The sequence below is a fragment of the Acidovorax sp. SUPP2825 genome (genome assembly GCF_030158995.1).
In the GTDB taxonomy this organism is placed as follows: Bacteria; Pseudomonadota; Gammaproteobacteria; order Burkholderiales; family Burkholderiaceae_C; genus Paracidovorax.
Window position 1 is genome coordinate 57672 of the sequence record NZ_BQXK01000005.1, and the last position, 57362, is coordinate 115033.

Annotated in this window: 52 protein-coding genes (2 of these 52 cut by a window edge); 32 read left to right on the plus strand and 20 right to left on the minus strand. The window is 63.2% G+C overall.

Going from position 1 to position 57362, the window contains the following annotated elements:
* From gspD to gspG, 9 genes are all read right to left on the minus strand, one after another.
* Positions 1–1744, minus strand: partial view of a type II secretion system secretin GspD gene (gspD, locus tag AVAK2825_RS08090; RefSeq protein ID WP_284396417.1) — the 5' portion only. It extends 650 nt beyond the left edge of the window; 1744 of the gene's 2394 nt are visible here — the first part of the coding sequence; its start codon is at positions 1742–1744; its stop codon lies beyond the left edge, outside the window.
* Between the two features lie 4 nt (positions 1745–1748).
* Positions 1749–2576: a type II secretion system protein N gene (gspN, locus tag AVAK2825_RS08095; RefSeq protein WP_284396420.1), complete on the minus strand. Its 828-nt coding sequence runs from the start codon at positions 2574–2576 to the stop codon at positions 1749–1751.
* Between the two features lie 54 nt (positions 2577–2630).
* Positions 2631–3221, minus strand: a complete 591-nt coding sequence (locus AVAK2825_RS08100; protein ID WP_284396422.1) for a type II secretion system protein M — start codon at positions 3219–3221, stop codon at positions 2631–2633.
* On the minus strand, positions 3218–4462 hold the full coding sequence (gene gspL, locus AVAK2825_RS08105; RefSeq protein WP_284396425.1) for a type II secretion system protein GspL: 1245 nt from the start codon (positions 4460–4462) through the stop codon (positions 3218–3220). Before gspL ends, AVAK2825_RS08100 begins: the two co-directional genes overlap by 4 nt.
* 56 nt (positions 4463–4518) lie before the next feature.
* A complete protein-coding gene (gene gspK / locus AVAK2825_RS08110) occupies positions 4519–5517 on the minus strand; it encodes a type II secretion system minor pseudopilin GspK (RefSeq protein ID WP_284396426.1) in 999 nt (332 codons plus the stop codon).
* Positions 5514–6200, minus strand: a complete 687-nt coding sequence (locus tag AVAK2825_RS08115; protein ID WP_284396429.1) for a PulJ/GspJ family protein — start codon at positions 6198–6200, stop codon at positions 5514–5516. Before AVAK2825_RS08115 ends, gspK begins: the two co-directional genes overlap by 4 nt.
* 1 nt (position 6201) lies before the next feature.
* The gene (gspI, locus tag AVAK2825_RS08120) at positions 6202–6585 is read right to left on the minus strand and encodes a type II secretion system minor pseudopilin GspI (protein WP_272567444.1); all 384 of its coding nucleotides are present in this window, start codon (positions 6583–6585) and stop codon (positions 6202–6204) included.
* Positions 6582–7019, minus strand: a complete 438-nt coding sequence (locus tag AVAK2825_RS08125; protein WP_284396432.1) for a prepilin-type N-terminal cleavage/methylation domain-containing protein — start codon at positions 7017–7019, stop codon at positions 6582–6584. The genes gspI and AVAK2825_RS08125 overlap by 4 nt, the downstream gene beginning before the upstream one ends.
* A gap of 81 nt (positions 7020–7100) precedes the next feature.
* The gene (gene gspG, locus AVAK2825_RS08130; RefSeq protein ID WP_284396434.1) at positions 7101–7553 is read right to left on the minus strand and encodes a type II secretion system major pseudopilin GspG; all 453 of its coding nucleotides are present in this window, start codon (positions 7551–7553) and stop codon (positions 7101–7103) included.
* Positions 7554–7600: 47 nt separating this feature from the next.
* Between gspG and AVAK2825_RS08135 the strand changes: the two genes are divergently transcribed.
* Positions 7601–8044, plus strand: coding sequence for a general secretion pathway protein C (locus AVAK2825_RS08135; protein WP_284396437.1), 444 nt, complete (start codon positions 7601–7603; stop codon positions 8042–8044).
* Between the two features lie 84 nt (positions 8045–8128).
* Here the strand turns inward: AVAK2825_RS08135 and AVAK2825_RS08140 are convergent, their stop codons facing one another.
* The 3 genes from AVAK2825_RS08140 to ilvA all read right to left on the minus strand — a co-directional run bounded on the left by AVAK2825_RS08140 (position 8129) and on the right by ilvA (position 11166).
* Positions 8129–8713 (minus strand): histidine phosphatase family protein, encoded by a 585-nt coding sequence (locus AVAK2825_RS08140; RefSeq protein ID WP_284396439.1) that lies wholly within the window; start codon positions 8711–8713, stop codon positions 8129–8131.
* Complete coding sequence (gene cobS, locus AVAK2825_RS08145) at positions 8710–9522, minus strand: adenosylcobinamide-GDP ribazoletransferase (RefSeq protein ID WP_284396441.1); 813 nt, start codon at positions 9520–9522, stop codon at positions 8710–8712. The genes AVAK2825_RS08140 and cobS overlap by 4 nt, the downstream gene beginning before the upstream one ends.
* 78 nt (positions 9523–9600) lie before the next feature.
* Entirely contained in the window at positions 9601–11166 is a 1566-nt protein-coding gene (ilvA, locus tag AVAK2825_RS08150) for a threonine ammonia-lyase, biosynthetic (RefSeq protein ID WP_284396443.1), read from the minus strand.
* 305 nt (positions 11167–11471) lie between these two features.
* Between ilvA and AVAK2825_RS08155 the strand changes: the two genes are divergently transcribed.
* A complete protein-coding gene (locus tag AVAK2825_RS08155) occupies positions 11472–11921 on the plus strand; it encodes an OsmC family protein (protein WP_284396445.1) in 450 nt (149 codons plus the stop codon).
* 48 nt (positions 11922–11969) lie between these two features.
* Here AVAK2825_RS08155 and coq7 read toward each other — a convergent pair whose 3' ends face one another.
* Positions 11970–12587 (minus strand): 2-polyprenyl-3-methyl-6-methoxy-1,4-benzoquinone monooxygenase, encoded by a 618-nt coding sequence (gene coq7, locus AVAK2825_RS08160; protein ID WP_284396447.1) that lies wholly within the window; start codon positions 12585–12587, stop codon positions 11970–11972.
* Between the two features lie 306 nt (positions 12588–12893).
* Between coq7 and AVAK2825_RS08165 the strand changes: the two genes are divergently transcribed.
* From AVAK2825_RS08165 to AVAK2825_RS08190, 6 genes are all read left to right on the plus strand, one after another.
* Positions 12894–13928: a porin gene (locus AVAK2825_RS08165; protein WP_284396449.1), complete on the plus strand. Its 1035-nt coding sequence runs from the start codon at positions 12894–12896 to the stop codon at positions 13926–13928.
* 208 nt (positions 13929–14136) lie between these two features.
* Positions 14137–15258: a porin gene (locus tag AVAK2825_RS08170; protein WP_284396452.1), complete on the plus strand. Its 1122-nt coding sequence runs from the start codon at positions 14137–14139 to the stop codon at positions 15256–15258.
* A gap of 262 nt (positions 15259–15520) precedes the next feature.
* Positions 15521–17101 carry an ABC transporter substrate-binding protein gene (locus tag AVAK2825_RS08175; protein WP_284396455.1) on the plus strand — a complete coding sequence of 527 codons (1581 nt, stop codon included), beginning with the start codon at positions 15521–15523 and terminating at the stop codon, positions 17099–17101.
* 121 nt (positions 17102–17222) lie between these two features.
* On the plus strand, positions 17223–18203 hold the full coding sequence (locus AVAK2825_RS08180) for an ABC transporter permease (protein ID WP_272567456.1): 981 nt from the start codon (positions 17223–17225) through the stop codon (positions 18201–18203).
* 3 nt (positions 18204–18206) lie between these two features.
* Positions 18207–19427: a M20 aminoacylase family protein gene (locus AVAK2825_RS08185; RefSeq protein WP_284396458.1), complete on the plus strand. Its 1221-nt coding sequence runs from the start codon at positions 18207–18209 to the stop codon at positions 19425–19427.
* Positions 19428–19480: 53 nt separating this feature from the next.
* Positions 19481–21052, plus strand: coding sequence for an ABC transporter substrate-binding protein (locus AVAK2825_RS08190; RefSeq protein WP_284396460.1), 1572 nt, complete (start codon positions 19481–19483; stop codon positions 21050–21052).
* 129 nt (positions 21053–21181) lie between these two features.
* Here the strand turns inward: AVAK2825_RS08190 and AVAK2825_RS08195 are convergent, their stop codons facing one another.
* Positions 21182–21499, minus strand: coding sequence for a hypothetical protein (locus AVAK2825_RS08195; RefSeq protein WP_284396463.1), 318 nt, complete (start codon positions 21497–21499; stop codon positions 21182–21184).
* A 79-nt stretch (positions 21500–21578) separates the two neighbouring features.
* On the opposite strand from AVAK2825_RS08195, the gene AVAK2825_RS08200 reads away from it, so the two are divergent.
* The 3 genes from AVAK2825_RS08200 to AVAK2825_RS08210 are packed head-to-tail and all read left to right on the plus strand — an operon-like array spanning position 21579 to position 24574.
* Positions 21579–22490 (plus strand): ABC transporter permease, encoded by a 912-nt coding sequence (locus AVAK2825_RS08200; RefSeq protein WP_272567462.1) that lies wholly within the window; start codon positions 21579–21581, stop codon positions 22488–22490.
* A 36-nt stretch (positions 22491–22526) separates the two neighbouring features.
* Positions 22527–23504, plus strand: coding sequence for an ABC transporter ATP-binding protein (locus AVAK2825_RS08205; protein WP_272567463.1), 978 nt, complete (start codon positions 22527–22529; stop codon positions 23502–23504).
* Positions 23501–24574 carry an ABC transporter ATP-binding protein gene (locus AVAK2825_RS08210; protein ID WP_284396476.1) on the plus strand — a complete coding sequence of 358 codons (1074 nt, stop codon included), beginning with the start codon at positions 23501–23503 and terminating at the stop codon, positions 24572–24574. The genes AVAK2825_RS08205 and AVAK2825_RS08210 overlap by 4 nt, the downstream gene beginning before the upstream one ends.
* A gap of 116 nt (positions 24575–24690) precedes the next feature.
* Here the strand turns inward: AVAK2825_RS08210 and AVAK2825_RS08215 are convergent, their stop codons facing one another.
* Positions 24691–25122: a DoxX family protein gene (locus tag AVAK2825_RS08215; RefSeq protein ID WP_284396478.1), complete on the minus strand. Its 432-nt coding sequence runs from the start codon at positions 25120–25122 to the stop codon at positions 24691–24693.
* 166 nt (positions 25123–25288) lie between these two features.
* The gene (locus AVAK2825_RS08220) at positions 25289–25888 is read right to left on the minus strand and encodes a TetR/AcrR family transcriptional regulator (RefSeq protein ID WP_284396480.1); all 600 of its coding nucleotides are present in this window, start codon (positions 25886–25888) and stop codon (positions 25289–25291) included.
* A gap of 165 nt (positions 25889–26053) precedes the next feature.
* On the opposite strand from AVAK2825_RS08220, the gene fabF reads away from it, so the two are divergent.
* Complete coding sequence (gene fabF / locus AVAK2825_RS08225) at positions 26054–27322, plus strand: beta-ketoacyl-ACP synthase II (RefSeq protein WP_284396483.1); 1269 nt, start codon at positions 26054–26056, stop codon at positions 27320–27322.
* A gap of 85 nt (positions 27323–27407) precedes the next feature.
* On the opposite strand, the gene AVAK2825_RS08230 is transcribed toward fabF, so the two are convergent.
* Positions 27408–28253: a MurR/RpiR family transcriptional regulator gene (locus AVAK2825_RS08230; protein WP_272551228.1), complete on the minus strand. Its 846-nt coding sequence runs from the start codon at positions 28251–28253 to the stop codon at positions 27408–27410.
* Positions 28254–28427: 174 nt separating this feature from the next.
* Positions 28428–29894 carry a glucose-6-phosphate dehydrogenase gene (zwf, locus tag AVAK2825_RS08235; protein ID WP_272567467.1) on the minus strand — a complete coding sequence of 489 codons (1467 nt, stop codon included), beginning with the start codon at positions 29892–29894 and terminating at the stop codon, positions 28428–28430.
* A gap of 170 nt (positions 29895–30064) precedes the next feature.
* Here zwf and tal point away from each other — a divergent pair, with 170 nt between their 5' ends.
* From tal to AVAK2825_RS08255, 4 genes are all read left to right on the plus strand, one after another.
* Positions 30065–31012, plus strand: a complete 948-nt coding sequence (tal, locus tag AVAK2825_RS08240) for a transaldolase (RefSeq protein ID WP_284396487.1) — start codon at positions 30065–30067, stop codon at positions 31010–31012.
* Positions 31013–31015: 3 nt separating this feature from the next.
* The gene (pgi, locus tag AVAK2825_RS08245; RefSeq protein WP_284396489.1) at positions 31016–32611 is read left to right on the plus strand and encodes a glucose-6-phosphate isomerase; all 1596 of its coding nucleotides are present in this window, start codon (positions 31016–31018) and stop codon (positions 32609–32611) included.
* A 153-nt stretch (positions 32612–32764) separates the two neighbouring features.
* Positions 32765–34675 carry a methyl-accepting chemotaxis protein gene (locus AVAK2825_RS08250; RefSeq protein ID WP_284396494.1) on the plus strand — a complete coding sequence of 637 codons (1911 nt, stop codon included), beginning with the start codon at positions 32765–32767 and terminating at the stop codon, positions 34673–34675.
* Between the two features lie 234 nt (positions 34676–34909).
* The gene (locus tag AVAK2825_RS08255) at positions 34910–37000 is read left to right on the plus strand and encodes a TonB-dependent siderophore receptor (protein WP_284396497.1); all 2091 of its coding nucleotides are present in this window, start codon (positions 34910–34912) and stop codon (positions 36998–37000) included.
* Between the two features lie 128 nt (positions 37001–37128).
* Here the strand turns inward: AVAK2825_RS08255 and groL are convergent, their stop codons facing one another.
* Positions 37129–38781, minus strand: coding sequence for a chaperonin GroEL (groL, locus tag AVAK2825_RS08260; RefSeq protein ID WP_272567476.1), 1653 nt, complete (start codon positions 38779–38781; stop codon positions 37129–37131).
* Positions 38782–38833: 52 nt separating this feature from the next.
* Complete coding sequence (locus tag AVAK2825_RS08265; RefSeq protein ID WP_005799501.1) at positions 38834–39124, minus strand: co-chaperone GroES; 291 nt, start codon at positions 39122–39124, stop codon at positions 38834–38836.
* Between the two features lie 335 nt (positions 39125–39459).
* Between AVAK2825_RS08265 and AVAK2825_RS08270 the strand changes: the two genes are divergently transcribed.
* The 16 genes from AVAK2825_RS08270 to AVAK2825_RS08345 all read left to right on the plus strand — a co-directional run.
* A complete protein-coding gene (locus AVAK2825_RS08270; protein WP_272567478.1) occupies positions 39460–39831 on the plus strand; it encodes a DUF2304 domain-containing protein in 372 nt (123 codons plus the stop codon).
* A gap of 2 nt (positions 39832–39833) precedes the next feature.
* Complete coding sequence (locus AVAK2825_RS08275; protein ID WP_502870510.1) at positions 39834–41312, plus strand: mannose-1-phosphate guanylyltransferase/mannose-6-phosphate isomerase; 1479 nt, start codon at positions 39834–39836, stop codon at positions 41310–41312.
* 117 nt (positions 41313–41429) lie between these two features.
* Complete coding sequence (locus tag AVAK2825_RS08280; protein ID WP_284396525.1) at positions 41430–42725, plus strand: nucleotide sugar dehydrogenase; 1296 nt, start codon at positions 41430–41432, stop codon at positions 42723–42725.
* A gap of 20 nt (positions 42726–42745) precedes the next feature.
* Positions 42746–43696: a Gfo/Idh/MocA family oxidoreductase gene (locus AVAK2825_RS08285; RefSeq protein WP_284396528.1), complete on the plus strand. Its 951-nt coding sequence runs from the start codon at positions 42746–42748 to the stop codon at positions 43694–43696.
* A 4-nt stretch (positions 43697–43700) separates the two neighbouring features.
* A complete protein-coding gene (locus tag AVAK2825_RS08290) occupies positions 43701–44516 on the plus strand; it encodes an ABC transporter permease (protein WP_284396534.1) in 816 nt (271 codons plus the stop codon).
* A 2-nt stretch (positions 44517–44518) separates the two neighbouring features.
* Positions 44519–45268, plus strand: coding sequence for an ABC transporter ATP-binding protein (locus AVAK2825_RS08295; protein WP_092743589.1), 750 nt, complete (start codon positions 44519–44521; stop codon positions 45266–45268).
* A 21-nt stretch (positions 45269–45289) separates the two neighbouring features.
* Positions 45290–45874 carry an acyltransferase gene (locus AVAK2825_RS08300; protein WP_092743376.1) on the plus strand — a complete coding sequence of 195 codons (585 nt, stop codon included), beginning with the start codon at positions 45290–45292 and terminating at the stop codon, positions 45872–45874.
* A 25-nt stretch (positions 45875–45899) separates the two neighbouring features.
* Positions 45900–46988 carry a DegT/DnrJ/EryC1/StrS family aminotransferase gene (locus AVAK2825_RS08305; protein ID WP_284396547.1) on the plus strand — a complete coding sequence of 363 codons (1089 nt, stop codon included), beginning with the start codon at positions 45900–45902 and terminating at the stop codon, positions 46986–46988.
* Positions 46985–48079: a non-hydrolyzing UDP-N-acetylglucosamine 2-epimerase gene (gene wecB, locus AVAK2825_RS08310; protein WP_284396550.1), complete on the plus strand. Its 1095-nt coding sequence runs from the start codon at positions 46985–46987 to the stop codon at positions 48077–48079. Before AVAK2825_RS08305 ends, wecB begins: the two co-directional genes overlap by 4 nt.
* Positions 48080–48097: 18 nt before the next feature.
* Positions 48098–49036, plus strand: coding sequence for an NAD-dependent epimerase/dehydratase family protein (locus AVAK2825_RS08315; protein WP_284396553.1), 939 nt, complete (start codon positions 48098–48100; stop codon positions 49034–49036).
* 11 nt (positions 49037–49047) lie between these two features.
* Positions 49048–49980 carry an NAD-dependent epimerase/dehydratase family protein gene (locus tag AVAK2825_RS08320; RefSeq protein WP_284396556.1) on the plus strand — a complete coding sequence of 311 codons (933 nt, stop codon included), beginning with the start codon at positions 49048–49050 and terminating at the stop codon, positions 49978–49980.
* 3 nt (positions 49981–49983) lie between these two features.
* Positions 49984–51042 carry an NAD-dependent epimerase/dehydratase family protein gene (locus AVAK2825_RS08325; RefSeq protein WP_284396559.1) on the plus strand — a complete coding sequence of 353 codons (1059 nt, stop codon included), beginning with the start codon at positions 49984–49986 and terminating at the stop codon, positions 51040–51042.
* Position 51043: 1 nt separating this feature from the next.
* Positions 51044–52006 carry an NAD-dependent epimerase/dehydratase family protein gene (locus AVAK2825_RS08330; protein WP_284396561.1) on the plus strand — a complete coding sequence of 321 codons (963 nt, stop codon included), beginning with the start codon at positions 51044–51046 and terminating at the stop codon, positions 52004–52006.
* Between the two features lie 39 nt (positions 52007–52045).
* On the plus strand, positions 52046–54760 hold the full coding sequence (locus AVAK2825_RS08335) for a glycosyltransferase (RefSeq protein WP_284396564.1): 2715 nt from the start codon (positions 52046–52048) through the stop codon (positions 54758–54760).
* A gap of 2 nt (positions 54761–54762) precedes the next feature.
* A complete protein-coding gene (gene asnB / locus AVAK2825_RS08340; protein WP_284396567.1) occupies positions 54763–56655 on the plus strand; it encodes an asparagine synthase (glutamine-hydrolyzing) in 1893 nt (630 codons plus the stop codon).
* On the plus strand, positions 56652–57362 hold the 5' portion of the coding sequence (locus AVAK2825_RS08345; protein ID WP_284396571.1) for a hypothetical protein. Its footprint extends 546 nt past the window's final position; 711 of the gene's 1257 nt are visible here — the first part of the coding sequence; it begins with the start codon at positions 56652–56654; the stop codon falls past the right edge of the window. The genes asnB and AVAK2825_RS08345 overlap by 4 nt, the downstream gene beginning before the upstream one ends.

Below are 57362 nucleotides of genomic sequence, written 5' to 3' on the forward strand. Positions count from 1 at the left end.
TGCTGCTGCCGGTGCTGTTGGCGTAGGAGCCGGTCACGAACGGCACGTTGTTGCCGATGATGATCTGGGCCTCTTCGTTGTCCAGCGTCATCAGGTTCGGGGTGGAGAGCACGTTGGCATCGCCCGTGTTCTCCAGGAAGTTGGCCAGCGCGCCCAGGTAGTAGTTGCCGTTGATGCGCGGGGCAATGGCAACGTTGAGACCTTTGCCGAGTCCTGCCGCGCTGCTGGCAAGGGTCGTGGTGTTGCCGGACGCAGCGGCCAATGCGAGATTGAGAATGTTAGCGGTACCGCTCGAGGTGGATGCCGATGAGTTGGTGCCGATCACGCCCACCGTGCCGCTGCCCGTGTTGCCCACCAAGCCTTGCCACTGGATGCCGAACTCGGCCACCTTGTTGGCGGCGACTTCGACGATCAGGCTTTCCACCAGCACCTGGGCACGCCGGCCGTCGAGCTGGTCGATCACCGCGCGCAGTTGCCGGTACTGCGGCTCGGGCGCCGAGATGATGAGCGAGTTGGTCGTCGGGTCGGCCTGGATCTGCCCGCCGGTGGAAGGCTGGTTGCTGTTGGACGAATTCCCCACGCTGCTGGCGTTGCTGCCCAGCCCGCCGCCGCTGCTGTTGCTCCCGCCGAACGTGGAGTTGTTGTTCATGGAGCTGCTGCCCCCGGTCTGCGACATGCCGCCCGTCAGCCCGGTCGAGCCCAGGCCCGAGCCGGTGGGCGCGCTGGAGGTGGTGCCCGAGCCCGAAGACCCGCTGCCCGTGGCCGCCGACAGCGCCGCGCGCAGCGTGGCCGCAAGCTTGGTGGCGTCGGCGTTCTTGAGGTACACCACATGGATGTTGCCGCCCGCGGCGCTGCTGCCGGGCGTGGCGGGCTGGTCGAGCTTTTGCACCAGCGACCGCACGAGCGCCAGGCGCGCCGGGTTGGCCGCGCGCAGGATGAGCGAGTTGCTGCGCGGCTCGGCCAGCAGCGTGGTGCGGAACGACGTGTCCGACTGCCCCTGGGCCACGGCCGGCACAGCCCCGGCGGCGGTGCCGCTGCCCTCCAGCAGGCGCGACACCAGCGGCGCCAGTTCGGTGGCCAGCGCGTTCTGCAGCGGGATCACCTCCACGTCGCTGGCGTTGGAGACATCCATGGCCGCCACGATGCGCGCCAGGCGCTGCAGGTTGTCGGCGTAGTCGGTGATCACCAGCGAGTTGTTGCCGGGGTTCACGTTGATCGTGTTGTTGGGGCTGATGAGCGGACGCAGCACCGGCACCAGATTGGCCGCGTTCTCGAAGTTGAGCTTGAAGATCTGCGTGACGATCTGCCCGCCGCCACGCGTGCCGCCGAGGCCGCTTTCCGACACGTTCACGCTGCCGGCCTGCAGCTTGGCATCCGCCTCGGGCACGACCTTGTACAGGCCCGCGGCCTCCACCACCGTGAAGCCCTGCAGCCGCAGCGCGGCCAGGAACTGCTGGAAGGCGGCCGCGGGCGTCACCGCGCGTTCGGTCACCAGGGTGAGCTGGCCCTTCACGCGCGGGTCCACCACCACGTTGCGGCCGGTGATGGTGGCCATGGTGCGTGCCACGGCCTCGATCTCGGCGTTGGCGAAGTTCAGCGTAACGGGTTCGCCGGCGCGCACGCTGCTGGTGCCGGTGCCCACGGCCGTCTGGGCCTGGAGCGTGCCGCCCGCGCAGGCCAGCAGGGCCCCTGCGGCCAAAGCGTGGAGTGCGAACCGCAGGCGTTGCGAAGTCAAGGAAGTCATAGGGTCAACCCACGGTGATGATGGAGCGCGCGCCGGTGCGCCGCCCGATGATATTGAGGAGATTGGCCAGCGCGCCCTCGCGCTCGGGCGCCGCGGTGGCCTCGCCGGTGAAGCGCAGGCGCTGGCCCACCCACTGGCCGCTGCCGGACAGGCGCAGCGCGCCGTCGAGCGTGGACAGCGCCAGGGTGGGCGCCTGCCCGCCCTGCAGCACCAGCCGGTAGCTGCCCATGGGGCGCAGCGTGGACAGGCGCGAGGACATGTCCAGCGCATCGACCTGTGCCTGCCCGTCCACCACGAGGCGGCCGGCGGACCAGTCGAACGAAAGGCTCTGCGTGCCCAGGGCCAGCTGGCCCTGCGGCTGCAGCGTGTTCCAGGGCGTGCCCAGGCCGGCCAGCACGGCGGCCGGCCACTGGCTGCGGCCGTCGGCCACGGTCACGCGGGCACCGCCCCAGTGCGGGCGCAGCCGCAGCTGCACCGGCTGGGGCGTGCAGCAATCGGCCCGCAGTTCGGCGCGGGCGCCGTCCCACGCCGGGCGCAGGCGCCACTGCAGGCGCCCGGGCAGGGCGGCCTGGTCCTGGCTGCCGCGGCCGCCGGTGAGCACCATCTGGGCCGAGCCGGTCCACACGGTGCCGCGCGCCTGCGCCAGCCGCACCTGCCCGCCGCTGGCCTGCTCCACGGCGCTGGCCAGCCACTGCGCGGGTGCGAAGACCAGCAGTGCCGGCAACGCGCCCAGCAGCACGCCGGCCAGCGCCCAGCCGCGCGGCGAGCGCGGCACGGCGGAGCCGGCGAACGGAGGGCGGGGGGCGGTGCTGCGGGACACGGTGGCGTTCAAGAAGGGGGCTCGGGGAAGGGGTGGGCGAGAGGAGGAATGGCAAGGACCAGCGGATCAGCCCGGCGGCAGCGCCAGCACCAGCGTGCCGTCCCAGCGCGGCATGTCGGGCGCCGCAGGCTGGTTGGACAGGGCCGCGGGCGGCTTGCCGGCCGGCGTGGGGCCGACCACGGCCGTGCTGCTGCGCGCCAGGCGCGCCTCGATGGGCACGGCGCGGGCATTGCTGCGCGCCTGCGAAAGCCACAGGGCCAGCGCATCGGCGGGCGCCCCTTTGAGGGTGACGGTGGCGCGGTCGCCCAGCACCGCCATCTGCGCGGTGGTGCCCAGGCGCTGCGTGAGCGAGCTGCGCAGCACCTGGGCGGTGTCGCCCAGCGGCGCACGCGGCGCGCTCTGCAGCTGCAGGGCCTCGGCCTGCAGCGACTGCATGTGCTGCAGCTGCGCATCCAGTTCGGCATGGCGGGCGGGCGCGCTGCGCAGGGTCTGCAGTGCGGGCGCGACCGCCACCCACCACAGCAGCGCGGCGGCGACCAGGCCGCCGGCGGCCAGCACCAGCGATTGCTCGCGCGGGGCCAGGGCCTTCCAGCGCGCCTTGAGGGGCGCGACGGCGCTGGAGGGCGAAGAAGGGGCGGCGGTTGCGGGGCGCTTCATGGCTGGCCTCCGGTGCGCAGCAGCCACTGGCCGTCCTGCATGCGGGAGGAATATCCAGCGGCGGACAGCCGCTGGTTGGCGCTGGCCAGTGCCTCGGCGGGCAGTTCGAGCCCGCGCAGGCGCAGGTCGCCCGCGCTGTAGTCGAGCGCGGTGGGCAACTGGCCCGGCGGCAGCGCGGCGCCCGCGGCGGCCAGCATGGGTTCGAGGTCGCGTGGCGAAACGCTGCCGGCGGCCTGGCGCAGCTGGGCGAGTTCGCGCTCCATCTGCACGGGCGCATCGACCACCACCTTCACCTGGGGAAAGGTCTGCGTGAGCGCGGCGCGCACGCCTGCCTGCTTGGCCTCCAGCGCCTGGCGTTCCTGCCAGGCCCAGGCATTGAGGCCCACGAGCTGCGTGGCCACCAGCAGCCCGAGGGCCCAGCGCGCGGCGCGCCATTGCGGCGCGCGCGCGAAGGTGCCGAGCGTGGTGCCGGCCTTGCGCAGCGCGCGGGTGCGGCCGCTGCTGGCCAGGTCGAACTGCGCCAGGTCCCAGTCGCCGCGGGCGGCGTCCAGAGCGCGCTGGCTGGCGGTGTAGAGCACGGCGGGGCGGCCCAGCATCTGCTCGGCGAGCGCGGCCACGGCGGGTTCGGCACGCACGGCGGGGGGCTGTCCCCCCGCATCCGCACCGGCCATCGCACCCGTGAGCTGCAGTGCCATGGGCGACAGCGGCAGCACCGCCACGGCCTGATCGGGGCCCTGCGCGGTGGCCACCAGATGGGCGTCTTCGGGCGTGCCCAGGGCGAAGTGGTCGGGCGCTCCGCTGGCGGTGGGGCCGGGCGCGAACTCGGGCACCACCCGCTGCACCGGGCGGCCGGCCGCCTCCAGGGCCTGCAGCGCGGCACGCAGCCAGGCCCGGTCGCACACCGCGACCCAGGCGGGCGCGCCGGGGCGGGCCCCGGGCTCCAGCGCGAAATGCAGCGCGGCGGGATCGTCCAGCAGGCGCTCTTCGAGCAGCCCTTCGAGCACGGCGCGCAGGCGCGGCGCCTGCGTGCCGGCACCGGGCGGCAGGGTGACGCGCTGCCACGACAGGGCGCGGGCCGGCACCACGGCCACCACCTCGCCGGCGCGGCCCGGGTCGGGCAGCAGCGCGGCGGGCGCGTTCGCGTGTCGTGTGGCGGTGTGGCCGTCGGTGGTCAGCGTGTAGCCGTACTCGGTGGCCGGCCCCGGGTGGCCCGGGGGCAAGGAAAGGATGAGGGTGCTCATGGATGGGTTTCGCGGGCCATTTTAGGGGCGTGGCATGACGGTGCGCGCGGCCGGGGTCAGCGGGTGGCCGTGGCGGCGTCGTTGCGCGCGAAGACCCCGCGTTCGCGCCACAGCGTGCGGGCTTCGCGGCCGGCCTTGTAGACCAGGGAGCGTTCCTGCACCACGGTGCTTCCCAGCCGCAGCCGGCCGAGCACTTCGTAGTACGACGAGGAGACGGTGTGCGTGGTGGTGTCCATCCGCGCCGAGCCGCTCAGCAGCTTGCGCGCGTCTTCCTCGTTGCGAAAGTGCCGGGCCTCGCGCGCCTGCACCAGCTGCTGCGCGCCGGCCATGTCCAGCCCCTCGATGCTGGCCTGCAGCACCTGGGCGCTGGCTGTGTTCAGGTTCACCCGCGTGCTGCGCGGCAGCACGGTGGCGTAGGGCTCCAACGCCGCGATGGTGGCGGCGTCCACGCCCAGCCAGGACAGCTGCGACAGGGTGCGCGGCATCAGGGGCGCGTTGCCCGCATCGCCGCCCGTGGCCTTGGCCTGGCGCAACCCGTCGGCCAGCAGGTTCAGCTGCTGGCGCGGCAGGCCGAGCTGCTCGAAAAGGCGGGTGAACTGGCGCAGGGGGATCTCCTGCACCGCATTGCCGTCCACCAGGTTGAAGAGGTTCAGGCGCGACTGCAGGTCGATGATCCGGCCGGACAGGAAGGCATCGGCCGTGTCGGTGCTCGCATCCTCGGGCTGGCTCACGTTGCGGTCCGCCGCGAGGAAGGTGGACAGGCGCGCTTCCTCCAGCGGCACGGCCCAGGGCTCGGCCAGGTGGTCGGTGCCGTCGCTGTCGCGCGCGGCGGCGTCCTCGCGCAGGATGAGCCGCGACCAGTCGAGCGCGCCGGCCAGGATCCACGCCGACTGCGCCCGCGCGCGCTCGGCGGTCTCCACCTCGACCGCGCGCCACTGCTGCCACATGGCCGCGGCCGCGAACGTGGCCACCAGCGTCACCGTGAGCATGGCGGCCAGCAGCGCCGCGCCGCGTGCGGCGGGGCGGCGGGCGGGCGGGCGGCGGGCGCGGGTCATGTCTTGCCTCCGCCGTTCACCGGGTTGACCCAGTCGCGGGTGAGCGTGCCCGCCAGCGCGCGGCCGGGTGGCAGCGTCAGCTGCAGGCGCACGCCTTCGGGGATGTTGGTGGCGGCCGTCGGGCCCTGCGATTGCGGCAGGTTGGCGGTCGTCTCGCTGCTGGACAGGGCGTTGTACCAGGCCCCGTCGCGGTAGTAGTAGATCTGCCAGTTCACCAGGGGCATGAGCACGGTCTCGGTGCGCCGCTCGGCCTCGCCCGGCGTGCGGGCCCATTGCGCCGCGCGCTGCCAGGCCTCGCGCCATTGCGCCCGCGTGCGCACCGGCGGCGACTGCCAGCGCAGCCACTGGTCGATGCCGTTCACGTTGCGCCGGGTCCAGGCCACGACCACCGGGCCTTCGTCGGGCTCGGCGCTGCTGCGGCGCGTCATGCGCAGCACCTGGCCGTCCCAGTCGAGCGGCTCGGTCTGGTCAATGGCCTGCAGCGCATCCAGGTCGGTGCCCCACTGGGCGAGCGCCGCCTGGATGACGAGCAGGCCGTCGGCCCGCTCCCGCGTCTGCTCCTGCGCGCGCACCATGCCGTCGAGCCCGCGCCAGCTCATGATCGCCAGGATCGCCATGATGGCGATGGCCACGAGCAGCTCGATCAGCGTGAATCCGCGCGAAAGCCGGGTCGGGCGGCGCATGTCAGTACCTCCCCACGATGGTGGACAGGCGCAGCACGGAGTTCTGCCCGTCGGACACCTGGGCATCGACCCGGCGGAACTGCGGGTTGGGCGTGGGCCGCACGACCAGCGTGACGTCGTAGCGGCGCCCGGCCTGCTCGCAGGCCAGCGTGCTGTCGCCGATGGCCGGCATCTGGCGTGACAGACGCACCTTCACGAGTTCGTTCTCGGCGCACAGGTGGGCGAGCAGCACGTCGGTCTGTCGCGCGGCATTGCGCGTGAGGGCTGACGTGGCCTGCAGCCCGGCCATGAGCGCGATCGCCACGATGGCCAGCGCCACCATCACCTCGACCAGCGTGAAGCCGCGCTCGCGCGGCCGGCGCGGCCCGCCGGGGCGGCCGGTCATGGCGCGGGCTCCACGGCGAAGGGCCGCAGCCCGTCGGTGACCACGCGCACCGCGCGCCCCGGGTGGCCCTGGTTGGCCAGCACGACCTGCTGCGGGCCGATGAGCGGCTCCGGCCCGAGCTGCAGCAGGCCCGGCCCCAGCACCTGCGTGCCGGGGTCCAGCCAGGCGCCGGCCGACGGATTGCCCGGCAGCCCTTCGAAGCGAAAGCCGCCCGCGAACGCGCGCCAGCGCACGGTGGCGCCGGACGCCCGCGATTGCGCGCGCGCCGCCTCCAGCAGCGCCGAGAGCCGCTCGCCCTCGCGGTCCAGCAGCGTCTGGCCGTTGTCGCGCAGCGCAAAGCCCACGCCGGCCGTGGCCAGCGCGATGATCGAAACCACCACCAGCAACTCGAACAGGGTGAAACCCCGGGCGCGGCGGAAAGGATTCGGGGTCACGGGATGTCGATCGCCACAGGGGCGGGGGCCGGCGCGTTCATGCGGGCGGCGGCCGCAAGCCGGAGCCCCGTGGCGCGGCCGTCACTGCCAGCTGCCGATGTCCGCATCCTTGCCCTCGCCGCCGGACTGGCCATCGGCCCCGAACGACATCACATCGACCTCGCCCTTGATGCCGGGGCTGAGGTACTGGTAGGGGCGGCCCCAGGGGTCGTTGGGCAGCTTTTCGAGGTAGGGGCGCCAGTTGCCTGGCGCGGGGCCCGAGGTGGGCTTGGCGATGAGCGCCTGCAGGCCCTGTTCGGCCGTGGGATAGCGCTGGTTGTCCAGCCGGTACAGCTTGAGGGCCTGCACGATGTTGGTGATGTCGGTGCGCGCCGCCGTGCTGCGGGCATCGTCGGCGCGGTCGAGCACGTTGGGCACGATCAGCGCGGCGAGCACGCCGATGATCACCAGCACCACCATCAGTTCGATCAGGGTGAAACCGGCCGCCAGGCGGCGGCGTGCGGTGCGGGCAAGGGAGAAAGCGTGTGAATTCACTGAGGGGCGACTCGGATAGGGCAGATGCGGTCAATCATAATCGTGCGATGGTGACAAACACATACGGCAGGTGGGGCGTGCGCCTGGGCACGATGGCCCTATGGGCATTGGCGGGCGCCAGCGTGGTCTATTGGGGCCTGCGCCTCTCGGCCCGGCCGGCCGGCCCGGGCGTGGCGGCGGCAGCGCCCGCGCCCCTGGCACCCGACGCCCAGGCCCTGGCGCGGCTGCTCGGGGCAGGGCCCGCCGCGCCGTCCGCGCCGGCGGTACGCGAGCCCAGCCGTTTCGCGCTGGTGGGCGTGCTGGCGGGCACGTCCAGCGGTGGCGGCGCGGCCTTGATCGCCGTGGACAACCAGCCGGCCAAGCCGTTTCGCGTCGGGGCCACGGTGGCCGAAGGGCTGGTGCTCCAGGCCCTGGGCCGCCGCCAGGCGCGGCTGGGGCCGTCGCACGATGGCGCGGCCACGGTCACGCTGGAAATTCCGGACAAGCGGTAGCGGTTCGGGGGGCGCACGCGGGGTGTGCGGCACAAAGAAAGACATCTGTTTCAGATGGGGCGAAAGCCGCTGGCTCCGAAGCGTTCAGTGCGTTGGCGCGTCCAGCGGCACCGTGGTCCATTCCCCATAGGCCGGTGCGGCCACCGGCCATTCGTCGGCCCGCGGCAGGCGCCCGGGCCGGGCCTGCAGCCACTGTACGCAGCGCGCTACTCCCGCATGGGTGATCCACAGCACATCGCCACCCCGGTCGTGGGACAACTGGCGTGCCTCGGACAGTGCCGCATCCACGCGCAGCAGCATTGCGGCCAGGCTGTCGCCGCCGCTGGCGCGGGGGGCGCCGAAATCCACCGTCCACGCATCGATGTCGGCCCGGGCAATGGCGTCCCAGGCGCGGCCTTCCCAGGTGCCGAAATCCATCTCGGCGAGGCGGGCGTCGGGCTCGCTGGCCGAATCGGCCTTCAGCACCATCAGGGCCTGCGCAAGCTGCTCACATCTTCGTAGCGGCGAGTGGCGCATGTCCGCGAGCGTGCCGGGCAGCGCGCGGGCCAGCCGGCGGGCGGCATCGGCCGTCGCGGCAGGGTCGGCGGGCACGTCGAGCGCGCCGTAGCACACGCCCGGCGCCACGAGCGGCAGCGCATGCCGCACCAGCCACAGGCGCCGCTGCGTCACCGCAGGCCAGGCCCCAGCGCGACGGCGGTGGCCAGGTAGATGGCGATTTCGCCGATCTGCTGCGTGGCCCCCAGGCAGTCGCCCGTGAAGCCGCCCAGCCGCCGCGTGAACCAGCGGCGCATGCACAGCGCGGCCAGGGCGCTGGCCGCGAGGGACACTATCAATACAGCAATGCCCAGCGCATAGCCCATCAGCGCCAGAGGCCCGATCGACCACAAAAGCGCGGTGGCCAGCGAGCGCCCGCTGATCTGGTCCGCCAGCGGCTTGCTCTTGGAGGTGGCCGTGTCGCCCACATGGGCCAGGGTGCGCACCAGCACCAGGGGCCAAAAGCGCGACAGCACATGGGCTGCGGCCAGCGCCGGCAGCACCACGCCCAGGCCACCGGCGCCCAAGAGCGCCAGCAAGGCCAGCTTGGCGGCCAGCGCCAGCACCAGCGCCATGGCCCCGAAGGCGCCGATGCGCGAGTCCTTCATGATCTCCAGCGCCCGCTCGCGCTGCAGGCTGCCGCCCAGGCCATCGGCCACGTCGGCCAGGCCGTCTTCGTGGAACCCCCCCGTGACCAGCACGGTGGCCACGGTGCTGAACACCGCGCACACCCAGGGCGCCGCGGGCTGGGGCCCCAGCGCCCACGCGAGCGCGGCGTGCACCGCCACCGCGACCGCCGCCACCAGCCAGCCCACGCCCGGCAGGTGTCCGGCGCTGGCGCGCAGCAGGGCAGGGCTGTAGCCCACCCAGGCCGCGGTCCGGCCGGTGACGGGAATCCGGGTGAAGAACTGCACGGCCAGCAGATAGTGGCGAAGCGCCTGCATGCTGTTTGCTATCAAATAAATAGCTATATGCCCTAGTACTAATTGTGCTGGAGGCCGTTTTGGCGCAAAGCCTTCGGGCTAGGCGCGCCCGGCCTGCAGGAACAGCTGGTAGGCCGGGTTCAGCGTTTCTTCCACATAGGGATAGCCCAGTGTGGCCAGGAAAGCGTCGAACGCGGCCGCATCGCCCGGCGGCACCTGCATGCCCACCAGAATGCGCCCGTAGTCGGCGCCCTGGTTGCGGTAGTGGAACAGGCTGATGTTCCAGCTCGGCTGCATCAGGCTCAGGAACTTGAACAGCGCCCCCGGCCGCTCGGGGAAGACGAAGCGCAGCAGCCGCTCCTCCTGCGCGAGCGCCGAGCGGCCGCCCACCAGGTGGCGCAGGTGCTCCTTGGCCAGTTCGTCGTGCGTGAGGTCGAGCGCCTCGAACCCGTGGCGCTGGAAGTTGCGGGCGATCTTCTCCGACTCGCCCTTGCCGTGCGTGGTCAGGCCCACGAACACGTGGGCGCGTGCGGCGTCGCTGATGCGGTAGTTGAACTCGGTCACGTTGCGCGGGCCGCCGGGCAGTTGCCCCACCACCTCACAGAACCGCTTGAAGCTGCCGCGCTCCTCGGGAATGGTGACCGCCAGCAGGGCCTCGCGTTCCTCGCCCACCTCGGCGCGCTCTGCCACGAAGCGCAGGCGGTCGAAATTCATGTTGGCGCCGCACAGGATGGCCGCGTAGGTCTCGCCCCGCGTCTTGTGTGTATCGACGTATTGCTTGATGGCGGCCACGGCCAGGGCGCCGGCCGGCTCCACGATGCTGCGCGTGTCTACGAAGATGTCTTTGATCGCGGCGCACACGGCGTCGGTGTCCACGGTCATGAACTCGTCCACCAGGCCCTGGGCCACGCGGAAGGTCTCCTCGCCCACCAGCTTGACGGCCGTGCCGTCGGAAAACAGGCCCACGTCGGCCAGCGTGACGCGGCTGCCCGACGCCACGGATTGCGCCATGGCGTCGGAATCGTTCATCTGCACGCCGATCACGCGGATCTCGGGGCGCACCGCCTTGATGTAGTTGGCCACGCCGCTTACCAGCCCGCCGCCGCCGATGGCGACGAACACCGCATCGAGCCGGTTGCTGCCCAGGCTCTGCAGCTGGCGGAGGATTTCCATGGCGATGGTGCCCTGGCCGGCGATCACGTCGGGGTCGTCGAAGGGGTGTACGAAGGTCAGGCCCTGGGCTGCCTGCAACTGGGTCGCGTGCTCGTAGGCGTCGGAATAGCTGTCGCCGTGCAGCACGACCTCGCCGCCCAGCGTCCGGACGGCATCCACCTTGAGCTGGGGCGTGGTCGTCGGCATGACGACGACGGCGCGGGTCCCCAGCTTGTGCGCGCTCATCGCCACGCCCTGCGCGTGGTTGCCAGCCGAGGCGCAGATCACGCCCTTTTGCAACTGCTCGGGCGACAGGTGCGCCATCTTGTTATAGGCGCCCCGCAGCTTGAAGCTGAACACCGGCTGCTGGTCCTCGCGCTTGAGCAGCACCTGGTTGTGGAGCCGGCGGCTCAGCGCCTTGGCGGGTTCCAGGGCCGATTCGACCGCCACGTCGTAGACGCGGGCCGTGAGGATCTTCTTCAGGTAGTCCAGGGGCGTGAGGTGCTGGGTCATGTCGTGCGGATCGTTGCCGCGCCGGTCGCGGGCAGGGCCGCCATCATAGGCGGTGGCCCGACGCTGCTGCCGTCGTGCGCTGGGCAAAAAAAACGGCCCCGGACTGTGAAGTCCGGGGCCGAATCCATCCTTTGAGGAGATGGAGGAGACAATGGGTGCGAACAAGCCGTTTGGGCTTGCTGTCCACCCTTTCGGGCAACGCATGGTGCGAAGTGTAGCCCAAACCATGCTGCGTTGCAGCAAAATTGACGGACCATCTGGGGATGGAAATGCCGTTTTCGCTTTTTTTGATGGAGAAAAACAACATGGAATGCACAGTCACCTGGACGGGCGCCACGGGCACCCGGTCCGGTATGGGATTCATCGCCGAAACCGGCAGCGGCCATGTCCTGGCCATGGACGGCGCGCCCGATGCCGCCAACCCCGCCAACGGGGGGCAGAACCTGGCGCCGCGCCCCATGGAGACAGTCCTGGCCGGCACGGGGGGGTGCACGGCCTACGACGTCGTGCTGATTCTCAAGCGCGGCCGGCACGACGTGCGCGGCTGCAGTGTCAAGCTCACCTCCGAACGCGCGCCGGTCGATCCCAAGGTGTTCACCCGCATCCACATGCAGTTCACCGTGACGGGCAAGGCGCTGCCTGCGGCGGCGGTCGAGCGTGCGATCGCCATGAGCCACGAAAAATACTGTTCCGCCAGCATCATGCTGGGCAAGATGGCAGAGATCACCACGGGCTTCGACATCGTCGAGGGGTGATCGGCCTGGCGGCGCGCTGACGGCGGCCACTGCACCGAGGGCATTCCTTCAGATGCGGTGCGCCACCGTGGTCATGCACTTGGCGGCGGCCTTCATCAGCATGCGCACCGGGGCCGGCAACTCCTGGCCGCCCGCGGCCAGGGCGCCGCTCGCGTGCCGCTCTTCGTCGCTCTTCATGCGTGCCACGACCGAGCGGGAAGCCAGGTCCTGCGCCGGCAAGCGTTCCAGATGGCTTTGCAGGTGCTGCGCCACCTGCCGCTCGGTTTCTACAACGAACCCCAGGCTCACCCGGTCGCTGACCTGGGCCGCGGTCCAGCCGATGGCGAACGCCCCGGCGAACCAGAGCGGATTGAGCAGGCTGGGCCGGTCGCCCAGGGCGTCGAGCCGTTCGCGGGTCCAGGCGAGGTGATCCGTTTCCTCTCGCGCCGCCTCCAGCAGGTGGGCGCGCAGGTTCGCATCGTGCGTCACGGCGGCCTGGCCGGTGTAGAGTGCTTGGGCGCAGACTTCGCCCACGTGGTTCACCCGCATGAGCGCGCCCGCCAGGCGTTTGTCCGCGGGCGAGAGATTGCCTTCAGAATGGGCGCGGGCCGGTGACGGCTCCCCGGCTCGGGGCTTGGCGAAGAGGGTGCGCAGTGCGGTATCGACCGCCGTCAGAAGTGGATCCATGGAAAAATCGGGTGGAGTTCGAAAGTGCTACAGAATTTTCGAATGGATACAAAAATGCGAGCATCCTTTGCCCGCTGGGCGCCGCGGATAAGTCAGTTCCGTGACGCCTCAAGGGTTGTTGCAACACAGCAACGATTTGGGCCTTTCGGTGCAATTGTGAGGGAATTCCTTTGCGAAACGGACGTGGCTCTGTTGCAATAAGGACAACTTCCCCACCAGGAGGTTGGCCCGGGGATCCGGCGGACTGCGCTTGTGCATCTCAGCCCCCCGAACCGGCGCCCTCGTTTAACCTTGGAGTAACTCGCAATGAAAAAATCCCTGATTGCCCTGGCTGTGCTGGCTGCTTCCGGCGCTGCAATGGCTCAATCTTCCGTCACGATGTTCGGTATCGTTGATGCAGGCGTTGGCCGCATCTCCGCCGACAATTCCGTGACCGGCGTGTACAACAGCGGCAATGCAACCAGCCGTCTGGGTTTCCGCGGCGTTGAAGACCTCGGTGGCGGTCTGAAGGCTGGTTTCTGGCTCGAAGGCGCTATCCAGAACGACACCGGCACCGGTGCTGGCGGCGGCGCTACGGGTCCTGGCTTCGAATTCAAGCGCCGTTCCACGGTGAGCCTGATGGGCAACTTCGGTGAAGTTCGTCTGGGTCGTGAACTGACGGCTGGCTACGACAAGCCCAGCTCGTACGATCCGTTCGGCCAAGTCGGCGTGGGTAACTTCCTGGGCTTCGGCATCGGCGGTCAACCTTTCCGTATCGGCAACGGCGTGAGCTACCGCACCCCTGGCAACCTGGGTGGCTTCTTCGGTACCGTGCACTACGCTTTCGGCGAAACGCCTTCCAACGCTGCCTACGACAAGGCTGGCAACTACCTCGGCCTGGCCGGCGGCTACGAAAACGGTCCTCTGAGCGTGACCCTGGCAGCTGACAAGCTGCGCGGCGCTACGGCTCCCCAAGACGTGACCACGTACTCCATCGCTGGTTCGTACGACCTGGGCGTCGTGAAGCCAATCTTCATCTGGCACCAAGAAAAGAACAACGCTGCTGTGCAAACGAAGTACAGCACGTACCTGATCGGCCTGACCGCTCCTGTCGGTCCTGGCACGGTGAAGGCTTCGTTCGCGAACCTGGACCTGAAGAACAGCAGCGCCGACTCCCGCGTGCTGGCTCTGGGCTACGTGTATGACCTGTCCAAGCGCACCGCTGTGTACGGCACGATCGCTCACATGCAAAACAAGGGCGGCGCAACGCGCGTTCTGGCCAGCAACGGCCTGACCGGCGCTACCGCTCTGCCTGGCGAGAACGTCAACGGCTACCAAGTTGGTATCCGTCACTCCTTCTAATAGGGCGCTGACGCAAGTCAGCAGTTCTTAGGAAGAAAAAAGCCGCCGACCTTCGGGTCGGCGGCTTTTTGCATTGGTGTCCCCTGTGTCGCGTATGTAACAAAAAACTAGGGAAAACGCCTGTGGGTATGCTGCCATACGGTCTGTTCTGCAAAAACCGGGATTTCTAAAATGAATTTCCCTTATTCCAAGCAGAAAGAGACAACACATGCGTACTTCGTTTGTGACAAAAACCATCGCTGCCGCGGCGCTGGGTGTGGCCTCGCCATTGCTTTTCGCTCAGGCCAATACCAGTAGCGTGCAGCTGTACGGTATTGTGGATATGGCATATCGCCACACGAACAACGAAGGCCCGGCCGGCAGTCCCGGGGGCTCGCTGAACCAGATGGTGGGCGGCGGCATGTCGCAAAGCCGTTGGGGCATCAATGTGACCGAGGACCTGGGCGGTGGACTAAAGGCTTTGGTCAATCTGGAAAACCGATTCGGGGCAGACACGGGAACCCCGGCGACGCCCTATTTCCAGCAGTCCTGGGTGGGCGTGCAGGGAGGCTTCGGACGGCTGACCATGGGCCGCCAGTACAACATCCTGTTCGATCTGGTCACGAGCACCTACGCCTCCTATCCCTACTCCCCCTACATGGACGTGTACAAGCCGGAAATCGGCTTCGCACTGGGCGCGCGGGCCGACAACATGCTCAAGTACATGGCCGAGGTCGGTCCATGGCGCGGTGCGCTGCAGTATTCGTTCGATGAGAAGAGCCCCACCGGCGGCAAGACGGCCGGGGGCTATCTGCGCTATGCATCGGGCGGCCTGGCCGCTGGCCTGGGTTACCAGAACTACGAGTTCGCCTCGGGCAAGAAGGTCGATGCCTGGACGGTCGGTGGTTCCTACCGCATGGGTGATTGGTACTTCAATGCGGGCTACGGCCAGAACAAGGTGGATGACGGTCTCACGGCGGTTGACCGGGCCGTGCTGGGCGCCATGTGGCAGGGCACGATCAACGGTGGCTTCGGCGGGCCGGCCTTCCTGGCTGCCAACAAGCGCACGATCTACAAAGTCGGTGCGGGTTATCAGATCACGCCCCAGTTGAACATCGGCGCGCACTACTTCCGTGCCGACCAGAAGGGCAACACGGCGGCCGCCAAGGGCAAGGCGGACTTCTTCACGATGGCCTTCGACTACGCGTTCTCCAAGCGCACCGACGCGTACCTCGAACTCGACCACACCAAGCTCAAGGGCGACCAGATCAGCCTGAGCAACGCGGCGGGCCAGGTCAATGGCGCCAAGAGCCGCACGGGCTACACGATCGGCCTGCGCCACCGCTTCTGACGGGCCCTGGCCGCGCCCCGAGGCGCGGCCGATCATCGATGCGAACGACCAGCCTCTTCGAAAGGGGCTGTCTGCACTGAGTGCACACGAAGGGCCGGGTGATCCGCCAGCGCCGATCCGCGCAGGGCGGGGACTGGCACCTTCCTTGCATGGGTTTCCCGCTCATGCCAGATCCTGGGCCGGCCAGACCCCGGCTTCCAGCGACCTTCCGCATACCTCACAAAGGAAGCGGCATGTTCCACGCTTTATCCAAGAGGGTTCCATGAAGCTCATCACTGCCATTGTTTCGGGCGCTGCCGCCTGTGCGATCCTCGCGTCGCCCCTGGCCCACTCCAAGACGTTCAAATGGGCCAGCCAAGGCGAAATCTCCACCTGGGACATCCACTCGCAGAACAATGCCCTACAGAACGGGCTGCACGCGAACGTGTACGAAACGCTGACGTACTACAACAGCCGCACCTTCGAGATCGAACCCGTGCTGGCGACTGCGTGGCGCGAGGTGAGCCCCACGCAGGTGCGCTTCACGCTGCGGCAGGGCGTCAAGTTCCATGACGGCTCGGCGTTCACGGCCGACGATGCGGTGTATTCGCTCTCCCGGGCCATGGCCAAGACCTCCAACTACACGCCGTTCGTGCAAGGTTTCGACCGGATCGTGAAGGTCGATGCCCAGACGTTCGACATCTTCCTCAAGTCGCCCAATCCCGTGCTGCTGCGCCAGTTGACCGAGCTGCGCATCATGAGCAAGGCCTGGGCCGAGAAGAACAAGTCCGTGGAGCCCAAGGACATCAAGGGCACCGACGAGAACTTCGCGCACCGCAATGCCATGGGCACCGGCCCCTACACCCTGGAGTCCTGGCAGCCGGACGTGCGCATGGTGTTCAAGCGCAACCCGAACTGGTGGGGCACGATGGAAGGCAACGTGACGGAGATCGTCTACACGCCCATCAAATCCGCGTCCACGCGCGTGGCGGCCCTGCTCTCCGGCGAGGTGGACATGGTGCTCGATCCCTCGCCGCAGGACCTGGCACGGCTGCGCTCCGGCGCCGACCTGAAGGTGGTCGATGGCGTGGAGAACCGCACCATCTTTCTGGGCATGGACCAGTTCCGCGATGAGTTGGTGGGCTCCAGCGTGAAGGGCAAGAACCCGTTCAAGGACGTGCGCGTGCGCCGTGCGCTCTACCAGGCCGTCGATGTGAACACGCTCACCCGCAGCATCATGCGCGGCCTGGGCAAGCCGACCGGCACGCTGGTGGCGCCCCAGGTCGCGGGATGGACCGAAGGGGTAGGCAAGCGCATGCCCTATGACGTCGAGGCCGCGAAGAAGCTCATGGCGGATGCCGGCTACGCCGATGGCTTCGAGGTGGACTTCGCCTGCCCCAACAACCGCTACATCAACGACGAGGCCATCTGCCAGGCCGTGACGGCCATGTGGGCGCGCATCGGGGTGAAAGCCAAGCTGCGCACGCTGCCGCAGGTGACGTACTTTCCGATGATCCAGCGCAGCGAAGCCAGCATCTACATGCTCGGCTGGGGCGTGCCGACGTTCGACGCGCTCTACAGCCTGCAGTCGCTGGTGCGCACCGTCGGCACGGGCGGCGACGGCAACTACAACGTGGGCCGCTACAGCAACGAGCGCATGGATTACCTCGTGGACCGCATCAAGGCGGAGACGGATGCGCCGGTGCGCTCGCGCATGCTGACCGAGGCGCTGCAGCTGTCCAACGACACGGTCTCGCACATTCCGCTGTACGACCAGGTCATTCCCTGGGCCATGAAAAAGACGGTGGACGTGGTCCACCGGGCCGACAACCGCGTGGACATGCGCACGGTCAAGATCAATTGATGCACGCGCTCCTGCCCAGGCTGCCGACCCGGCCTGGCGCTTGCCCAACTGCCGGACGGGGGGTATTCGTGGCGATGGCCCATCCCCCTGCTAGCATGCCCGATTCACTCACGGTTCACTGATGCTTGCCTTTATTCTGCGACGCCTGATTCAGGCCGTCATCGTGATGATCGCGGTGGCCTTCATCTCCTTCATGCTGTTCCAGTACGTCGGAGATCCCGTCACCTTCCTGCTCGGCCAGGATGCCACGCCCGAGCAGATCCGTGAGCTGCGCGCGGCGCTCGGCCTGGACAAGCCTTTCATCGTGCAGTTCTGGCACTTTCTGGTGAACGCCGCGCAGGGCGAGTTCGGCCTCAGCCTGCGCCAGGGCGCGAAGGTGTCGCGGCTGATCGCCGAGCGTTTTCCCGCCACGCTGGAGCTGGCCCTCGTGGCCGCCGTGCTCGCGCTGCTGATCGGCGTGCCGATGGGCGTGTACGCAGCGCTGCGGCGCGGTAGCTTCGCGAGCCAGCTGTTCATGACGCTGTCGCTGCTCGGCGTGTCGCTGCCCACCTTCCTGATCGGCATCCTGCTGATCCTCGTGTTCGCCGTGCACCTGGGCTGGTTCCCGAGCTTCGGGCGGGGCCCCGTCACGCAGCTGGGCTGGTGGAGCACGGGCCTGCTGACCCCCAAGGGCTGGCACCACATCACGCTGCCGGCGATCACGCTGGCGATCTTCCAGCTCACGCTGATCATGCGGCTCGTGCGCGCCGAGATGCTGGAGGTGCTGCGCACCGACTACATCAAGTTCGCCCGTGCGCGCGGCCTGTCCGACCGGGCGATCCACTTCGGCCATGCCCTCAAGAACACGCTGGTGCCGGTGATGACCATCACCGGCCTGCAGCTGGGCGGCCTCATCGCCTTCGCCATCATCACCGAGACGGTATTCCAGTGGCCGGGCATGGGCCTGCTGTTCATCCAGGCGGTCACTTTCGCGGACATTCCGGTGATGGCGGCCTACCTGTGCCTGATCGCGCTCATCTTCGTGGTGATCAACCTCGTGGTCGATCTGCTGTATTTCGCCGTCGATCCGCGCCTGCGCGTGGGCAAGGCCGGAGGGCACTGAGACATGGCGCAGGCGCTTCGCTTCAAGGCCGGGGGCCGGGCCTTCGCGCACATCGCGCAGTACCACCCCGAACTCACCGCGTTTCGGCGGGACCTGCATGCGCACCCCGAACTCGGCTTCGAGGAGGTGTACACCGGGGCCCGCGTGAAAGAGGCCCTCAAGGTCTGCGGCGTGGACGAGATCCATGACGGCATCGGGCGCACGGGCATCGTCGCCGTCATCCGGGGGCAGGGCCGCGGCAGCCGCAGCATGATCGGCCTGCGTGCCGACATGGACGCGCTGCCGATGACCGAGCAGAACGATTTCGCATGGAAGTCCTGCAAGTCCGGCCTCATGCACGGGTGCGGGCACGACGGGCACACCGCCATGCTGATCGGCGCGGCGCGCTACCTGGCCGCCACGCGCCAGTTCGACGGCACCGCCGTGCTGATCTTCCAGCCCGGCGAAGAAGGCTTTGCCGGCGCGCGGGTGATGGTGGAGGACGGCCTGTTCGAACGCTTTCCCGTGCAGTCGGTGTACGCCATGCACAACTGGCCCGCCATGAAGCCCGGCACCATCGGCCTGAACTCGGGCGCCATGATGGCCGCGGCCGACCGCGTGACGATCGAGATCACCGGCCGGGGCGGCCACGGCGCCCATGCCTACCAGACGGTGGACGTGGTGCTGGTGGCGGCGCACATCATCACTGCGGTGCAGGGCATCGTCTCGCGCAACGTGCGCCCCATCGACAGCGCCGTGATCAGCCTGTGCGCGATCCAGGCGGGCGACCTGGGCGCCTTCAGCGTGCTGCCCGGCACGGCCACGCTGGTGGGCACGGTGCGCAGTTTCGATCCGGTGGTGCAGGACATGGTGGAGCGGCGCATCCAGGAGCTGTGCAGCGCCATTGCGCTCGGCTTCGGCGCCACCGCCACGGTGCGCTACGAACGCATCTATCCGGCCACCATCAACACCGAAAGCCATGCGCAGTTCGCGGGCGACGTGGCCGAATCGCTGGTGGGCGGCGAGAACGTGGTGCGCGACATGGACCCCAGCATGGGCGCGGAAGACTTCTCCTTCATGCTGCAGAACAAGCCTGGCGCCTACCTGCGCATCGGCCAGGGCACGGGCCCGGGCAACAGCGCGCTGCACAACAACCGCTACGACTTCAACGACGACATCCTGCCGCTGGGCGCCGCGCTGCATGCCAGCCTGGTCGAGCAGGCCATGCCGCTGGCGAGCGCCTGACGCCCGCATCGGCCCGTGTGCGCACATCCCCCTTTTCTTCCTCAGGAGTCCCCATGAAATTCCAGACAAAAACGGCGTTGGCCCTGGCGATGGTCGCCATGGTGTCCGTCGCAGGGGCGCAGACCATCCGCGTGGCGAACCAGGGCGATGCCCTGTCGATGGACCCGCACTCACTCAACGAATCGCTGCAGCTGAGCGTGACCGGCAACGTCTACGAGCCGCTTGTGGGGCGCAACAAGGACCTGAGCCTGGCGCCCGCGCTGGCCACCAGCTGGAAGATGACCTCGCCCACGGTCTGGCGCTTCGAACTGCGGCGCGGCGTGCAGTTCCACGACGGCACACCCTTCACTGCGGACGACGTGCTGTTCTCGCTGGGCCGCACGCAGGTCGAGGGCTCGGACATGAAGAGCTACACGAACGACTTCAAGGAAGTGCGCAAGATCGACGACTACACGGTCGAGATCGAGACCCGCTCGCCCTATCCCATCCTGCCGGACGTGCTCACGCTCGTGTACATGATGAGCAAGAAGTGGTGCGAGACCAACCAGGCCACGACGCCGGTGGACCGCCGCAAGGGCATCGAGAACGCCGCGTCGTTCCGTGCCAACGGCACCGGGCCGTTCCGCGTGCGCGAGCGCCAGCCCAACGTGCGCACGGTGTTCACGCGCAACGGCAGCTACTGGGGCGCCATCGAGAGCAATGCCAGCGAGATCATCTACACGCCGATCGGCAACGACGCCACCCGCGTGGCGGCCCTGCTGTCGGGCGAGGTGGACGTGATGGAGCCCGTGCCGGTGCAGGACATCGAGCGCGTCAACACCAGCCCCAACACCCGCGCCGTGACGGGCCCCGAGCTGCGCACCATCTTCCTGGGCATGGACCAAAAGCGCGACGAGCTGCTGTATTCCAGCGTGAAGGGCAAGAACCCCTTCAAGGACAAGCGGGTGCGGCAGGCGTTCTACCAGGCCATCGACATCGAGGGCATCCGCAAGACCGTCATGCGCGGCGCGGCCAACCCGTCCGCCCAGCTGGTCGGCCCCGGCATCAACGGCTTCCAGGCCGACATGAAGCGGCTGCCCTACGACGTGGATGCGGCCAAGAAGCTCATGGCCGAGGCGGGCTACGCCAACGGCTTCGAGCTGACGATGAACTGCCCCAACGACCGCTACGTGAACGACGGCCGCGTTTGCCAGGCGGTGGCGGCCAATCTTGCGCGCATCAACGTCAAGATCAACCTGCAGGCCGAGACCAAGGGCACCTATTTCCCGAAGGTGCTGCGCCGCGACACGAGCTTCTACATGCTGGGCTGGTCGCCCGCGACCTACGATGCGCACAACGCGCTGAATGCCCTCATGACGTGCGTGGACGACAAGGGCGCCGGCCAGTTCAACCTGGGCGCGTACTGCAACCCCAAGGTCGACGAGCTCACCCGGCGGATCCAGGCGGAAACCGACAAGACCCAGCGCAACGCCATGATCCGCGAAGCGTTCGCGATCCACGCCGCCGACATCGGCCACGTGCCGCTGCACCAGCAGGCGCTGGCCTGGGGCGTGAGCAAGAAGGTCAAGCTGGTGCAGATGGCCGACAACTTCATGCCCTTCAAATGGATGAGCATCGTCAAGTGAGCGCCGCAATGGCTAGCTAAAGCATTATGTAATTGCTATTGATCTTCCTGTGATTTATTTTGCCAATATTTTTTTGTATTCGAATGGATTTTGGTAAGGGGTATTTAATTTGTTGACCTGCGCGGCTGCTCAAGGCCATGCTCGTTCTTTTACTGGGCGCCCATATTGATCCATATGCACACCAGGACCATATGCATTTGGTTTGATCCGCAGTTGTTCTCCAGGCACTGCGCCGCCGGCTGGCTCAAGAGTTACAGGTTGTCCATACTGATTTCTATAAATTCCGGGAGTGTATATATTTGAAGTGTTTTGATTTTTAAACGGTTGCGGATCGTTTGCTAATTCGGATTTTATGATTGCCGCACCTAATTCATTCCAAGAGGAGTTGGTTGAAGAGCAAGCAGTGAGAAAAATAAGGCCGAATAAGAAAATGAAATTTGCAAACATAAGAATTCCATTAGTTGGTAATCATGTTTATATCCTAGCTCAATGGAGTCCACCATCCAACTTTTTGGAAGCAAACACGATGAAAAAAACGCTCTTCCGATGGTTCGACAGCGATGTCGGCCACAGCTTTCGCACCTCGCCCGTGGCCATCGGTGCGGCGGTGATCGCGCTCATCTGCGTGTTCTGCTCGTTCTTCGCGGGCTGGGTCGCGCCGCACAACCCGTTCGATCTGACCACGCTCGAACTGGGCGATGCGCGGCTGCCGCCGGCCTGGAGCGCCGAGGGTTCCACCAAATACCTGCTGGGCACCGACGACCAGGGCCGCGACATCCTGTCCGCGGTGATCTACGGCGCGCGCATCTCGCTCATCGTGGGCTTCGCTTCGGTGGTGCTGTCGGTGGTGGTGGGCGTGGCGCTCGGGCTGCTCGCGGGCTTTCGCGGCGGCTGGGTGGATGCGGTGCTCATGCGCCTGTGCGACGTGATGCTGTCGTTCCCGGCCATCCTGGTGGCGCTGCTGATCGCCGGCGTGGGCCGCGCGGTGTTTCCCAATGCGCACGAGTCGCTGGCGTTCGGGGTGCTGATCATCTCGATCTCGCTCACCGGCTGGGTGCAATATGCGCGCACCGTGCGCGGCTCCACGCTGGTGGAGCGCAACAAGGAATACGTCCAGGCCGCGCGCGTGACGGGTGTCAACTCGCTGCGCATCATGCGCAAGCACGTGCTGCCCAACGTGATGGGCCCGGTGATGGTGCTGGCCACCATCCAGGTGGCGACGGCCATCATCACCGAGGCGACCTTGTCGTTCCTGGGCGTGGGCGCGCCGCCCACCTCGCCCTCGCTGGGCACGCTGATCCGCATCGGCAACGACTACCTGTTCTCGGGCGAGTGGTGGATCACGGTGTTTCCGGGCGCCATGCTGGTGTTGATCGCGCTGTCGGTGAACCTGCTGGGTGACTGGCTGCGCGATGCGCTCAACCCCCGCCTTAGATAAAAAAGCATGGGCGCCCACGCTCGAAAAAGTACACCCATGAGCCTTCTCGAAGTCAAGAACCTCGTCGTCGAATTCCCCAGCCGCCGCGGCACGCTGCGCGCGCTGGACGACATCTCCTTTTCCATCGCGCCCGGTGAAATCCTGGGGGTGGTGGGCGAGTCGGGCGCCGGCAAGTCGCTCACGGGCGCGGCCATCATCGGCCTGCTGGAGCCGCCGGGGCGGGTGGCCTCCGGCCAGATCGTGCTGGAGGGCCAGCGCATCGACAACCTGTCGTCGCGCGAGATGCGGCACATCCGCGGCCGGCGCATCGGCGCGATCTTCCAGGATCCGTTGACCTCGCTGAACCCGCTGTACACGGTGGGCCAGCAGCTCGTCGAGACCATCCAGGCCCACCTGCCCGTGAACGCCGCGGAGGCCCGCCGCCGCGCCATCGACCTGCTCAAGGACACGGGCATCCCGGCCGCCGAGCAGCGCGTGGACCATTACCCCCACCAGTTCTCGGGCGGCATGCGCCAGCGCGTGGTGATCGCCCTGGCGCTGGCGGCCGAGCCGCAGCTCATCGTGGCGGACGAGCCCACCACGGCGCTGGACGTGTCGATCCAGGCGCAGATCATCCAGCTGCTCAAGAACATCTGCAAATCCCGCGGCGCGGCCGTGATGCTCATCACCCACGACATGGGCGTGATCGCCGAGACCTGCGACCGGGTGGCGGTGCTGTATGCCGGCCGCGTGGCCGAGATCGGCCCCGTGCACGAGGTCATCAACCACCCGGCGCACCCCTACACGGCCGGCCTGATGGCGTCCATCCCCGACATGGAGCAGGAGCGCGAGCGCCTGAACCAGATCGACGGCGCCATGCCGCGCCTGAACGCCATTCCCCAGGGCTGCGCCTTCAATCCGCGCTGCCCCCACACCTTCGACCGCTGCAAGGTGGAGCGCCCCGAACTGCTGCAGGCCGGCGCCACGAAAGCCGCCTGCTGGCTGCACGACCTGCCCAAGAAAGCCGCCGCATGAGCGTCCACATTCCCACCCCTTCCGCCAGCGGCAGCGCCGCCGCCGGCAAGCCCCTGGTGCAGGCGCACGACCTGGCCAAGACCTTCGATGTGTCCGCCCCCTGGCTCAACCGCGTGCTGGAGCGCAAGCCGCGCACGCTGCTGCACGCCGTCGACGGCGTGAGCTTCGAGATCGAGCGCGGCAAGACGCTGGCGCTCGTGGGCGAATCCGGCTGCGGCAAGAGCACGGTGGCGCGGCTGTTGGTGGGCCTGTACGAGCCCACGCGCGGCGGCCTCACCTTCGACGGGCAGGACGCGCACGCGGCCTTCAAGGGCAAGGACGCCCAGGCCATGCGCCGCCGCATCCAGATGATCTTCCAGGACCCGTATGCCAGCCTCAACCCGCGCTGGCTGGTCGAGGACATCATCGGCGAGCCGCTGCGCGAGCACGGCCTCATCACCGACAAGGCCGAACTGAAGGCCCGCGTGGGCGAGCTGCTGCAGTCGGTGGGCCTGTCGCCGCTGGACATGGTGAAGTACCCGCACCAGTTCTCGGGCGGCCAGCGCCAGCGCATCTCGATCGCGCGGGCGCTCGCCACCGAGCCGGAATTCCTCGTGTGCGATGAGCCCACGTCGGCGCTCGACGTGTCGGTGCAGGCGCAGGTGCTCAACATCATGAAGGACCTGCAGCGCGAGCGGCACCTGACCTACCTGTTCATCTCGCACAACCTCGCGGTGGTGCGCCATGTGAGCGACCAGGTGGGCGTGATGTACCTGGGGCGCCTGGTGGAGCTGGCCGACAAGCGCGAGCTGTTCGCCACGCCGCGCCACCCCTACACGCGCATGCTGCTGGACGCCATCCCCAAGATGCACGACACCGGCCGCTCGCGCACGCCGGTGCAGGGGGAGGTGCCCAATCCGCTGAACCCGCCGCCCGGTTGCGCGTTCAACCCGCGTTGCCCGCACGCCAACGACCGGTGCCGCACCGAGCGCCCGCAGTTGCTGAACCAGGGCGGCGCCCGCGTGGCCTGCCACGGCATCGAGGAAGGCCGCATTCCGCTGGTGGCGGTGCCCGTTCCCGCCACGGTTTGATCGAAATCGGGCCGATGCCCTAGTGGATCATGTTCCTTTTGCTATATTTTTTATAGCAAAAGGGTGGCTTGGGTGGATTCGGGTGAGCGGCGGCAGGCGCCACCGCCCATCCCGCTTCAATTGAATTTGCCGTTCACACCGCCCACGCTGTAGCGTCCGGCGCCCAGCAGCACCACGCTCAACGCGCCGAACAGGTACAGGCCCTGCAGTTCCAGCGCCCAGCCGCCCTGCTTGTTGAGCGCGAACAGATCGGCCATGTGCACCAGCCCGAACGCCACCAGCATGTTGACCACCACGATGGCGGCGCCAGCGCGGGTGGCCAGGCCGACGATCATCAGCACCGGCGCCAGGATCTCGCCGACGAACACCAGATAGCCCAGGGCGCCCGGCAGGCCGGCCCGCTCCAGCATGCCGCTGATGAAGCCCACCCCGTTCTGCAGCTTGAAGATGCCGTGCAGCAGCACCAGCACGCCGACGGCGACACGCAGGACGAGTTTGCCGGCATCGTCCGAGGGGGCGGCGTCGGTATGGCGGGATACGTTGTTCATGGTTTCTCTCCTCTCTGAGTCAAAAAAACGCAGTATGCGGGCCCGTTCGGGAGGTGTCAGTGCGTTTTCTCACAATCGGCCGAAGGGTTGTCGCACCCGGGCCACGCCGTGTACCCCAGACCGCACAGTGCAGCGCAGCACGCTGCACTGTGGGCGCTGCCGCCGGTCAAACCGCTTTGTCATCCGGTGCGTTCAGCCTGTCGCGCAGCGTGGCGAGGATTTCATCGGACAGCGTAGGCTGGGCGGCGGCGGTGGCTCTGGCCAGCACGAGCCCGCCCACCATGGTCGCCAGCATTTCCATAGCGCGCGCCCGGCCTTCGGCGCTGATGGGGCCGCCGTCGGGGGCGAGTTCTTCGATCACCCGGGCGAAGCGGTCGATGTTGCGCTCGATGCCGCGTGCGAACACCTCAGACAGGTCGCTGCCGGCCCGGGCCGCGTCCACCGCCAGCGCGGCGGCGGGACAGCCTTCGCCGGGCCTGTCACGGTGGGTGGCCGAGAGATAGCTGTTCACGCGCGCAGCCAGGTCGGTCGCGCCTTCCGCGCCGTCCAGCGGGGCGATCGACCAATCGAACGCACGGGCACAGGCTTCGCGCACCAGCGCGTCCTTGGAGGCGAAGTGCCGGTACAGGCCGCCGTGGGTCAGTCCCGCGTCGCGGGTGATGTCGGCCACCCCCACGCCCGACAGGCCGCGCTCGCGGTAGAGCCGCGCGGCGGCGTCCAGGATGCCTTGCCTGTTTTCCGCCGACTGGGCCTTGGACACTTTCATCGCTGATTTTCCTTTTTGATTGCGACCGTACGCAAAAACGGATCGTGCATTTATGATGACGGCCGCAATCATAAAAGCGCGGGCAGCCGTGCATCAACCAGCGAGGCCAATGATGGTGAATCACAAGGTGACCCCGGGCGGGGTATTTTCGGGCGGGGCAGCCTGATGCGGCGCGTCGTCGTGACCGGCATGGGGTTGGTGTCTCCCCTGGGCTGTGGTGTGGAACTGGCTTGGGGCCGACTGCTGTCCGGTGCATCGGGCCTGCGGCGCCTGCCCGAAGCCACGGTGGAGGGGCTGGCGGCCAAAGTGGGCGGCGTGGTGCCCACCATCGAGGAAGACGGGCAGGGCGGCTGGAATCCGATGTCTGTGATCGGCACGAAAGACGCTCGCAAGATGGACCGCTTCATCCCTTTCGCCCTCGGCGCGGCGCAGCAGGCCCTGGCGCAGGCCGGCTGGTCGCCGGCGGATGCCCACGCGGCCCATCGCACGGCCACGGTGATCGCCTCCGGCATCGGCGGCTTCGGCGCCATTGCCGAGGCGGTGCGCACCACCGATACGCGGGGGCCGCAGCGCCTGTCGCCCTTCACCGTGCCGTCGTTCCTGATCAATCTGGCGGCAGGGCACGTGTCGATACGGCATGGCCTGAAAGGGCCCATCGGCGCGCCCGTGACGGCCTGCGCCGCCAGCATCCAGGCCATCGGCGACGGCGTGCGCATGATCCGCTGCGGCGAAGCCGACGTGGCCGTGTGCGGCGGCACCGAGGCCGCGATCGACCGCGTCAGCCTGAGCGGTTTCGCCGCGGCCAAATCTTTGTCCACCGGCTTCGCGGACCACCCCGCCGCCGCATCGCGCCCGTTCGATGCGGCGCGCGACGGCTTCGTGATGGGGGAGGGCGCCGGCGTGCTGGTGCTGGAGGCGCTGGAGCATGCGCTGGCGCGCGGCGCCGTGCCGCTGGCCGAAGTGGTGGGCTACGGCACCTCCGCGGACGCGCACCACATCACCTCGGGCCCGGAAGACGGCGACGGTGCCCTGCGCAGCATGCAGGCGGCGCTGGCGCAGGCCGGGCTGCAGCCGGCGCAGGTGCAGCACCTCAATGCCCATGCCACGTCCACCTATGTCGGCGACCGGGGCGAACTGGCGGCGATCCGCCGCCTGTTCGGCGAAGGGGCCGCGGTGGCCATTGCCTCCACCAAGGGGGCGACCGGGCATCTGCTGGGGGCGGCGGGCGCCGTGGCGTCGGTGTTCACCATCCTGGCGCTGCGCGATCAGGTCGTGCCGGGTACCTTGAACCTGGACCAGCCCGACGATCTTGCCCAGGGCCTGGACCTGGTGGCCCACCGGGCCCGGCCGATGGCGCTGGCGCATGCGCTGGTCAACGGCTTCGGCTTCGGCGGCGTCAACGCCTCGCTGGTGTTCCGCCGATGGGTGTCCTGAAATGCTATAAAAATAATAGCTGTATGCCTTAGTGGATATTGCGCTGGAGGCCTGAAAGCCTCCGCCTCTTGGCGGGCGGGCTGGATCAGGTGTACCGCTTGGCCCGCAGGTTGTCCTTCATCTGCTGCAGGCGGGGCTGCAGGGGTTCGCCGATGCGCAGGGCCACGCAGGTGGCGAGCACGTCGATCACCAGCAGGTGCAGCAGGCGCGACACCATCGGGCTGTAGCGGTCGTAGCCCTCGGGGTGGTCGGCCGCCAGGTGGATGTGGCAGGCCAGGGCCAGGGGCGATCCGCTCGCGGTGATGGCGATGGTTGTGGCGCCGTTCTTGCGCGCGATGTCGGCCGCGTCCATCAGGTCGCGCGTGCGGCCGGAGTTGGAGACGATCACCGCGCAGTCGCCCGGGCCGAGCAGGGTGGCGCTCATGACCTGCATGTGGCCGTCGCTCGTGCTGATGCTGGTGATGCCCAGCCGAAAGAACTTGTGCTGCGCGTCCTGCGCGACGATGCCCGAATTGCCGGCGCCGTAGAACTCGATGCGCCGGCCGGTCTGCCAGGTGTCCGCGATGGCCTTGGCGGCGCGCTCGATGGCACCGGTGCTGGCGGCGTTGCGGTATTGCAGGAAAGCGGCGGCGGCGTTGTCCACCACCTTCACCAGCACGTCGCCGGTCTTGTCGTCGGCGTCCACGCTGCGGTGGATGAAGGGCACCCCTTCGCTCACGCTGCCCGCCAGCTTCAGCTTGAAGTCGGCCAGGCCGTCGTAGCCCATGCTGCGGCAAAACCGCACCACGGTGGGCTTGCTCACGCTGGCGCGGGCCGCCAGCTCGCGCACCGGCAGCCGGGCAAAGGCCCGCGCGTCGTCCAGCACGAGCTGGGCCACGCGCTGCTCGGCCGGGGCCAGGGATGGCAGGGATGCGGTGATGCGTTCGAGCATGTCAGTGCTCCTGCGCGCAGCCCATCGCCTGCAGCCCATGCGCCCGCTGCGGCCTGACCCGTCGAATGGCCGCGGAGCAGGCCACGCCCGCAGACGCCGTGGAACTGGCTTTGCCAGGCCACGGGCGTCGTCCCCCCTTGGGGGGAAGGCGCCGCAGGCGACTCAGGGGGGGCCTCACGCTTCCTCCATCCAGGTGTGGCCGTCGCGCGCCACCATGGCGCTGGCGGCGCTGGGGCCCCAGCTGCCGGCGGCGTAGGGCCGGGGGCCGTCGTCGGAGTCGCGCCAGGCCTGCATGATGGGCTCCACCCAGCGCCAGGCGGCTTCCTGCTCGTCGGCCCGCACGAAGAGGTTCAGGCGCCCGCCGATCACGTCCAGCAGCAGGCGTTCGTAGGCGCCCACGCGCTCGGTGCCGAAGCGTTGCTCGAAGTCGAGGTCCAGGTGCACGGGCGCGAGCGCCTGCGCTTCCGACACGCGGGTGCCGCGCTTTTCCTGGCCCGCCGCGAACAGGTGCAGGGCCACGCCGTCGCGCGGCTGCAGGTGGATCACCAGGCGGTTGGCCGCGCCCATCGGCGAGCGGTAGATGGGGTGGGGCGTGGGCCGGAAGTTGATGGCGATGTGCGCCTCGTGCGAGGCCAGTCGCTTGCCGGTGCGCACGTAGAAGGGCACGCCGGCCCAGCGCCAGTTGGCGATCTCGGTGCGCAGGGCCACGAAGGTCTCGGTGCGGCTGCCGGGCGCCACGCCGTCCTCGTCGGCGTAGCCCTTCACGCGCTCGCCGCTCAGGCTGCCGGCCGTGTACTGGCCGCGCACCACGTCGCGTGCCAGGGTGGCGGGTGTCCAGGGGACCAGCGAGCGCAGCACCTTGAGCTTTTCGTCGCGGATGGCATCGGCATGGGCGTTGATGGGCGGCTCCATGCCGATCGCGCACAGCAGCTGCAGCGCGTGGTTCTGCACCATGTCGCGCAGGGCGCCCGTGCCGTCGTAGAACGCGCCGCGCTTTTCCACGCCCAGCTTCTCGGCCATGGTGATCTCGATGCTGGCGACGGTCTCGCGGCGCCACAGGGGCTCGAAGAGCGCATTGCCGAAGCGCAGCGCCAGCAGGTTCTGCACCGACGGCTTGCCCAGGTAGTGGTCGATGCGGAAGATCTGCCACTCGTTGAACACCGTGCGCACCGCCGCGTTGATGGCGCGGTTGGATTCGAGGTCGTGGCCCAGCGGCTTTTCGAGCACCACGCGCGTGTTCGGGGTGGCCAGCCCGGCGGCGCCGAGCTGCTCGCAGGCGGTGGTGAACAGGCCCGGGGCGGTGGCCAGATACATCACCACGGTGTCGGCCTGCCGCTCGCCCAGCCGCTCGGCCAGCCGGGCGTAGTCCTCGGGCTTGGACAGGTCCATGCGCTGATACTGCAGCAAGGCCGCGAACTGCTGGAACTCCTCCGCGCTCGGGCGCTTGTCGTCCACCACGGCGGCGAAACGGCTGGCGATCAGTTCGCGGTAGGCGGCGTCGGTCAGGTCGTCCCGCGCCACGCCGATGATGCGGCCGCCTGCGGGCAGCGAGCCGTGGCGGAACGCCTGGAAAAGGGCCGGCAGCAGCTTGCGCCATGCCAGATCGCCCGTGCCGCCGAACAGAACCAGATCGAAACTCATCGTTGTCGCGTCCCCAGAAGATTGGTAATTAAGCTGCCGGGCATGTTACCGAGTTTCATGATGAGGCGGCGACTGACAGGAACCCGGGTTACCGCGCAATACACTCTGCGGTTGCCGTGCCGACGGGGCCCGCCCGAGCGCCCCCGCACGCCACCTCACGGGAGCATTGCATGAACCAACTCGACGCCCTCAAACAAGTCACCACCGTGGTGGCCGACACGGGCGACTTCCGCCAACTGAGCGCCTACCAGCCGCAGGATGCGACGACCAACCCCTCGCTCATCCTCAAGGCGGTGCAAAAGCCCGACTACGCCCCGCTGCTGCAAGAGGCCGTGACCCGTTGGAAGGGCCATCCGGTGGAAGAAATCATGGACCGGCTGATCGTGCGGTTCGGCTGCGAAATCCTCTCCCTCATTCCCGGCCGCGTCTCCACCGAAGTGGATGCGCGCCTGTCGTTCGACACCATGGCCACCGTCACGCGGGGCGAACGCATCATCGAGCTGTACCAGGCCGAGGGCGTGGACACCGCCCGCGTGCTCATCAAGATCGCCGCCACCTGGGAAGGCATCGAAGCCGCCCGCATCCTGGAAGAGCGCGGCATCCATACCAACCTCACGCTGCTGTTCTCGCCCGTGCAGGCCGTGGCCTGCGGCCGCGCCAAGGTGCAATTGATCTCGCCCTTCGTCGGCCGCATCTACGACTGGTACAAGAAGCAGGCCGGCGCCCAGTGGGACGAGGCGGCCATGGCCGGCGCCAACGACCCTGGCGTGCAGTCGGTTCGCCAGATCTACCAGTACTACAAGCACTTCGGCATCGCCACCGAGGTCATGGGAGCGAGCTTTCGCAACGTGGGGCAGATCACCGCGCTGGCCGGCTGCGACCTGCTGACCATCGCCCCCGACCTGCTCGCGCAGCTGGCGGCCAGCGATGCGCCGCTGACCCGGGCACTCGACCCCGAGGCCGCGCGCGCGCTGGACCTGCCGGCCGTCGAATACGACGAGCCCGCCTTCCGCTACGCGTTCAATGCCGACGCCATGGCGACCGAGAAGCTCGCCGAAGGCATCCGCGCCTTCGCGGCCGATGCGGCCAAGCTCGAACACATGATGCAGGCCGCCTGACCCATGACCATGCCCCAACGCATCCGCTGCGACCACACCACCGCCTGGGCGGCGCTGCAGGCCCGCTATGACGACAGCGGCCGCACCTTCGACGTGCGCCAGGCGTTCGCCACCGATCCGCTGCGCTTCGAGGACTTCAGCCAGGAGGCGCCGCACCTGTTCGCCGACCTGTCCAAGAACCGCATCGACCGGCCGACCGAGGCGCTGCTCATGCAACTGGCGCGCGAGTGCGGCCTGGAGGCCTACCGCGACGCCATGTTCGCCGGCGAGGCGATCAACCACACCGAGCAGCGCGCGGTGATGCACTGGTTGTTGCGAAATCCGGCCGATGCCCTAGAAAATCATGCCTCTGGTGCTACTGATTTCGTAGCAAGCAGCCTGCGCGACGTGCACACCACGCTCGATGCGATGCTGGCGCTGGCCGAGCGCGTGCGTGCCGACACCGCCATCACCGACATCGTGAACATCGGAATCGGCGGGTCGGACCTCGGGCCTTCCATGGTGGTGAAGGCGCTGGACGACCTGCGCCAGAGCGACAAGCGCCTGCACTTCGTCTCCAACGTCGACGGGCAGGAACTGGGCACGCTGCTGCACACGCTGCGGCCCGAGAGCACGCTGTTCCTCATCGCCTCCAAGACGTTCACCACCGCCGAGACCATGTCCAACGCCCATGCGGCGCGCGACTGGTTCCTGTCGCACGGCGGCAGCCCACGGCAGACCGGGCGCGTGTCGGTGTCGCGCCATTTCGTCGCGCTGACGACCAACGTCGAAGCCGCGGCGGAGTTCGGCATCGACACTACGCTCGGCTTCTGGGACTGGGTGGGTGGGCGCTATTCGCTGTGGTCGGCCATCGGCCTGCCGATCGCCATCGCCATCGGCGCGGCGCATTTCCGCGACCTGCTGGCCGGCGCCCACGCGATGGACGAGCACTTTCGCCACGCGCCGCTGGAGCGCAACCTGCCGGTGCGCCTCGGCCTGCTGGACGTGTGGTACCGCAATTTCCACCGGTTCGCGAGCCGCTGCGTCGCGCCCTACAGCCACGGCCTTCGCCGGCTGCCGGCCTACCTGCAGCAGCTGGAGATGGAGAGCAACGGCAAGGGCGTGGACTGGGAAGGCCGGCCGCTGGCGGTGCAGACCTCGCCCGTGGTGTGGGGCGAACCCGGCACCAACGGCCAGCACGCGTTCTTCCAGATGGTCCACCAGGGCCCCGACGTGATTCCGGTGGAGTTCATCGCGCTGCGCAAGGGCGCGCGCGACCTCCCGCACCACCACTCGCGCCTCGTGGCCAATGCCCTGGCCCAGGCCAAGGCGCTGATGCTGGGCCGGCCGCAGGAGTCCGGGCACCGGCACTTCACCGGCAACCGCCCCAGCACGTTCCTGGTGCTGGACCAGTTGGCGCCTGCTTCGCTGGGTGCGCTCATCGCGCTTTACGAGCACCGCGTGTTCGTGAGCGGCGCGGTCTGGGGCATCAACAGCTTCGACCAGTGGGGGGTGGAGCTGGGCAAGGTGCTGGCCCGGGAGCTGGAGCCTCGCCTGTCCTCGGGCGACACCGACGGGCTGGACGCATCGACCGCCGGCCTGCTGCGCCAGCTGCGGTGACCTGAACATCTGGCGCTCCGGGAGGGCGCGATGGGTGTTGAGGGGCGAGCAGTGTTGTAACGGCGGGCCGGCGGGCCTCAACGCCGCCGGACGGTTGCCGATAACGAAGGGAGACCGCGTGTCTTCCTTTGTTATCCCATCACCGGACTGCCCATGATCCGCACTGCTTCCACCCAAACCCGTTTCACCCTCCTGATCTGCGGCTTCTTCCTGCTCCTGCTGCTCGGAACGTTCGCCGTCATCCAACTGTCCGTCACGCCGGACCTGTCCACGCTGGAAGGCAAGGTCGTCTCCGCCAACGTGGAGCAGATCTCGGTGCGCATCAGCGAGCAGCTTCGCCAGGTCGAGGCCCAGTCCCGCAGCATCACCCAGACCGTGGCCTTGCTGGCCAGCGACCAGATCGACGTGCTGCAGCCCGGCCTGGTGGACCAGTACGGTGATCCCAACGTGTTCGGCGGCGGCATCTGGCCCTTGCCCAACAAGCGGGAGCCGGGCCGCGACAAGTTCAGCACCTTCTTCGCGCGGGACGGCAGCAACAAGCTGGTGGTCAACACCCACTGGAATTCCCCCGAGTCGCTCAAATACTGGGAGCAGCCCTGGTATGAGAACGGCAAGACGGCGCCCAAGGGCCAGTGCAAGTGGGCCAAGGCCTACCAGGACGCCGCCAGCCCGCAGCCGCGCACCAACTGCGCCATGCCCATCTACAAGGGCGACGAGCTGTATGGCGTGTCCACCATCGACGTGACGCTGGGCTTTTTCAACCGCCTCGTGGCGGACATGGAAAGCAGGATCCAGGGACAGATCCTGATCGTCGAGGGCGACGGCAAGATCGTCAGCAACAGCACGAAGATCCAGGGCAACGTCGTCTTGAAGAACGTCTCGGACATCGCGGCGAGCTCGCCCATGGCGGCGGAAATTCAGCGGCTGCTGCCCACCCTGCAGGGTGGGGCCTCGGCCCAGGGGGCGTACCAGGATGGGCAGGGCTCGCAGGTGCTGTTCCTCCAGCCCATTCCCGGCAGCCCATGGTTCATCGCCACGGCCATTCCGGCATCGCTCCTGGCGGTCAACAGCCACCGCATCCTGACCAAGCTGGCCGCCGTCCAGGTGCCCATGGCCCTGGTGCTGCTGGGCCTGATGGTGATGGGCGTTCGCCTGTTCATGAAGCGCCTGGCCGTCCTCAAGGGCAACATCGACGCGCTCTCGGCCGGCGAGGCCGACCTGACGCGCCGCCTGCCCGAAACCGGCGGGGCGGAGTTCGGCGCGGTCGCGGCGAGCTTCAATGCCTTCATCGCCCGCCTGCAGGGCGTGGTGAGCCAGGTGGTCACGGGCGCATCGTCGATCGCCTCGGCCTCCGGTGAAATCTCCAGCGGCAACCACGACCTTTCCGTGCGCACGGAGGAGCAGGCCGCGTTCCTGCAGGAAACGGCGGGCTCCATGGAGCAGATCACCAGCACCGTCAAGCGCAACGCCGACAGCGCCAACCAGGCCAACCGCCTGGCCACCGATGCGTTCCAGGTGGCGTCCCGGGGCGGGCAGGTCATCGGCAACGTGGTCGAGACCATGGATTCGATCAGCACGTCTTCCAAGAAGGTGGTGGACATCATCGGGGTGATCGACGGCATCGCCTTCCAGACCAATATCCTGGCGCTGAACGCCGCGGTCGAGGCGGCCCGCGCGGGCGAGCAGGGCCGGGGGTTCGCGGTGGTGGCCAGCGAGGTGCGCAGCCTGGCCCAGCGTTCGGCCGAAGCGGCCAAGGACATCAAGAACCTGATCGCGGACTCGGTCACCAAGGTGGAGTCCGGCAGCGCCCTGGTGGTGCAGGCCGGCACGACGATGAGCGAGATCATCGCCACCAACACCAGCGTGGCCTCGATCATGGGCGAGATCATGGCGGCCAGCAGCGAGCAGAGCCGGGACATCGAGCGGGTGAACCAGGCCATCGCCCAGCTTGACACCACGACGCAGCAGAACGCGGCGCTGGTGGAGGAAGTGTCCGCCGCGGCGCGCTCCATGCAGGAGCAGACCGACCTGTTGCGGCAGGTGGTGGGGGCCTTCAAGGTGTGACGGGAAGGCTTCGCTGCCGGCGCTGGCATCGCCAGCGCATCCAGACAATCCCCGCCGGTCTCGCGACCCGCGGGGATTTTTCTTGGGGGTCCACCGAGGCAGCAGGGGCTGCCGCCGGTTTGGCCGCGTCCCTGAAATGCAGCGTCGGCATGTCGCCTGACTGCAACAAATTGCTTACAGATCGGTCATCGATTTCTAGAATGGGAATCGTTATCAATACTATTTATGTTTGCCATGAAATTCATTGATCTGCGGGGCACGGCCTGCGTGGCCGCCGCCCTGGGGCTGGTGCCTTGGGCGCATGCCCAGGGCGTGGGCGCCACGCTGTCCGAAGTGCGGGTGGATGCCAACGCCGAAAAGGAATCCGCCACCGGCCCCGTGGTGGGCTACCGCGCCCGCAACGCCACCACGGCCACCAAGACCGACACGCCGCTCAGCGAAACGCCGCAATCGGTCACCGTCATCACGCGCGACCAGATGGTCGATCAGGGCGCGACGACCTTCCAGGGGGCGCTGCTCTATGCCGCGGGCGTGCGCAGCGATGCCTACGGGCTGGACAGCCGCTCCGACAGCGTGCGCGTGCGCGGCAGCTATCCGGACATCTACCTCGATGGCCTGCGCCAGAGCTACAACTACTACACCAGCACCACGCCCGCAGAGCTGCACACGCTGGAGCGCCTGGAGGTGCTGCGCGGCCCGTCGGGCATGCTGTTCGGCACCGGCACCGTGGCGGGCGTGGTCAACATGGTGAGCAAGCGCCCGCTGCAGGAGGCGCAGCGCGAAGTGGGCGTGCAGATCGGCAGCTGGAACCGCAAGCAGCTGCAGGCCGACCTGACCGGCCCGCTAACGGCCGATGGCGAGTGGTCGTACCGCCTCGTGGCGCTGGCCCGCGACGCCGACACGCAGGTGGACCACGTGCCCGACGACCGCCGCCTGATCGCACCGTCGCTGATGTGGCGGCCCAATGCGGCGACGTCGCTGCTGCTCCAGGCGCACTGGCAACAGGACCGCTCGGGCAGCACGTCGCAGTTCCTGCCCTGGTCGGGCACCTTGCTGCCCAATCCCAACGGCCAGTTGCCCACCAGCCGGTTCATCGGCGAGCCGGGCGACTACTACGACACTGATCGGCAATCCATCGGCTACCAGTTCGAACACCGTTTCAACGATGCCTGGACGGCGCGCCAGAATCTGCGCTGGGCCCGCAACGAGAACCGGGGCGGCTACCACTATGCGGACTTCTTCACCGATCCGGGCGGGTGGGGCGCCGACCCGGTCAACCAGCGCCTCATCGGCCGGCTGTACGGGCAGAACGTGACCCGCACGCGCATGGCCGCGGTCGACACCAACCTGCTGGGCCGGCTCACCACGGGCGCCGTGCAGCACCAGCTGCTGCTGGGCCTCGACTGGAATCGCCAGTCGGAGGACAAGGCGGAATCCGGCGATGCCTACGATTCGCCCATCGACGCGTTCGCACCGGTGTACAGCGGGCGGACCGACCGGCCGCTCACCGCGCAGCCCCGGAATGTGCAGCGCCAGACCGGCGTTTATGTGCAGGACCAGATGAAGTGGGACCGATGGATCTTCATCGCCGGTCTGCGCCATGACCGCGTGGCGAATGCCCTGGCCGGCTCGGCCGATGACCGCACCAGCGACACCACCAAGCGCCTGGGCGTGATGTACCAACTGGCCGGCGGGTGGACGCCGTACATCAGCTATGCGGAGTCGTTCAGCCCGGTGAGCGGCACCAACACCTCGGGGGCCCGCTTCAAGCCGCTGCAGGGCGAGCAGATCGAAGTGGGGGTGAAATACCTGCCCGAAGGCGGCTCGACCTCGTTCACCGCCTCGGTGTACGACCTGAAGGAAAAGAACCAGAAGGTCACCGATCCGACCAATCCGATGAACACGCTGCAGGCTGGCCAGACCCGCAACAAGGGGCTGGAGCTGGAACTGAAGACCCGCGTGACCACCGCGTTCGATCTGATCGCCCACTACAACTACACCGACGTGGATCCGACCCTGGAAGGCCTGCCCCGCAACCAGGCGGCGATGTGGGGCCTGTATCGCTTTTCCGTCGCGGGGATTCGCGGGTTCTCGGCCGGGGCCGGGGTGCGGTATCTCTCCGCGTTCCGCGATGGTTCCGGTCCGCGCATTCCGTCCTCGCTCGTCGGAGATGCGTTGCTGGCCTATGACAGCCAGGCATGGCGCTACGCGCTCAACATCAACAACGTGGCCGACAAGCAGTACATGAGCACCTGCCTGTCGCGCGGCGATTGCTGGTGGGCGCCCCGGCGCAACGTGGTGCTGAGCGCGACCTACCGTTTCTGAGCGGCCCATCGATCCTGCGGGCCGCACCCACGGCCCCGCCAAAGAAAAACCCCGCAGGCCTTGCAGCCTGCGGGGTTTTTTGATGGGGCAGCCGGGCGGGAGTGCATCCCGTCCGGTGCGGCCGGCAATTACATGCCCATGCCGCCCATGCCGCCCATGCCCCCCATGTCCGGCATGCCGCCGCCGGCCGGTGCATCGTCCTTGGGGGCTTCAGCGATCATGCATTCCGTCGTCAGCAGCAGGGAAGCCACGGAAGCGGCGTTCTGCAGGGCCGTGCGGGTGACCTTCGTGGGGTCCAGAATGCCCAGTTCCAGCATGTCGCCATACGTGTCGTTGGCGGCATTGAAACCGTAGTTGCCCTTGCCGGCCAGCACGGCGTTCACCACGACCGAGGCTTCGCCGCCGGCGTTGTTCACGATTTCGCGCAGGGGGGCTTCGATGGCCTTCAGCACCAGCTTGATACCGGCGTCCTGATCGGCGTTGTCGCCCTTGATCGAGTTGCCCACGGCTTGCTTGGCGCGCAGCAGAGCCACGCCGCCACCGGCCACAACGCCTTCTTCCACCGCTGCGCGCGTGGCGTGCAGGGCGTCTTCCACGCGGGCCTTCTTTTCCTTCATTTCGACTTCGGTGGCAGCGCCGACCTTGATCACGGCCACACCGCCGGCCAGCTTGGCCACGCGCTCTTGCAGCTTTTCGCGGTCGTAGTCGGACGTGGCTTCCTCGATCTGCACGCGCACTTGCTTGACGCGGGCTTCGATGTCTTCAGCGGCGCCCGCGCCGTCGATGATGATCGTGTTTTCCTTGCCCACTTCGATGCGCTTGGCCTGGCCCAGGTCGGCCAGGGTGACCTTCTCGAGCGTCAGGCCCACTTCTTCGGCGATGACCTTGCCGCCCGTCAGGATGGCGATGTCTTCCAGCATGGCCTTGCGGCGGTCGCCGAAGCCAGGGGCCTTCACTGCCACGACCTTCAGGATGCCGCGGATCGTGTTGACCACCAGCGTCGCCAGGGCTTCGCCTTCGACTTCTTCGGCAATGATCAGCAGCGGACGGCCGGCCTTGGCGACTTGCTCCAGCGTGGGCAGCAGGTCACGGATGTTGCTGATCTTCTTGTCGAACAGCAGCACGAAGGGGTTGTCCAGAATCGCGGATTGCTTTTCGGGGTTGTTGATGAAGTAGGGCGACAGGTAGCCGCGGTCGAACTGCATGCCTTCCACGACGTCCAGTTCGGACTCGAGGGACTTGCCGTCTTCCACGGTGATCACGCCTTCCTTGCCGACCTTGTCCATGGCGTCAGCGATCAGCTTGCCGATGGTTTCGTCGGAATTGGCGGAGATCGAACCCACCTGGGCGATTTCCTTGGAGGTCGTGGTGGCCTTGGAAGCCTTCTTCAGCTCTTCCACCAGGGCCGTCACGGCCTTGTCGATACCGCGCTTGAGGTCCATGGGGTTGATGCCCGCGGCCACGTACTTGAAGCCTTCGCGCACGATGGCCTGTGCCAGCACGGTGGCGGTCGTGGTGCCGTCACCGGCGTTGTCGGACGTCTTGGAAGCCACTTCCTTCACGAGCTGGGCGCCCATGTTCTGCAGCTTGTCCTTGAGTTCGATTTCCTTGGCCACGGACACACCGTCCTTGGTCACGGTGGGGGCGCCGAACGAGCGCTCGAGCACCACGTTGCGACCCTTGGGGCCCAGGGTGACCTTGACCGCATTGGCCAGGATGTTCACGCCTTCGACCATGCGGGCGCGGGCTTCGCCGCCGAAAACTACGTCTTTTGCTGCCATTTGATTTCTCCGGATTCAGTAAACAGGATGTTCGGGAAAAGGGCCGGAAGGCTTACTTTTCGACGACTGCGAACAGGTCGTCTTCCTTCATCACCAGCAACTCGTCGCCCTTGACCTTGACGGTCTGGCCAGAGTACTTGCCGAACAGAACGCGGTCGCCGACCTTCACGTTCAGAGCGATCAGTTCGCCCTTGTCGTTCTTCTTGCCGGGACCGACGGCCAGCACTTCACCTTGATCGGGCTTTTCAGCGGCGTTGTCGGGGATCACGATGCCGGAAGCGGTCGTGGTTTCGCTTTCAATGCGCTTGACGATCACGCGATCGTGCAGGGGGCGAAGGTTCATTGCATCTCTCCTGGTTCAAAAAAGGATTGCGACATCAACAACGCGCCCGCAGGGTGCGGGCGCTTTCTGACTTCAGCGGCCCGGTGTCAGGGTTGCTAGCACTCGGTCGCGTCGAGTGCTAATGATACGGGCATTCTTTTGCATTTCAAGAGGGTGGTCAGCCGTGGGAGCGCGGCGCAGCGTTCGGAAGGACGGTGGCTGAGGGGAGGATGGGGTGTGCACCTACAATACCGACCTCCTGCAATCCGCTTGGGGCCTCCCAAGCAGGTGCCGTTCTCGGCGGTGCTCTCCATCAAACGCCCGATGCGGGTCAGATCCATAGATTCGGAAGTCCAATGGCGTCTTTGCAAGCAACCACCGCGCTGATGGGCATCGGCCTGGCGGTGCTGATCCTTTACCTGATCCGCAGGGATCACCTGTATCTGATGCACGGCCTGTTCTGGGTGGTGGTGGCTGGGGCCGCTGCCTTGCTGGGGGCCTGGCCGGGGTTGATCGATCGTCTGGCCAAGCTGCTGGGCATCAGCTATCCCCCCGCGTTGCTGCTGCTGCTGGCCAGCATGGTGCTGCTGGTGAAGTCGTTGCACACCGACATGGTGAACACCCGCATCGAGAGGGATGTCCGCCGGTTGAACCAGCGGCTGGCCCTGTTGCAGGCCGACAATGAAAGCCTGCGCGCGCGCGTGATGGGCGATGGAACGCAGCCATGACCTTGGCGCAGCCGCTGTTGCCGGTCATCCTGTGCGGCGGGTCGGGCACGCGTTTGTGGCCTCTGTCGCGGGAGGCCTATCCCAAGCAATTTCTGGCGTTGGCCGGCGCCAGCACCATGCTCCAGGACACGGCACTGAGGCTGCAGGGGTGGGCGCCGGAGATCGGCGTCGCGCCCGATCCCATCCTGGTCTGCAACACCGAGCACCGTTTCATCGCGGCCAGCCAGTTGCTGGCAGTCGGCATCCGGACGGCACGCATACTCCTGGAGCCCGAGGGGCGCAACACCGCGCCCGCACTGACTCTGGCCGCCTTGCAGGCATGCGCCGGAGGCGATGATCCGATCATGCTGGCCATGCCGGCCGATCACGTGGTGAAGGATCTGCCCGCGTTTCACGCCGCGGTCCGGCGGGCCCATTCCATGGCCCTGTCGGGCGGACTGGTGACGTTCGGCGTCGTGCCGGACCGGCCGGAAACCGGCTATGGCTACATCCAGTGCCATGCGGCGGGCCCGGAGGGTGCGGGCATCCACCGCATCGCCAGCTTTGCCGAGAAGCCCGATGCCGCGACCGCGCAGCGCTATCTGGACGCGGGCGATTATTTTTGGAACAGCGGCCTTTTCATGGTGCGCGCCAGCCAGTGGTTGGACGCCATCCGCGCTTGTCGCCCCGACATCCTCCAGGCTTGCGAAGCCGCGATGGAGGGGGCGCAGCGCGATCTCGATTTCATCCGGCCTGACGCGGCGGCCTTCCAGGCCTGCCCTTCGGATTCCATCGACTACGCCGTGATGGAACGGCTGCCGCTGATGCCGGAGATCGGCATCCCCACGTTCGCGGTCGCGCTGCAGGCCGGCTGGTCCGACCTGGGCGCCTGGGATGCCCTGTGGAGCGTGCTGCCGCGGGACAGCGAAGGCAACGCCACCGTCGGCGATGCCCTGCTGGAAGACAGCCAGAACACGCTGCTGATGTCCACCCACCGGCTCGTGGCCGGCGTGGGGCTTGACCACATCGTGGTCGTAGAAACACCCGATGCGGTCCTCGTGGCCGACAAGCGCCGTACCCAGGACGTCAAGCACATCGTGGCCCGGCTGAAGCAGGCAGGGCATGCGCTAGCCCACCACCACCGGAAGGTGCATCGGCCGTGGGGCTGGTACGACGCCGTCGACAGTGGCGAACGCTTTCAGGTCAAGCGCATCGTAGTGAACCCGGGCGCGCGCCTGAGCATGCAGATGCACTACCACCGCGCCGAGCATTGGGTGGTGGTGCGGGGCACCGCCGAGATCACCAATGGCGACGACACCTATCTGCTGGCACAGAACGAGTCCACGTTCATTCCGGTGGGCCGCCGTCATCGGCTGGCCAATCCGGGCAAGACGCCTCTCGAAATCATCGAGGTTCAGTCGGGCGACTATCTGGGCGAGGACGACATCGTCCGGTTCGACGACATCTACGGGCGCTCTACCGGTGCCGAAGGCGTTTCATGAGGGATTGGATTGCCTTTGCGACCGGCGTGACGATTGCCAGGCCCGCGCGCGCATTTCCCGGCATGCGAGCAGTGCGGCGCCCGCATTTGACTCTCTCTATTCTTCCAACATAACAACATGAATCTAGAACAAGCAAGGATCGCCGTGATCGGGCTCGGCTACGTGGGCCTGCCTTTGGCGGTGGAGTTCGGCCGCAAAAGGCCGGTCATCGGCTTTGACATCAATGCCGCACGCATCGCCGAGTTGCAATCGGGCCAGGACGGCACGCTGGAGGTGACCCCGGAAAACCTGCAAGCCGCCAGCCACTTGCAATACAGCGCCAACCCGGAGGACCTGCGCGATTGCAAGGTCTTCATCGTGACGGTGCCCACCCCGGTGGACAAGGCCAACCGCCCCGACATGATGCCCCTGGTCAAGGCGAGTGAAACGGTGGGCAGGGTCATGCCGGACGGCGCCGTGGTGATCTACGAATCCACCGTTTACCCCGGCGCGACAGAAGAAGTGTGCGTGCCGGTGCTCGAACGGCTCAGCGGCAAGACCTTCAACACGGACTTCTTCTGCGGCTACAGCCCGGAGCGCATCAATCCGGGCGACCGGGTCAACACCCTCACGAAGATCAAGAAGATCACCAGCGGCAGCACCCCCGAAGTGGCCGACGCGGTGGATGCGCTGTACGGCAGCATCATCACGGCCGGCACCCACAAGGCCAGCAGCCTGAAAGTGGCCGAAGCGGCCAAGGTCATCGAAAACACCCAGCGCGACTTGAACATCGCCTTGGTGAACGAGCTGTCCGTCATCTTCGAGCGGCTGGGCATCGACACCCTCGACGTGCTGGAGGCCGCGGGCAGCAAGTGGAACTTCCTGCCCTTCCGGCCGGGACTGGTGGGCGGCCACTGCATCGGTGTGGACCCCTATTACCTGACCCACAAGGCCGAGGAAGTGGGCTACCACCCGCAGGTCATCCTGGCCGGGCGGCGCATCAACGACAACATGGCGCGCTACGTGGCGCGCAACACCATCCGTCTCATGCTCAAGAACGGCATGGACGTGCCCCGCTGCCGCATCGGCATCCTTGGCATCACGTTCAAGGAAAACTGCCCGGACATCCGCAACAGCAAGGTCGTGGACATGGTGCGCGAGTTTCTGGCGTGGGGCGCGGACGTGGTGATTGCCGATCCCTGGGCCAGCGCGCAAGAGGTGGACCACGAGTACGGCCTGGCGCTGGGCCGTGTCGATGCCGACCATCCGGTCGATGCCCTGGTGGTGGCGGTCGGCCATAACGAATACCGGCAGGCCACGCCCGCGGAGCTTCGCACGTACTGCCGTGGCGCACAGCCTGTCCTGGCCGACGTCAAAAGCCTCTACCACCGCGAGCGGGCTGCCGAAGCCGGCTTCACCGTTTTTCGCCTCTAATTCTCCCCTTCGGATCCGCCATGAAAAACTTCGCCCTCATCGGCGCCGCCGGCTACATCGCGCCACGCCACATGCGTGCCATCAAGGACACCGGCAACCATCTGGCCGTGGCTTACGACATCAACGATTCGGTCGGCATCATCGACAGCATTTCGCCGCAGAGCGACTTCTTTACCGAGTTCGAACGGTTTGCGGAGCATGCGCACCAGCTCAAGCGCGATCCAGCCACCGCACTTGACTACGTGTCGATCTGCTCGCCCAACTACCTGCACCATGCCCACATCGCTGCTGGCCTGCGCCTGGGATGTGATGTGATCTGCGAAAAACCGCTCGTTCCCACGCCGCAATTGATGGACGAACTGGCGCGCATCGAACAGGAAACGGGCCGGCGGGTATTCAACATTCTCCAGTTGCGCCACCATGAAGCGATCCTGAAGCTGCGCGACAAAGTGGCCGCGGCACCCAAGGACACCAAATTCGATGTCGAACTGACCTACATCACATCGCGCGGCAAGTGGTACCTGGAGAGCTGGAAGGGCGACCCGCGCAAATCGTTTGGCGTGGCCACTAACATCGGCGTGCATTTCTTCGACATGCTGCACTTCATCTTCGGCAAGCTTCAGGACAATCGCATCCACCTGAGCGAGGAAACGAAGGCCGCCGGTTATCTGGAATACGAACGCGCCCGGGTGCGATGGTTTTTGTCCATCGATGCCAACGATCTACCCGAAGAAGTCAAAGGCAAGAAGCCCACGTACCGGAACATCGATGTCAGCGGTGAGCAACTCGAGTTCTCCGAAGGCTTCACCGATCTGCACACTACCAGTTACCGCGAAATCCTGGCGGGCCGAGGGTACGGCTTGGCGGATGCGCGGCATTGCATCGAAACGGTGGACGTGATTCGCAGCGCGTCCATTGCGGCCGATGGGGATGAGCGTGTGCATCCCTTCGTGCGCCGGAAGGGGTATTGAGAGCATGGAAGCTTTCGGTCTGAAGCCGCTTTCTCAACTCCAGTTGCTATTGTCCGACGTGCAGGGCGCGTTGAAGCTATGGCGTTTCTGGTTGCACTTGGGGCTTGAAGATATTCTCAAGCAATATCGCAGGTCCTTTCTTGGACCGGTGTGGATATCGATCAACACAGCGATTTTCATCGGTGCATTCGGGCTGATTGGATCGCAAGTATTCAAGATCGATGTGCAGACTTACCTGCCGTTTTTCTGCGTCAGCCATGTCCTGTTCTTGTTTATCTCCCAGTCTATTTCCGATAGCTGTCACACATTCACTTCAGCCGGTGCTTTCCTGAAGCAAACGCCTTATCCCAAGTCTGCCTTTGGATTACGGGTGATATGGCGCAACTTGCTCATGCTGGGACACAACATTCCCATCGCGATCATCGTGTTGCTGGTGTTCGGCGGCTTGGGAAAAGTTCAGGTACTGCCTTTTGTGCTGGGACTTGCCTTTACCGTCCTCTGCGCGGTACTGGTGGCGTGCGTTCTGGGGGCGCTATGTGCTCGATTTAGGGACATCCCAATGATCGTCACCAGCTTTATGCAGATCGCCATGTTTCTCACCCCGGTGATGTGGCAGCCCTCGCAACTCAGCGAGCGAGCCAAGCTGATCGTGCACATCAATCCGCTCGCGGCCTTTTTGGATTTGATCCGGGCTCCGGTCTTGGGGCAAGCAGTCGATCCCCACAGCTATCTGATGGCCGGGCTGACCTTCATTGCGCTGGTGGCGGCATTTTTCACCATTTTTCTCAAGAGCCGCCGCAGGCTCGTGTATTGGCTCTGAACATGGCAAGTATCGAACTCGACCAGGTGAGCGTCGATTTCCCACTGTTTTCTTCACGCTCGCGCGGACTCCTCAATACTTTGCTGGGCAAGGCACAAGGACACCGAGGCCGAATTGAAGATATCGGCGGTGGCGCGATTGCAGTCAGGGCGCTGCGCAACGTAACTTTGTCCTTCAAGGATGGGGACCGTGTTGGGCTGATCGGGCGCAATGGTGCGGGCAAGTCGACCATGTTGCGTGTGCTGTCCAGTGTCTATGAGCCGACCTCTGGCGTCATGCGCTCATCCGGACACATCTCTTCACTGATCGACCTGATGCTGGGAATGGATCCCGAAGCAAGTGGATATGAATTCATTGCGACACGATGTGTCGTCATGGGCATCAACAGCAAGGATGCGAAAGCACTGGTGCTGGACATCGAGGAGTTCACGGAACTCGGCGATTACTTGCATCTGCCAGTCCGCACCTACTCTTCGGGAATGATGCTGCGGCTCGCCTTCGCTGTGTCCACCGCCGTTGCGCCCGACATTCTTTTGATGGATGAAATGATCGGGGTAGGGGACGCGCAATTCATCGATAAAGCCCGTATTCGACTGGAGAACATGATGAGCCGCGTCAAGATTCTGGTGCTGGCCTCTCACAGCGATCCCATTCTGAAGACGTTCTGCAATCAGGGCATCTGGCTGAATGAGGGGCAAATTCGCATGCACGGCAACATCGATGACTGCCTTGCGGCATATCACGCCAGTTAGCCAAACATCAGGAGCATTGGCATGAGCGAGCCTATATATACAACCCACCCAACAGCCATCATCGACCAGGGCGCGCAGATCGGGGCCGGAACTCGCGTGTGGCACTGGGCACATATTTGTGCGGGCGCGCGCATTGGAGAAGGATGCTCATTCGGGCAGAACGTTTATGTGGGCAACGATGTGGTCATCGGCAATAACGTCAAGGTTCAAAACAATGTCAGCGTCTACGACGCTGTCACTTTGGAAGACGACGTTTTTTGTGGCCCGAGCGTCGTGTTCACAAACGTCTACAACCCAAGGAGCAGCGTGAAGCGCAAGCATGAGTACCGTCCAACTCTTGTTCAGCGTGGCGCCACCCTGGGTGCCAATGCCACCATCGTGTGCGGAAGCACCGTAGGCGCACATGCTTTCATTGCAGCAGGTGCGGTGGTCAATCGCGACGTCAAACCATATGCCTTGATGGCAGGCGTTCCCGCTCGTCAAATTGGCTGGATGAGCGAGCACGGCGAGCGACTGGATTTGCCCCTGGAAGGGGACGGTGATGCGACCTGTCCTGATACCGGTTTGCGCTACTCCTTGCGAGATGGCCGGCTTCAGCGTGCTTGAGCCCTTAAACACAATAAGTCCACACATGGAATTCACAGATCTCAAGACCCAGTATCAAAAGCTCCGGCCTGATATCGACGCCCGCATTCAGAAGGTGCTGGAGCACGGTCAGTACATCCTGGGCCCTGAAGTCCATGAACTGGAAGAGCGGTTGGCTGCGTACACCGGTGCGAAATATTGCATCACAGTGGCCAATGGCACGGACGCGCTACAGATCGCTCAGATGGCCCTGGGCATTGGTCCAGGGGATGAAGTCATCACGCCTGGTTTTACATACATTGCCACGGCGGAAACCGTTGCCTTGCTCGGTGCACGGCCCGTCTATGTGGATGTCCGGGCTGACACCTACAACCTCGATGCGTCCAAGCTTGAAGCAGCGATCACACCGAAGACCAAGGCCATCATTCCAGTCAGTCTGTATGGTCAATGCGCGGATTTCGACGCGATCAATGCGGTTGCTGCTCGCCATGGCATCCCCGTCATCGAAGATGCAGCCCAAAGCTTTGGCGCGACCTACCATGGCCGAAAAAGCTGCAATCTCACAACGGTGGCGTGTGCAAGCTTTTTCCCAAGCAAACCGCTCGGCTGCTACGGCGATGGTGGCGCCATTTTTACCAATGATGAAGCGCTTGCGCGAGTGATGCGCCAGATTGCCCGCCATGGGCAAGATCGGCGATATCACCACATACGGGTTGGGGTGAACAGCCGTCTGGACACCTTGCAAGCTGCTGTGCTTCTGGCCAAGCTGGATAGCTTTGACGAAGAAATAAAGTTGCGTCAGCAAGTGGCGGATCGTTATCACCAATTGCTGAGGTCAGCGGGTATTTCTACCATCCCGCTCATCGCAGCCAATCAGCAGAGTGCCTGGGCTCAATACACCGTTCGTGCGCAAGAGCGTGATCGCGTCCAAGCCGTGCTGAGCGGGGCAGGTGTGCCTACCGCCATTCATTACCCACTTCCTTTGAATAAGCAGCCTGCCGTGGCAGACCCGGATGTGCAGTTACCCGTGGGTGATCGTTTGGCTCAAGAGGTGCTGAGTCTGCCCATGGGACCCTTCCTGACCGTTTCCGACCAGGATCGGGTAGTCAGTGCATTGACGAAAGCCATGGAATGACCAGACGCAAGATTCTCACGATCGTGGGTGCCCGACCCCAGTTCATCAAAGCAGCCGCAGTGTCGCGGACCATCCAGTCTGGGTTTGCCGATCAATTGGAAGAACTCATCGTTCATACGGGTCAGCACTTTGACGACAACATGTCGAAGGTGTTTTTCGACGAGTTGGAGATCCCTGCACCCCACGTGCACTTGGCGATATCCGGAGGCAACCATGGTGCGATGACCGGCCGGATGCTGGAGGCGATCGAGGCGGTGCTACTAAAAGAGCGGCCAGATTGGGTGCTGGTCTACGGTGATACCAATTCGACACTGGCCGGCGCGTTGGCGGCTGCCAAGTTGAACATTCCCGTGGCGCATGTGGAAGCGGGCTTGCGATCATTCAACATGCGCATGCCGGAAGAAATCAACCGGATTTTGACGGACCGTGTTTCGACACTGCTGTTGTGTCCTACGTCTACCGCCGTTGGGCATCTTGCCAACGAAGGTCTTACCCGCGGGGTTCATTTGGTGGGGGACGTCATGTACGACGCATCGCTGTTTTATGGCAGCCTTGCCCTGCAGCGGAGTCCCATCCTCGAACAGCTGCAACTGTCTCAGCGCGGCTATGTGCTTGCAACATGCCACCGTGCCGAAAACACAGACGATCCCTCACGTCTTACGCAGATCGTCGAAGCGTTGGTAGAAGTCGCGCAGGACATGCCCGTTGTCCTCCCTTTGCATCCGCGCACAAGACGCCTTATCGAGGCAACGGGCTTGCAAGCCAGCCTGTCCAAGTTGCATGTGGTTGAACCGCTCTCATATCTCGATATGGTGGCGCTGGAGCAAGCTGCAGCAGTCATCATGACGGACTCTGGCGGTGTTCAAAAAGAAGCCTATTTCTACAGGGTTCCCTGCGTCACCCTCCGCGAAGAGACGGAGTGGGTTGAAACTGTCACGCTGGGTTGGAACCGCCTGACAGGGGCGACGAAAGATCGCATTCTCTTGGCTTATCGGGACGTCGTCGCTTCGCCCGCTCCTGCGGCCGGTAACGACAATCCTTACGGAAATGGCGATGCATCCGCGCGCCTGCTGCAATTCCTTGCTTCATAACTCTCACTGGAAAATCACATGAAAGTTTTTGTCACTGGTGGCCTCGGCCAAATTGGCTCCCACGTCGTTGAAATGCTGCTTGCTCGCGGCGACGAAGTGCTCACGATCGATAACCTTGCCACTGGCAGGCGTGAGCATTTGGCTGAGCATCCACAACTGAAGGTCGTGATCGGCTCTATCGCAGACAAGCCACTGGTGGAGCAACTGGTAGGTGAGTTTCGCCCGGACGCGGTGGTCCACACCGCAGCCTCATACAAGGACCCCGATGACTGGTACAACGACACGCTGACGAACTGCGTTGGGGGTTCCAACGTCATCGACGCAGCGAAGCGCAATGGAGTGCAGCGGTTTGTATATTTTCAAACCGCTCTTTGCTACGGCCTGCGCCCGCAACAGCATCCCATCCGCCTGGACCATCCGCGCTTGCCGGGTGGCAGCAGTTATGCCATCAGCAAAACGGCCAACGAGCTGTACCTTGAATTGTCCGGGCTGGACTTCGTAACGTTCCGCTTGGCGAACGTGGTTGGCCCCCGCAACGTGGCTGGTCCGCTGCCCATTTTTTATCAGCGACTCAAGGATGGGAAACGTTGCTTCGTCACCAAGGCACGGCGCGACTTCGTCTTTGTCGAAGATCTGGCTCGGGTCGTCCTCAAGGCATGCGATGGCATCGGACATGGGACATACCATTTTTCATCCGGCACGGATATCGCGATTGAAGAGCTGTACAACGCTGTGGTCACCGCAATGGGCTTCACTGACAAGCCAGAAGCCGAGGTCAAAGAACTGGGCCCGGACGACGTCGCCTCAATCCTGCTGGACCCTTCCAGAACGTTCGAAGATTTTGGTCAACTGAATTTCACACCGCTCCAGCACACAGTGGATACGGCTATCGCTTATTACAAACAGCATGGCACGCTCGGTGAGTACACCCACCTGCGCCTTGAAAACAAGCAATAAGGTAGGCACCAATGCGGATTCTGATCACAGGAGGAGCCGGCTGTTTAGGCTCCAACCTTATTGAACATTGGTTGCCAAAGGGGCACCAAATCGCCGTGCTGGACAATTTCGCCACGGGCAAGCGGGAAGTCGTGCCAACGGTCGAAGGTCTTCAAGTACATGAAGGCCATATCGCTGATACGGCTTGGGTGGACAAGACATTCGACGCGTTTGCACCAGAGATCGTCATTCACGCCGCTGCTGCGTACAAAGATCCTGAGGACTGGCGAGAGGACGCGAACACCAACGTCACTGGCAGCATTGCCGTGGCCCGCGCCAGTGAACGTCATCAAGTCAAACGGCTCGTGAATTTTCAGACTGCGCTCTGCTACGGCCACCCTACCTCATTGCCCATCTCGACGCAGGAGCGTTGCGCGCCTTTCACCAGCTATGGCATCAGCAAAACGGCCGGCGAGCAGTTCATGCTGATGAGCAAGGTGCCTTCGCTGTCTCTTCGCATTGCGAATGTGACTGGCCCTCGCCTCGCAATTGGCCCCATCCCTACCTTTTACAAAAGGCTCAAGGCTGGGCAGAAGTGTTTTTGCTCAGATACCGCCAGGGATTTTCTGAACATGCAGGATTTCCTGCGATTCATGGATCTGGCCATTCAGCAAGATGCCCCGGTCGGCGTCTACAACGTGTCGAGCGGCGAGGCGCACACGATCTTGGAGATCTTTCGCGCGGTAGAGCGTTATTTGGGACTTGATCCGACAGAAGTGCCTGTGGTGCCACCGTTGGCAGACGATGTTCCTGTGGTTTGCCTTGACGCGAGCAAAACAGAGGCGGACTTTGGTTGGAAGTGCCAGCTCGACTTTGAGCAAACCATTCAGCGGCAACTGCAGTGGTATGACCAGCATGGAGTCAACGACGTCTTCAGCCACCTCAAACCGCCTACCGCTGCTTAAATCATGAATGTGAATTCCGCTACGTTTTCTGGACAACGCGTGCTGATCGTTGGGGGCGCAGGCTTCGTGGGCAGTAATCTGACCCACGCAATCCTGCAACAAGATCCACGAGAAATCATTGTTGTGGACAACCTGCTTTCATCAGAGGCAAGCAATATCCCAGCCGACCCTCGCGTGCGCTTTGTGTTTGGGTCGATTACCGACGATCAGATCCTGTCATCGTTGCCCGAGAACCTTGATTACGCATTCCACTTGGCTTGCTATCACGGCAACCAATCTTCCATCGCCAATCCGTTGGCAGACCACGAAAACAATACGCTGACCAGTTTGAAGCTGTTTCAGCGGTTGTCTGCCATCAAAGCGCTGAAAAAAGTGGTTTACGCAGCCGCGGCTTGTGCGGTCGCAGAAAAGACTTATGACGTCGCTTCTGCCACGACGGAAGATCAGCCTGTCACGCTCTACCATGACAGCCCCTATTCGATCTCCAAGATCATTGGTGAGTTGTATGGGAACTATTTTTTCCAACGAGCAGATTTGCATTTCGTGAAAGCTCGGTTTTCCAATGTGTATGGGCCAAGAGAAATCCTGGGCGCTGGTCAATGGCGCGGCACCGCTCATACCGTATGGCGCAATGTAACCCCCACGTTTGTGTGGCGGTCGTTGCAGCAAGAGGCATTGCCTTTGGACAATGGCGGCAACGCTAGTCGTGACTTTATCTTCGTGGAAGACATGGCGCGCGGATTGATGGCATGCGCGCTGAACGGACAAAAGGGTGAAATTTATAACCTGGCTACCGGTCGTGAAACCACGATTCTCGAACTAGCTACCTGGATCAATGAATTCACAGGCAACAAGACACCTCTTGATTTGCGCCCTGCCAGAGATTGGGATCGATCCGGTAAACGTTTTGCCTCAACAGACAAAGCTCGCGAACAATTAGGTTTCGAAGCCCAAGTGGACATACGAGAAGGTCTTCGCCGCACGGTCGAATGGACGCAAAACAATGCCGAAATGATCGAGCGGTGCATGGCGAAGCACCAAAAGATGTTGAGCCAACACTGACATGTCATTGCCAATACAAGGCCACTCTTTCCTGGTGATTGGTGGCGCGGGCTTTATAGGTTCTCATCTGGTAGAGCAGTTGCTTAGCGCCGGGGCTGCGCACGTCAGAATTTATGACAACCTGTCCAGGGGACGCCTTTCGAATCTTGGTGAAGCTTTGAAGGATCCTCGTTGTGAAATATTCCCCAGTGGAGGGGATATTTTGCACCGGGATACTTTAAATGCTGCAATGCGTGGCATTGATGGGGTATTTCATTTGGCGGCATTATGGCTGTTGCACTGTAATGAATATCCACGTTCTGCGTTTGAAGTCAATGTCGGTGGCACCATGAATGTCGCCGAAGCCTGCATTTCGAATGGAATTCGCCGGCTGGTTTATTCTTCTTCAGCGTCGGTTTATGGGGATGCGGTTTTTGAACCGATGGATGAAAGTCATCCGTTTAATTGCGAAGAATTCTACGGCGCAACTAAAGTGTGTGGTGAGTATCTTCTGAAGGCTTTATATCGCCGTCCTGCCAGCCGCGATAAAAACTTGAGTTATGTTGGACTCAGGTACATGAACGTATATGGGCCGCGCCAAGATGATAAGGGTGCCTATATCGGCGTGGTTACACGGATGATTAATTCTTTAAAAAAGGGTGAGGCGCCTGTTATTCATGGTGACGGCTCTCAAGCTTACGATTTTGTGGATGTGCGTGATTGCGCGCGCGCTAATATTCTCGCTATGCAAGCTGAGGCTGGGATGCGCTGTTATAACGTCGGGACCGGCATCAAGACCAGCATTAAAGAGTTGAATGTTATGCTGCATGGTATCTTCCCCGATGCCCCACCTGCGATTTTTCAAAATGTAAACCGCCCATTCGTTAAAAATCGAATTGGATCCACTGATAAAGCTAAGCAAGACCTAAATTTCCAAGCATTGATTCCCTTGCATCGGGGATTAGTCAACCTTTGCCAGCTTTGATTAGAATGAATGGGATTCGTCCCAAGAAAATGAGGGGGAATGATGATTGAACAGCCTAGTTTTATATTTGACCAGCGAAAGAAAAATAAGAAAAAATTTCTGTTGGTTTGTTATTATGATCCAGCAGGCATTTCTACGGTGCCTGAAATAATTGCATACGTTCAAAAGCTATCTATCTTTCCGGTTGTTGTAGCCAATATATTTGAGTGCAGGGATCCAGCGGGCATTAATTCTCTTCCTCCAAATATTAATTTGTCCGAGTTTGCTGGAATTATTATTCATAATTCCATTTCTTATGATGTGGGAAATTTGCGCGTATTGGACGCCAGATTGTCAATAAAGCTCAAAGACTTTAACGGCTTAAAAATATTATTAAAGCAGGACGAAAATCATAAATTTCGTGAACTTGCAGAATATGTGGGGCAGACAAGGTTTGACCTGATTCTGACATGTCTACCATCCTCAGAAATTGAAAAGATTTATCCTAAGGACGTTGTTGGAGAAGTTAAATTTCAACGAATGTTCACTGGTTATGTGACGCCAACTTTGCGGGCTATCGATGCGAAACCTCTCAACCGGCGGGAAATAACTATAGGGTATCGGGGCTCAATTCAACCACTCTCGTTCGGAAGATTGGCATATGAAAAGCGATCGATCGGAGAAAAAGTTATATGTGATTTGAATGAGGTTGCAGATATTCGATTGGATATTTCGAGCAAATGGGAAGATCGATTAGGAACTGATGCTTGGTTTGATTTTTTAGGAAATTGTAAGGCTACTTTAGGTGCTGAATCCGGGGCAAGTGTTTTTGATATAGATGGATCTCTGAAAAGTAAATGTGCTTTAGCAGAAGAGGCACTAGGCGATTTTCGAGAAGACGCTCATTACGCGGAAAGTTATCTGAAATATATTGTCGACCTTGAGGGGAAGGTAAACTACAATCAAATTTCACCTAGACATTTTGAGGCTGCTGCCACTAGAACACTTCAATTACTATACCCAGGTGAATATTCCGGAATATTTTTGCCCGGAATCCATTATTTAGAATTGGCACGAGACCATTCTAATATATTAGAAGTTGTTTCATTTCTGCAGAACGATGCTGCAGTTGTGGAAATTACGGAGCGAGCGCATAAAGATATTGTGATGAATCCGTCCTTCTGGATAGAAGGATTCGTTGCAATGCTAGATGAATGTATAGAGGAAATGCTTTCAGTCGACTCTGATAGCTCTCAGCTATCAATATCTGAAAATGAGAAAAAGCAGGTGATGCTGCTTTGTAGCCATCCAGCTCAAATTGATCCTCGTATCGACTGGGTAGAGAAATATGCGCCTGATAACATGTTAATTCATGTTGTCGACATATTGAGGGATGGGGAATTAGACTTCTCAGTCGTTACTCACGAAGATGGATCCAAGAAAATATCAACTCCAAGGATCAAGTTCACATCTCAGTTGTTTTTAAAATGGCAACGGCTTCTGTCAGGAAGCAGTGCAGGTGCTGACGCGCTGTTTCAAATGTCGCGAATTGAAAAATTGGCTAGCTCTTCTGATTCTGAGCTTGCTAAGTTTATGGGTATGCCTGATGGTGCACAAAGACTTAACGATTTCAGATGGTATTTGAGATTTGTATTAGAAATCAATACTGGTTTGTTAGAGTCGTGTTTGGCTACCAGCAACGTGCAATGTCTAATTGCTACAGACTTGGTAACATTGCCCGCTGCAGTGCTTTATGGCGCCATTGAAAATATTCCTGTTCACTATGATGCTCATGAATATTGGCCTGCTTGTGATACCAGACAATTTCAAAGTGAACAAGAGTTTTGGCTGGACTTGGAAAAGAACTTAATCAAGTACACCGCGGATCGTTCTACAGTTTCCCCAGGTTTAAAAAAAGTATTTGAAAAAAGTTACGGGTTGAATTTTCGTGTGGTCCCTAATTGCGAACCGTTAAAAAATTCTTCTGATCAGAAATTTCGGGAAAAGAGAGTCGGCAATGAGATTTGCAACTTCTTATTCCAAGGATCTTTTGCTCCACACAGAGGCTTAGAAGAGTTAATTAGTATTTGGGGAGAAACTGACCCCAGCGCTCATTTGATTCTTCGTGGGCCAGCTAACAGTTTCAAAACTGAGATGATTAATCTAGCAAAAAATACTGGGCTTTATGAAAGTCGAATTTTTTTCCCGGATGCGGTTTCAGAAGACCAACTGGTGGAGATGGCAAGTGCCGCTGATGTAGGAATTATTCCGTATAAAGCACACGGATATAACTATGCCCATTGCTGCCCAAATAAGCTTTCTCAATATATGGCGGCAGAAATTCCTATTTTGGCAAATAACACATCTTTTGTTGCGAGTGTTATTCGAGAGGCTAAATCGGGACTGGTTGTCGATTTTGCTAATAAAAAGTCTTTGTTGAAAGCAATTGCTGAATTTGGATCGAACGGTGTTGCTCGTCGGGAAATGGGGAACGCTGGAAAATTGTTTCACGAAAAAAAATACAATTGGCAGAACGCTTCTGCTAATTTGTACGAGGCGCTTGACAATTTAATTCTGCAGCCGACAAAGCGAGTTGAAATTTTCACAGCTTCCCTAAGCGATTCAATTGAAGAGTCGAATAGTGTGAAATGTGTTCAAGCTGTTGAGATATTGGAAAGAAAATTTTTACGCAGCTTAATGCCTTTCTGGTTGGCGTTGCCATCACGTGTTCGTGATCCAGTTGCTCCCATATTAAAAAGAATTTTAGGTATTTAGCTATGTGTGGAATTTTTGGCGTCTTGCAAAAGCAGGCTTCTACTCGTCAACTGATTTCGGACGTGGAAATAGGGCTAGAGAGAATTAGACATCGCGGACCTGACGGAAGTGGAGTCTGGGCTTCAACGTCTGGACAGGCAGGCTTAGGACATGTCCGTCTCTCTATCATTGATGTTGAAGCGGGTGCTCAACCGATGCATAGTAGAGATGGGCGCTTTACCATAGTATTCAACGGCGAGATATACAACTATATAGAACTCCGCGAAGAGCTTGGAAAAGATTGCTTTTCAACGCATTCTGATACTGAAGTTATTCTGGAGGCATATAGAAAATGGGGCATAGCATGTACCACTCGTCTGCGCGGCATGTTTGCTTTCGCAATTTGGGATGCGAAAGATAAACAATTATTTATAGCTCGGGATCGTTTTGGTATAAAGCCGTTATATTGGACTCAACAAGGCGAGAAGTTCTTCTTTGCTTCTGAGGCAAAAGCTTTATTGCCTTTTATTTCACGTCGAGAATTATCTTCTTCTGCGATATCTGACTATTTCACATTTCAATTTTGTTTGGGTGAAAAGACTTTAATTTCTGGCGTATATCAAGTGCCGGCTGCTCATGCGGCTATATTGGCTCCCGGTCTTCCTCCTGTATTCGAAAGGTACTGGGAAGTACACTACGAGATCGATTATGACCATACGGCTAAATGGTTTGAAGCCAAGCTGCGAGATTTACTCGAGGACTCCGTAAAAATTCATCTAAGAGCTGATGTTGAAATTGGGAGTTATGTTAGTGGTGGAGTTGACTCAAGTTTACTGGCGGCGATGGCCAGGAAATTCAGTTCCCAAAAGAATTTTTCAGCATTTAATGGTCGTTTCCTTGAAGGCAGTCGATTTGATGAGTCAGAGTATGCTAATGCACTAGCTGCTGAGCAAAATATGCAATTGCATATTGCTGATATTGGGGAAATGGATTTTGTCAAAAATATTTCCAGCGTGATATGGCATTTGGATCAACCTGTCGCCGGTCCCGGGGCATTTCCTCAATACATGGTTTCCAAAAAGGTGTCGGAACATGTAAAGGTGGTGCTGGGCGGTCAAGGAGGGGATGAGATTTTTGGTGGCTATGCTCGATATCTTATTGCTTATTTTGAGCAATGCATTAAGGGCGCTATCGAAGGTACTTTGCACGATGGGAATTTTGTCGTTACCTATGAATCGATAATTCCTAGTCTGCAAACATTGCGGCAGTATCAGCCAATGATGCAGGAATTTTTGGCTGAAGGTCTTTTCGGCGAACGGGATGCTCGATACTGGCGACTGGTCAATCGCTCAAATACCTTTGGTTCGATATTGTGTCCAGGGGTGATTGATCACACTGCTACTTACTCTGAATTTCAGCAGATATTTAAGGGGGAAAATGTCGGAAGTGGTTCATATTTCGATGCGATGACACACTTCGACTTTAAAACTTTATTGCCAGCGCTACTGCAAGTCGAGGACCGCATGAGTATGGCGCATGGTGTTGAAGCACGCGTTCCATTCTTGGACCATCCATTGGTTGAGTTTGCTGCGACCATCCCTGCAGATGTTAAATTTCGCGATGGGGAGCTGAAGCGCCTGCTGAAATCTGTTTTCTCTGACTTACTTCCGTCAGAGATAAAAAATCGTAAAGATAAAATGGGATTTCCTGTTCCATTGAATCTATGGCTTTCTAAAGATGGACCAGCACGCGAGTACATCGGTGATGTTCTGGGGAGCGCTCGTGCGCGTCAGCGCCCGTATTTGAACGACGGATTCACTGTTGACCAAGTTCTAAACTCTCAATCTGTTTATGGGCGGAATTTGTGGGCGTTGCTAAGCTTGGAGCTTTGGCAAAATCAATTCATTGACGCATGAATGTTCTGATTCTTTACGACCACTTCGAAACCTATACCAATACGGTTTTTGACCATCTTTGCGCTTTTAAAAAATACTCTAAAAACAATCATTTTTATATGCACGCGGGGTTGCCCGATGTGCAATTTGATTTTGCTGTTTTCGATGTAATTTTGATTCATTACAGCGCGAGGGTGGCTTTTGGGCATATCTCAGCTACGCTGCGGTTTAAAATTTCGAAGCATTCGGGGCAAAAGATATTATTTGTTCAAGATGAATATGATCTGACATCTAATGTTTGGGACGCTATTGGTGAATTAAATGTTTCAGTAGTTTTTACTTGCGTCCCTCCACTGCACAGAGAAGAGATTTACCCATCCGCACGCTTTCCCAATGTTCGCTTTGTCACTACGTTGACCGGTTATTGTCCTGAGCAGATTCATGAGACCTCTTCGCCTCCCTCAGCAATAAATCGGCCTATTGCTATTGGATATCGAGGGCGAGCATTACCGTATTTTTACGGGGATCTTGGTCAAGAAAAACTGGAAATTGCAAAGGGTATGCAACTCGCCTGCAAACATCGCGGTATTTCTTGCGACATCGAATGGGACGAAGAAAAGCGTATCTATGGCAGCGATTGGCCTCGTTTCCTGATGGATTGCAAAGCCACTCTGGGGACCGAGAGCGGCGCCAATCGATTTGATTTTGACGGTAGCCTGCGTAAAGCA

Bases quoted from the DNA above. Each gene is read 5' to 3' on its own strand.
- AVAK2825_RS08155 (WP_284396445.1), top strand. From the start codon at position 11,472: ATGGAATGCACAGTCACCTGGACGGGCGCCACGGGCACCCGGTCCGGT.
- AVAK2825_RS08280 (WP_284396525.1), top strand. From the start codon at position 41,430: ATGAATCTAGAACAAGCAAGGATCGCCGTGATCGGGCTCGGCTACGTG.
- AVAK2825_RS08250 (WP_284396494.1), top strand. From the start codon at position 32,765: ATGATCCGCACTGCTTCCACCCAAACCCGTTTCACCCTCCTGATCTGC.
- AVAK2825_RS08270 (WP_272567478.1), top strand. From the start codon at position 39,460: ATGGCGTCTTTGCAAGCAACCACCGCGCTGATGGGCATCGGCCTGGCG.
- wecB (WP_284396550.1), top strand. From the start codon at position 46,985: ATGACCAGACGCAAGATTCTCACGATCGTGGGTGCCCGACCCCAGTTC.
- AVAK2825_RS08100 (WP_284396422.1), bottom strand. From the start codon at position 3,221: ATGAAGCGCCCCGCAACCGCCGCCCCTTCTTCGCCCTCCAGCGCCGTC.
- AVAK2825_RS08335 (WP_284396564.1), top strand. From the start codon at position 52,046: ATGATGATTGAACAGCCTAGTTTTATATTTGACCAGCGAAAGAAAAAT.
- AVAK2825_RS08300 (WP_092743376.1), top strand. From the start codon at position 45,290: ATGAGCGAGCCTATATATACAACCCACCCAACAGCCATCATCGACCAG.
- pgi (WP_284396489.1), top strand. From the start codon at position 31,016: ATGACCATGCCCCAACGCATCCGCTGCGACCACACCACCGCCTGGGCG.
- AVAK2825_RS08295 (WP_092743589.1), top strand. From the start codon at position 44,519: ATGGCAAGTATCGAACTCGACCAGGTGAGCGTCGATTTCCCACTGTTT.
- AVAK2825_RS08200 (WP_272567462.1), top strand. From the start codon at position 21,579: ATGAAAAAAACGCTCTTCCGATGGTTCGACAGCGATGTCGGCCACAGC.
- AVAK2825_RS08215 (WP_284396478.1), bottom strand. From the start codon at position 25,122: ATGAACAACGTATCCCGCCATACCGACGCCGCCCCCTCGGACGATGCC.
- AVAK2825_RS08305 (WP_284396547.1), top strand. From the start codon at position 45,900: ATGGAATTCACAGATCTCAAGACCCAGTATCAAAAGCTCCGGCCTGAT.
- AVAK2825_RS08205 (WP_272567463.1), top strand. From the start codon at position 22,527: ATGAGCCTTCTCGAAGTCAAGAACCTCGTCGTCGAATTCCCCAGCCGC.
- AVAK2825_RS08170 (WP_284396452.1), top strand. From the start codon at position 14,137: ATGCGTACTTCGTTTGTGACAAAAACCATCGCTGCCGCGGCGCTGGGT.
- groL (WP_272567476.1), bottom strand. From the start codon at position 38,781: ATGGCAGCAAAAGACGTAGTTTTCGGCGGCGAAGCCCGCGCCCGCATG.
- ilvA (WP_284396443.1), bottom strand. From the start codon at position 11,166: ATGACCCAGCACCTCACGCCCCTGGACTACCTGAAGAAGATCCTCACG.
- AVAK2825_RS08330 (WP_284396561.1), top strand. From the start codon at position 51,044: ATGTCATTGCCAATACAAGGCCACTCTTTCCTGGTGATTGGTGGCGCG.
- AVAK2825_RS08180 (WP_272567456.1), top strand. From the start codon at position 17,223: ATGCTTGCCTTTATTCTGCGACGCCTGATTCAGGCCGTCATCGTGATG.
- AVAK2825_RS08175 (WP_284396455.1), top strand. From the start codon at position 15,521: ATGAAGCTCATCACTGCCATTGTTTCGGGCGCTGCCGCCTGTGCGATC.
- zwf (WP_272567467.1), bottom strand. From the start codon at position 29,894: ATGAGTTTCGATCTGGTTCTGTTCGGCGGCACGGGCGATCTGGCATGG.
- gspK (WP_284396426.1), bottom strand. From the start codon at position 5,517: ATGACCCGCGCCCGCCGCCCGCCCGCCCGCCGCCCCGCCGCACGCGGC.
- AVAK2825_RS08255 (WP_284396497.1), top strand. From the start codon at position 34,910: ATGAAATTCATTGATCTGCGGGGCACGGCCTGCGTGGCCGCCGCCCTG.
- fabF (WP_284396483.1), top strand. From the start codon at position 26,054: ATGCGGCGCGTCGTCGTGACCGGCATGGGGTTGGTGTCTCCCCTGGGC.
- coq7 (WP_284396447.1), bottom strand. From the start codon at position 12,587: ATGGATCCACTTCTGACGGCGGTCGATACCGCACTGCGCACCCTCTTC.
- AVAK2825_RS08290 (WP_284396534.1), top strand. From the start codon at position 43,701: ATGGAAGCTTTCGGTCTGAAGCCGCTTTCTCAACTCCAGTTGCTATTG.
- AVAK2825_RS08230 (WP_272551228.1), bottom strand. From the start codon at position 28,253: ATGCTCGAACGCATCACCGCATCCCTGCCATCCCTGGCCCCGGCCGAG.
- AVAK2825_RS08190 (WP_284396460.1), top strand. From the start codon at position 19,481: ATGAAATTCCAGACAAAAACGGCGTTGGCCCTGGCGATGGTCGCCATG.
- AVAK2825_RS08185 (WP_284396458.1), top strand. From the start codon at position 18,207: ATGGCGCAGGCGCTTCGCTTCAAGGCCGGGGGCCGGGCCTTCGCGCAC.
- AVAK2825_RS08320 (WP_284396556.1), top strand. From the start codon at position 49,048: ATGCGGATTCTGATCACAGGAGGAGCCGGCTGTTTAGGCTCCAACCTT.
- gspL (WP_284396425.1), bottom strand. From the start codon at position 4,462: ATGAGCACCCTCATCCTTTCCTTGCCCCCGGGCCACCCGGGGCCGGCC.
- AVAK2825_RS08285 (WP_284396528.1), top strand. From the start codon at position 42,746: ATGAAAAACTTCGCCCTCATCGGCGCCGCCGGCTACATCGCGCCACGC.
- AVAK2825_RS08210 (WP_284396476.1), top strand. From the start codon at position 23,501: ATGAGCGTCCACATTCCCACCCCTTCCGCCAGCGGCAGCGCCGCCGCC.
- tal (WP_284396487.1), top strand. From the start codon at position 30,065: ATGAACCAACTCGACGCCCTCAAACAAGTCACCACCGTGGTGGCCGAC.
- asnB (WP_284396567.1), top strand. From the start codon at position 54,763: ATGTGTGGAATTTTTGGCGTCTTGCAAAAGCAGGCTTCTACTCGTCAA.
- gspI (WP_272567444.1), bottom strand. From the start codon at position 6,585: ATGACCGGCCGCCCCGGCGGGCCGCGCCGGCCGCGCGAGCGCGGCTTC.
- AVAK2825_RS08115 (WP_284396429.1), bottom strand. From the start codon at position 6,200: ATGCGCCGCCCGACCCGGCTTTCGCGCGGATTCACGCTGATCGAGCTG.
- AVAK2825_RS08135 (WP_284396437.1), top strand. From the start codon at position 7,601: ATGGTGACAAACACATACGGCAGGTGGGGCGTGCGCCTGGGCACGATG.
- AVAK2825_RS08325 (WP_284396559.1), top strand. From the start codon at position 49,984: ATGAATGTGAATTCCGCTACGTTTTCTGGACAACGCGTGCTGATCGTT.
- AVAK2825_RS08195 (WP_284396463.1), bottom strand. From the start codon at position 21,499: ATGTTTGCAAATTTCATTTTCTTATTCGGCCTTATTTTTCTCACTGCT.
- AVAK2825_RS08165 (WP_284396449.1), top strand. From the start codon at position 12,894: ATGAAAAAATCCCTGATTGCCCTGGCTGTGCTGGCTGCTTCCGGCGCT.
- AVAK2825_RS08220 (WP_284396480.1), bottom strand. From the start codon at position 25,888: ATGAAAGTGTCCAAGGCCCAGTCGGCGGAAAACAGGCAAGGCATCCTG.
- cobS (WP_284396441.1), bottom strand. From the start codon at position 9,522: ATGCAGGCGCTTCGCCACTATCTGCTGGCCGTGCAGTTCTTCACCCGG.
- AVAK2825_RS08315 (WP_284396553.1), top strand. From the start codon at position 48,098: ATGAAAGTTTTTGTCACTGGTGGCCTCGGCCAAATTGGCTCCCACGTC.
- AVAK2825_RS08265 (WP_005799501.1), bottom strand. From the start codon at position 39,124: ATGAACCTTCGCCCCCTGCACGATCGCGTGATCGTCAAGCGCATTGAA.